The organism is Corynebacterium sp. MSK297, assembly GCF_030232885.1.
In the GTDB taxonomy this organism is placed as follows: domain Bacteria; phylum Actinomycetota; class Actinomycetes; order Mycobacteriales; family Mycobacteriaceae; genus Corynebacterium.
In genome coordinates, this window is sequence record NZ_JASPGD010000013.1 from 1 (window position 1) to 53,310 (window position 53,310).

A 53,310-nucleotide genomic window follows, 5' to 3' on the forward strand; every position below is an offset into this window, starting at 1 on the left:
GTTTGTTGAGTGTTGGAAGAAAGAAAATCTCGAGGTTACCAGTTAAGGTCACTGGTCCGATATTCCAGCCCACTCCAACACTATGGGCTGGCCATGGTTTGGAAAGATTCAAATCAAAATTGTTGACCCTGACAACCCTGACCAACCTGTTCGAAAAGGCCAACAAGGTGTCGCTGTAGTTCGTGGTAAGTCTATTACGACTGGCTACCTAGGAGATGAAGACCAATATCAGAGGAAATGGCATAAAGGTTGGTGGAACACCGGTGACGTTGCTTACTTAGACAAACTTCTACGAATCAAGTTTGTCGATCGTAATGCTGACAAGTTCGGCGACCGCAGTCTAACGCACATGGAAAGTGTGTTACTGCAACAGCTTTCCGCAGCGCAGGAGATCATCCTCTTGCCCGTAGCACACCAAGAGTTAGTGCCTGTAGCTATTCCCAACGCAGGTGAAACAGAGCAGCTCCTAGAACAATGGGCTCTGGTAGACATTCCGGGCGTGACTCTTCGAGATCCTGTCCTGGTGTCATGGGATCAAGTCCCACTGACATCCACCTGGAAGATACGCCGCAGGAACTTAATGCAAAAACTAGGACTTAACACAGAGTGGATCGATCGTCGCTATGCATAACAATTGTCCTCTCCATCGTTTCTTAACCGTCTGCCAAGAAGAGCTAGCAGCAACCGTCATTGGAATGCCCTATTCTTCGTGCACGCCTTTAATACGCGCATTTCATGAAACTACTCCTGCCGAGAAGTTTGGCGATGTGTGCGTACAGCAGCTTTTTCAAGTCACAGATCGAGTAGCTATAAGAACGGGCATCTCCTTTACCTATCTCAGAGATGGCCGCCACCTTACTGGTGTAGCTAACGTTCATGGGACGATGGTCGTAATCGATCCGTATCTGTCACATCTTGAACCGATTGTTTTCCTTGAGAAGTCCGACCAAGACGAAACAACCGTCAGAGTTCCTGCAGCGCCCTTCACAGAGGATCACAACGGCGAGCTGCGCGTTGGTTTCGTAGAAGCAGCATGGCTGCCAGCTAAAGGCCAGCTACACATTGCACAGATCAAATGGTCAAAAAGCAAAAGAACTTATCAAGTAAGCAGAAAGTTCTCTCTATCTTCCTCCAATAGCGTTGATAGAGCATTAACCGGATTTGATTACCGGCCATTCCTGTTCCATCCAGAACAAACGTCACTTTCCGTTCGTTACATCGATCCGGATAGCTTGGCTTATCTTGAAGCTAGACTTCCTCTAAAAGCCGGAGGGAAAATCGAATATCGAATCAATAGCTCGCCGCTTAACCGAGATCGTGAAAGCTGGTTCTGGTCAATCATCAATCGATATGGCCACACGGATCAGTTAGAGATTGAAAACTATATTCATAGAGCCGAATTATGCTACTGGGAAAACAAGCAGGCATGGGAACTAGATAGCTATGAATAGCACATCTACACCACGCAACTTCTGCATTGTTGGCCCTATTCAAGCGCATGGAAACGCCGACCACCGAGAGCCTCAAGAGTATCGAACCGAAATTTCTCAGGTAGTCCTAGGGCTATTCCCTAATTGTGTACAGTTTCACCCTGACCAAAAAGTCATACAGATCGCGACTCGGATCCTCGGCTCCAGAAAACAAGGAGCCTCCCCCGCAGAACAAGATATCGCAGCGATCAAGGAGGAGTTCCTTTGGGCGACTAAGAAAGTCGGAACCTGCGAACTCGTAGTGGGCTATCTACCCTTGGGCACCCTAAGCATGGGCACAGCAATGGAATTATACGCCGCCCATCTTGGGGGAGCTCACATAGTTCTAGTGTCAGAAAACACTGAAAATCTTGCACTGGCATCGACGGTCAACAAATTCGTTCCAGATCTAGAATCCCTCGATCGACACCTCAAAGAGACATTCGTTACCTAAAATTTGATCTAAATCGAGCATAAGGTGCACGTCCCTTATAAAAAGATCCGTTAAACGCATCATGTCTTTATTGGATTTCCGACTTTAATGTACTCGTACAACGTAGTGCGCCCCGGGCTTGACCCCGGAAAGTGGACACGTCGGGGGTTAACTATGCGACTTTAGCCAGTGTAGCTGAAGTCGTAGCTTCAAAGACATCAGGAGCTACAAGATTGCACCAGGAGTGTCGTCTGCGCGTGGTTGTAGCGCATGCACCACCGAAAGACTTCCTGACGGCAGGCGATCGGATCGTCAAAGACTTTCTGCTCACGCAAAACTTCCCGCTTTAAGGTCGCGTTAAACGATTCTGCTAGGGCATTATCAGCGCTAGTTCCCACCGCGCCCATGGATTGGCGCACACCAAGTTGGGCGCAGTGGTCTTGAAATTCCTGTGAGGTGTACACACTGCCGTGATCGGAATGGAAAACAGCCCCATCAAGGCTGCCTCGTACACCGTGTGCGTGGGATAGCGCATCAATAACCAACGAGACACGCATATGCACGGCAAGTGCATAACCTGCAAGTTTCCGTGAATAAGTGTCAATGACTGTAGCAAGGTACATGTTCTTGCCTCCCTTACAGGGCAGGTAGGTAATATCGCCGACATAAACGCGGTTCGGTTTGTCAGCTGTGAATGTGCGTCCCACTAAATCGGGCATGACACGGTGGCCTGGCTTGCGCTTGGTGGTGATGCACCGACGCCGTGTGCTAAAGCCTTGTAGCCCCATGGCTTTCATGATTCGTGCAACCTTCTTGTGATTAACCGGGGTATACGCCGGGTCTTCCTTGAGGCTTGCGGCGATGCGTTTAGCACCATAAAGACCATGCTCATCATTAAAGATGGACCTGATTCTTATGCCAATAAGACCCTCTGATTGCATCTTTAACCTGCGTTTTTCCCGTGTGCTGACCCATTGATAAAACGAAGAACGATTCAGCTTTAACACATCGCACATCCGTGTAAGCCGAGTACTCGGTTCGGTGGTCATAGACAAACTGGAAACCGGTCACCAGTGAGTCTGCTTTAAGCAAAATATTTGGCAGCCTTGCGCAGAATATCGCGTTCTTCGCGCAGCTTAGCGTTTTCTTTTTCTAACTGGCGGATTCGCTCAGAATCATTCGCCGGTTGGGCTTGATCGTGCACGGCTTTTATGCGGGAACGCTTTCCGGTGCCGTACTTTTTGACCCATGAATGTAGCGAGACTCGGTTGACGCCGAGCTCTGCTGATGCTGTCTCCAGTGAGAGCCCCTCATTGTTTTCATACAGGGCCACGGCATCGCGTTTGAATTCTTCAGAATACCTGGTCATGGTGGTAGATTACCTTTCTTTCCAGCCCGACTGGGTTGGGTATCAGGTGTCCACCAAACAGGGGTCAGGCCCACTCACTAAAAATTTACTTAACCTCTATCGTGCACTCACCAGGAGTCCCCACGCGACCTTCCGCATGTACTTTAATATTCGATATTAAAGAATTTGGAATGTTGGTTGGTAGCTGCATTTCAGCCTGCATGCTTCCCATCTCAAAAGATTGAGTCTTTGATTCTTTAGAATTATCCATAAAGATAATCTCAGCCCTAATTTTGTCTCCAGGTTGTCCCTTGTACGTGATATGTGCTGTAGGTCGTTCATGGTCAATATCAATCACTGACTCATCACATTTTCCATCTGGTGAGACGTCTCCAAGGATAGGATCTGTCGGGTTGCGAACTGGAATCTTTGAGACATTGCTACCGGGGAGACTGACAGGAGAAGAATCAGCTCCTTCCTGAGCGTTGGAACATCCTGCAATGAGGAATGCACCAGATACGAGGAGCAAAGCTATCCGATAGGGGTTTTTCACCAATTAGACCTTCTTTCACATTGGATTCCGTTGGGGAAGAAAGCTGAGCCAGGTTTGCCAGAAGAATCTCAGAACGTAGCGAAGTTGCCGCGAGGGAAAGCGATTAGCACTTCTCCCTTCCCCATCATATCTTCATGACAGCCTGTGATAAGGCGAATTCCTGTTAATCGGAATAGTTTCTGATTAATCGCCCATAAAATAGCCATTTGGCTGACCAAATTTGTGGGGTGTTCCTATATAGGTTGTCAACTCCGTGGGTGAGGTTGTTGGGGGTGTAAAGGGCTTCTTTTTCGCTTTGTGGATGTTGTTTTCGGGCATCGTGAGGAGCCGATTGGGCTTTTTGTGCAATCGGCTTGGATAAGGGGCTGTTGGTTTTAGGCTGCTGCGGCCTCCTGGATTGTGGACATGTCTCGGTAGAGCTCGCCGCTTCGCATCATGGCGAAGACAACGTTGAGACGTCGGCGTGCGAGTGCGACGACTGCGGCGTTGTGTCTTTTGTCTTCTTTGCGTTTTCGCTCATAGAATTGCCGGGAGCGCTCGTGGAATCTGATCGATGCAAAAGACGATTGCCATAGGGCGTTGTTTAATTTTTTGTTGCCAGCCCGGTTGGGCGAATTCGACATAATGGACGTTGTCGACTGATTCGGGGTTTGTGCTGCTAGGGGTGTAGATTTGCGGGGTTTGGCACACACTTTTTGTCGTTTAACCCCTGCATCGGGGAAGTCGGACATATCGCCAACAGTCATGAGGATCTGCGCGGTGTTACGCGGGCCGATGCCGGGCATGGATAAAAGAATTTCGGTCTGAGGAATGTCCTGAATAAGTTCAAGTACCTGCGCCTCGATTTCTGTACGATGGCCAAGTTTGGCCAGTGCATCTTTGGCGGACATTGCTACGCCAAGTTCGGTGTATTCTGCGCCGGCAATGGACACGGTCTGCCCGTGGATGGCAGCAAGCATGGCATCGATGACAGGCTCTGGATTGCGCGCGTTGTGACTGCGCGCAAAGGCTTTCAGGCGTGTGCTACCGACGCGTCGATCTTGGTGGGACCACCGTATTTCGCAAGTAGGTGGAGGATCCACTTTCTGTGAATCGTCTGTCCGCGCAGGACATGTTCGAATGCAGGATAGGTTCCCACGAGCGCGGATCGCATCTGGTTAATCAGGCGTGTGTAGGCCCGTGCGAGGTCTTCGTCGATACCGTTGAGAACTTTCAGCTGGATAAAGACTTCTTCAACGCGGTCGAGGTTGCGCAGGGCATCTGGAAGGTTAAGACCGGCATGGGCGATGACGTAGGCGTCGTCGGCGAGGAATGTGCTGAAGAGCTTGCGTAGTGAGCCTTCATGCTGGTTGATGCGTTTGGATAGGACTTGTCTGCCTTGGGGATCGAGGACGCAGGCGTGGTGGAAGTATGTGCCAACGTAGACGCCAATGACGAAGTCATAGGCCATGGGTGTATGCCTCCTAGCGATGAATTAGAGGTTGGATTATTTAAGCTTCATCGCTGGGGTTGTCGGACATACTTGGTACTGGCATCCATATTACTGTGAGACCTCATACCACCTGGGCTGGGTCAGGTTCCTATTAGCAGTTGAAGTATGTCACTGTCTTCGGCGGCATCACCCCCTGGATCATTGTCAGACAGGGACAGGAATAAGCCATACCGAAGCCAGCGACTAGTTCCACTGTCTTTTCGGACGGCGCGAACGAACATAAACATAGCCTGCCCAGTCGGGTGGACAGGTTATGAATCTTCGGTGCCCTGATGTGGAACTGCTAACAACGTAATGGGAGCGGGGGCAAGGTCAGTAAATTGAGCCTGGCGTAAATCTATCAGCATTGCCTAACCTGATACTGTTTTAGATGGTGTTCCCGATCGGGAATCGGCAACGGAAACGAGGCGGTGACGATGAACGGAAAACGTGGATCGACCGGAGAACCCCTCTCCGGAGGGGGAGCCGGGGACGCGGTGGCGTCGCAGACGGATGACGGGCGGTTGGTGCACGTTGCACCGGTCGCAGCGGCTGGCCGACCATCCACCCGCGACATGCTCGTCGCCGCCGCGATCGGCGTCGCGGGGTCTCTCATCATCGTGCCCCTGACCTACCTGCAGGTGTTCGCCGGCATCGCCCACGTTTATCTCGTCGCGGCGACGCTCGGGTTGTGGTTCCTGCAGTGCGTTGTTCCCCTCATCGTCGTCTGCAAGCCTGGCGCGAGCCTCATCGCGTGCCTTGCCATGGGCGTCGTGTCCGCGGCGACCACCCCGTTCGGCGCCGCCGCAATCGGGGCGCTGATTATGGAAGGATTGCTCATCGAGCTTCCGTTCATGGTCACCCTGTACCGGCGGTGGACGCGCCCCCAGTTCGTGGCGTCGGCGATGTTGTTCTCCGCGCTGATGGGAACGATGGCTCCGCGCGCAGTCGGCGTCGACTCGCCGACCACGCCCATGACCCTGATCAGCTTCGCCGTAGCCTTGGCATCGAGCCTGGTGTTTTTGGTCCTGGGCTTTGCCGTCGCAAAGGGGCTTCGCGGCCGCGGGGTCACCCGGTGACCGGCGGAGCACCCGCGTGCGCCGGTGCGACACGCGGGACGGCCCCGGCCCGGTTGCGGGTCAGTGGCGCGGGCGTGCGGCACGCCGATGGGCGATGGGCACCCGACATGGTGGATCTCTCCTTCGATTTCGGCACGATAAACGCCATCACGGGACCCGTGGGATGCGGAAAGACGAGCCTGGCCCACCTCATCGCTGGACTGATCCCCTCGCACATCCCCATCGACCATGCCGGATTCGTGCACATCGTCGATGCCGACGGCACTGAATACCCCGTGGACGGGGACCGGGTCACCTTCGTCGGGCAAGACCCGGCGACGCAGGTGCTCACGCTCCGAGTCGTCGATGACGTGTCCATGGCCCTCGAATTTTCCCTCGTGGAAGCCGGCATCGTCGCCAAGCGATCAGCCGAGTCCCTATCGGAGCTCGGGCTGTCAGAGCTCGCGGAAAAAGATCCGTGGGCTTTGTCGGGTGGGCAACGCCAGCGGATGGCCATCGCGGGTGCGGTGGCCAGGGCGCCGGAGGTCATGATCTTCGACGAGCCCGCGGCCCACGTCGACGAGGACGGTCGCCGGTCGCTGTTCGCCGCCATCCGTGAATTGCGGGCCCCGGGGCGCGTCATCCTGCTCATCGAGCACGACCTCCGCCCGTTCGATGGGTGGGTCGATACGGTGACAATCCTCGATGCGGACGGGAACGTCGCCGCGCACGGAGCGCCGGAGGGCATCGCGGTGAAGGACATTGCGACGTCGGCCGCGACCGCCGGAGCGCCGGACGCCAGTACGCCGGGCACGGGGGCGGCGGACCGTCCCGATCCGGAATCGGAGGCGGATGCCGTTCCACTGCTGGCCTTGACCGGAACCCACGTGGCCCGAGGCGGGGAGAGGATCCTGAACGGGGCCGATCTGGCACTGGAACGGGGCGAGATTCATGCCCTAGTCGGCGCCAACGGAGCCGGTAAGTCCACCTTGCTGGCGGTGCTGTCGGGCCAGATGAAGTCGGGAGCGGACATCCAGATCGACGGCGCGTCCGCCCGGCGCGTCCCCGACGCCTTCGCGTCGTGGGCGTTCCAGAACCCCGAGCACCAGTTCACTCGCGCGACCGTCGCCGCGGAAATCGACTCCGCGCTGGCCGGCACGGACCCGCACGGGCCACTCGGCGCCGATGAGCTGCGGAAACTGCGGGAAGCCCTGTGCCCCCGGGCACTTGACCCCGTCTCGCCGTTCGTCCTGTCGGGCGGACAGAAAAGACGGTTGGGCATCTTCCTGGCGGTGGCGGCCAATCGCCGTTTGCTGCTTCTCGACGAGCCGTTGGCGCACCTGGATTCGCCGAGCTCGCGCATCGTGCTGGATGCGCTGGCGGAATACGCCGGGGCCGGCGGAACCGTTGTGTTCACGTGCCACGACCGCCGTGTCGCGCGAACGTGGGCGGATCGGGCGAGCATCGTCGCCGAAGGGAAGGTCGCCTGGTCCGGTCCCGCGACCGACGTGCCGGCTGCCCCGGAGTCGTCCCGGCGGGATCGCGCACTGCCCGCGGCCGGCGCACGGACGTCCGGGGACGAAAGCCCCTGGACCGGTGAATCCGACGCTCGGAGGCGCGCGGGGTTGAACGCCATCACGATCGTCGCGGCGGTGATGCTTGTCCTCGTCGCCGGGCTGCTCTCCGGCGGAGACGCCGTTCTCGCGCTGACGGGGGTTGCGTTCCTCGCACTCGCTGCGATCGCGGAACGCGACGTTCGGGCGACGGCGGGGAAGGTCCTCCTCGTCCTGTTGATCGGGGTGTTCTTCGGCCTGCTCGGGTGGCGCTCCGAGTTCTACGGCGGTGGGGATCCGGCGGAGGCCGTCCGCCACGGCATCCATCACGGACTGCTGCTGACGGCCGTGTTCGCGGGGACGGTCCTGGTCTCCGCGTGCATGCGCGTCGAGGAGCTTTTCGACGCCATGGTGCAACGCCTCCGGGTTCCCTACACATGGTGCACCATAGCGATTTCCGGGGTGAGCATCGCGGCGTTCCTGCGCAGCGAAATCCCCCAGCTGACATGGGCGATTAGATTGCGCTCGATGCGACCGAAGCAGTCTTTCCGCTCCGGTTTCATACGCGCGACGACGCCCGCGCGCATCGCCTTCCCCTTGTTCGTCAGCGCCGTGCGCTGCGCCGAAAAGCTGTCCCTGACCCTGGCGATGCGCAACTTCGGCCTCTATCCGCGGCGTACCTTCCGCACCGTTCACCCCTGGCGAGTGCGTGACGGGTTCGCGGCCGCAGCGTCCGCCGCGGCCTTCGTCGCCGCCCTGGTGTCCACAGTGACTTGACGGGCACTCGGAACCGGCGGGTCTCGGGCCCGCGAGCGTTTCCGAGCTTGTGCGGGGACGCGCCCCACCCAGTTGCTTCACCCCTTCAACCCTTCAGACACATCCTCCGGGTCACGCCATGCGGGCCCGGTCCGCCCGGAACCGGCATGGCGCCGACAACCGAAAGAGGTACCAGTGAACACGATCCGGACCATCAGCGACGTGCTTCGGGACAAGGCCGATGAGACGAAAAAGGGGATCACCTTCGTCGAGAATCGGCGGGACGTCTTCGTCCCGTACGGCCGGGTCCATGCGGAGGCGGTGGCGGCTGCGACTCGGTTGACCGAAGCCGGCATCGGCCCCGGCGATCGCGTGATCTTCCAGGTTTCGGAGAACCGCGGGCTCATCCGGGCGTTCTGGGGCTCTCATCGGGGAGTACATCGAACGCCGGTGCCGGGCGCCGGAAACGGACGACAGGGCAGTGGACCCGTCGTCCGTGCTTGCATCGACTCAGGCACCGGGTACATCGATGTCAACGATTCGATCGACGCCCGCCGCGCAATCGTGGCCCTCGACGGGGATGCCCGGCGCGAGGTGTGCCCCTCGATCCGTGGATATTCCTACCACGTCGCCTTCGATGCCCTCCCCGATGAGTCAGTGGAGAAGATCCGCACGTCGAGACTGTACGCGATGCCCTTTGTCTCCGGTCTGCTCGCCCGTCTCGGGGCGGCCGTGACATCGCGGAAGGCGCGGGCGAAGGGCACTCCCCAACCCGCTGAGCTGGTCGTCGCACTGTCGTCCGCCGACGCGGGCGATGCGGGCATCCATATCGAGGTGCCGCATGACAACCCGACCACGGGGCCGCTGCCGACAGCGGCCCACTGCGATACCAAAGAAAAGGGGAAACGATGACGGATCAAGCTGAACGAGGTGCGGCGATCGTCGTCCGCGACCTCACGAAGAGCTACCCGATTGCGGGCAATGCGGGCACCCCGCCCGAAGGCGGGGCAGGTGCCCCGCCGGACGGCGGGCGCAAGGGAAAGCGCGGCGCCCGGATGCGCAAGCATGTGCTCGACGGCGTGAGTTTTACCGTGCCCGCCGGGGCGATCGTGTCGTTCCTCGGCCACAACGGTGCAGGCAAGACCACCCTCATCCGAATCCTGTCGACGCTCATCACCGCCGACTCCGGCGAGGTGAGCATCTTCTCGCGCGATGTGAAAGAGGACCCGGCGGGCGTGCGCGCCGACATTGCCACCACCGGCCAATTCGCGGCGATCGACGAGAACCTCACCGGCCGGGAGAACCTGGAGTTCTTCGGGCGGCTGCGCGGACTCGACCGCGCCGCCGCGGCCGCCCGCGCGACGGAACTGCTCGCGCAATTCTCGCTCGCGGACAGTGCCTCGACGCTGGCGTCGGCCTATTCGGGTGGCATGCGGCGCCGCCTCGACATCGCTGCGTCGCTGTGCGTCGTGCCCAGGCTGCTGTTCCTCGACGAACCCACGACGGGGCTGGACCCTGTCAGCCGCGAAGAGCTGTGGGGCTTCATCCGGCAACTGCGCGACGACGGAATGACCCTGGTGCTGACCACCCAGTACCTGGAAGAGGCGGAGGCGCTGGCCGACCACGTCCATCTGCTCAAGGATCGCCGCATCGTCGCCAGCGGAACGCCGGAGGAATTGCGCCGCGACTTCGGGTCGCACGTGCTCCGCGTGTCCTTCGCCACCGCCGCCGAGGCGGAGGCGTTCGCCCGCTGCCTCGGGGGAACGTGCCTAGACGGCGCCCGCGTCGCGGGGAAGTCGGTGTCCCTCGACGTCGACCCCGGACCGCGGGTCCTCGAGGCGGTGGCGCAGGCGATGGAGGCCTCGGAAGCGTCGCCGGATTCGCTGAGCGTGTCGTCGCCCACCCTCAACGAGGTGTTCATATCGATGAACGCGGGGGGTGCGGCGCGATGAGTGCGACGTCGGTCGCGGCGTTTCTCCGTCGGGATCTGCTGCTGTTGCGACGCAACACCGCGTCGCTGATCTCCATGTTCGTAGTTCCGCCCCTCTTCCTGCTGTGCCTGTACGCGGTGTTTGGATACTCGGCGGGGCAATCCGGCTTCGGGTACCTGCGTTTCGTGCTCGGCGGCTGCCTGTTCCAGGCGGCGATGTTCACCGCCGCGGCGTCGGCGATGGCGGTGGGACAGGACGTCGAATCCGGGCTCGTTGACCGCGTGCGCGTGTTGCCCGGGGCCACAGGCGGCTATGTCGCCGGCAGGCTCGCCACCGATGTGCTGCGGATGTCCGCGTCGATCGCGGCGCTGCTGGTCGTCGCGTGGGCCTGCGGCCTCGACATGGCTGTCGGTGACGTCGCGTGGACTGTCCTGTGGTCGCTGCTCGCCGCGGCGGTCCTGTCCCTGGTTACGGACGGGGTGATCCTGATGGTGCCCGCCCCGGTGTCGACGGCCTCATCGATTCAGGCGCTGGAAATGCTGCTGCTCATGTTCTCCACCGCGTTCATTCCGGCGACCGCTTTGGACGGCTCCCTGCGCGACGTCGTACGTCACATGCCGTTTTCGCCGATGATCGAGGTGATCAGGGCGGCGTCCCCGGACGCCTTCCCGGATAGCGCCGGGGAAGAGGCAGCCCTGTGGCTCGGTGTCGCGATGGTCGCCGGAATCGTCCTGTTCATCCGCCGGTTCACCTCGAGGAGCGAATCATGATCGGCGCCATCTTCGTGCATCTGCGGCGCATCGCCCACATTTGGCTGCGGCGCCCCGACTTCTGGTTCATGACGTTCATTGCTCCGCTCGTGTACCTGTTCATCGTCAACCGCATGTTCGGTGGCCTGGTCAGGCAGCTCACCGGAGAGTTCGAACTCCGGAACGCGGTCATCCTGGTCGTGACGGCGTGGGCGTTCATCCTGGCCATCACGGGATCGTCCACCGTGTTCGTTGAACGCAGCAATGGCTTCCACGAGCGGTTAATCACCATGCCGTCACCGTACGCGGCCGTGCCGGCCGCACGGATCATTGCCGAGTTCAGCCGGATCATGGCGATGACGGCCGTCGTCGCGGCGGTGGCCGCCTTGCTTTCCGACGGCCCCCCGGAGATGTCCTGGTGGTGGAGGATCGCGGTGACCGGGGCGATGGTTGCCGCGGCGGCCGCATGCACCGGCACGTACATCGCGTTCTCCATCACCAGCCCCCAGGGTTCCGTGGCCCTCATCCCGTTAATCATCGTTGCGATGTTCGTCAACACGGTGCTCATGCCCGCCGACCACTTCCGTCCCCTCCTGCGCGGAATCGCCGGGCACACCCCCGTATCCGCGGCCGGCGAGGCCGTCAACGGCACCGGGGCTGCGGGTCTGGTGGTCTGCGCGGCCTGGTTCTTAGGCATCGCCGTGCTCGCGGCGTGGGGCATCGCCGTGAAAACGAGGCCGGGGGAGTCTGCATGACGGGCACGTCCACGGGGGCGGCGCCGCCGACGACGGCCCGCGAACCCGAGCACCTAACCCGAAACCGCCGCGTGGACGCGGCCCACACACCCCGGAGACAGAACCAGATGAAGTCGATTGCCCAGATCGTCCAGAACAACCGCAGACTCCTCGCGGCCTACGAGGACAAGGTCCAGCCGAGGTTCCTCAGCCGCTATGCGCGTGAACCGATGGACGCCGCCGCCGTGTATCGGAAGCTCCGTGCGCTGGATCCCGGGCCGGATGCGCCGGCCCGGGATCTCGACCTCGGTTGCGGAACCGGGTGGCTCGCCCACATGCTCGCCGCCGAGCCTCGCTATCGCAGGGCGAACATCGTCGGCTACGACCTGTCGCCCAATGCGATCCGCATCGCCCGCGAACGCGCCGGCATGGTGTACTTCTGCACTCTCACGAAGAAAAGCGCGATCGGGGAGGCGGGCAAGTGAGCGCCGTGGACGGGACCGTAGGCCCGTGGTCGCTGCTCGCCCCGATCCGGACCCGGATGCGTGCGGTGGTCGCGTTATCCGTCCTGTCGTCGGTGGCTACCGTCGCTTCGCTGGTCGGCATCATCGACATCGCGATGACGTACCCGGAGGCCCCGGAGCATCGGACGTGGTTGGCCGTGGCTGTCATCGTCGTCGCCGCAACGGTGCGCATGGCCGCGGACGGCGCCGCCGGCATGCTCTCGCACCGGGCGGATAACGACCTGCAGCTCCACCTCCGGCGCCGGCTGGTCGCCCAAATCCGGAAGTTGCCGCTGGGCTGGCTGGACGCCCGGCGCTCGTCGGGAATCATCGGGTCGGTTGAGAAGGACGTCGCGGCTGTCCACCAGCTCATGGGCCACACCGTCGGTGAGACCGTGGTGGCGGTGCTGGTTCCCCTGCTTTCCCTCATCGCGCTCGTCGCGGTGGATTGGCGGATCGCGGCGGTGGCGGTCGTCCCGGTGCTGGTCACCTTCGCCCTGATGGGCGTGATGATTTCGCGCGGAGCCGGTCTTCAGCGCGACTACGAGCGAGCCTCCGAAGGAGTGACGGCCGCGGTCATCGAGTTGGTGCGCGGTATCCCGGTGATGAAGTCCTTCGGACGCGCCAACCAGGGCGCGGGTCGCTACGATGCCGCGGCGTTGTCGTTCGTCCGCGCGTGGTCCGCCTGGTCCCGGCAGTCGAACATCTATCTCGGGTTCATCGACGTGGTGACGTCCCCGATCACAGTCCTCGCAGTGGTGTGCTGGGCCGGCCTCGCTCTGAGGGATGCCGCGGGCGGCATACCGGAAGGTCTCGTCGCCGGGCTGGTTCTCAGCCTTGGACTCTCCGCGGCGATCGTGCGGGTGGCCATGAACTCCGAACCCATCATCGCGGGGATTGCCGCCCTGAAGTCCATCGCGGAGGTGCTGGGCACGCCGCCAATCGCCGAGCCCGCCGATCCGGTGCCCGTGCGCGGAGGCGCGCTCGAGGTCCGGAACCTGGTCTTCTCCTACGGCGATGGGCCGCGGGTCCTCGACGGGATGTCCGCGACGTTCGAACCGGGGACCCTCACTGCGCTGGTGGGGTCCTCCGGTTCCGGAAAGTCCACCGTCGCCCGGCTGTTGGCGCGTTTCCACGACCCCGTTGAAGGCTCGGTGCTGCTGGGCGGCGCCGATCTTCGCGACATCGCCGTGCGCGACGTGCACCGCTCGGTGTCGGTGGTGTTCCAAGATCCGCAGTTGCTCACGCTGCCGTTGCGGGAGAACATCCGGCTGGCCAGGAGAGACGCCACCGACGGCGAAATCATGGAGGCCGCGAAGCTCGCGAACCTCGATGCGGTCATCGCGGCGCTGCCGAAGCGTCTGGATTCGGTGGTCAACGTCGACGTGACCTTTTCCGGCGGTGAGGCGCAGCGCGTGGCCATCGCGAGGTCGATCGTCACGGACGCGCCGGTGCTCATCTTCGACGAGGCAACCGCTTACGCGGATCCGGCTTCCGAGGCCCTCATCCAGTCCGCAATCGAGCGTTTGGCCCGTTCGCGGACGGTGATTGTGATCGCGCACAGGTTGAGCACGATCCGCAACGCCGACCGCATCCTCGTTCTCGATGGGGGAGCGGTCGCGGAGGCGGGTACCCACGACGAGTTGCTTGCGCGCGGTGGCCGCTACCGGGATTTGTGGCGCGCGTTCGCGCTCGACGACGAACCATCCGCCCCGCGGGGCACTGAATCAGACGACGAAAAGGCGGGGAACCGATGATTCGGGACTTGTGGTCGATGACGGATCGGCGCTCGAGAATGACGCTGGCGTGGCTCATTGCGTTGGCCGCGCTTGCCGCGCTGGCCCAGGGAGCGGCGTTCGTCGCGCTGCTGCCGCTGCTGTCGGCTCTGGCCGAGGGAGATGATGCGACGGCGTGGCGTTTCACCGGCGTCATCGCCGGCCTCGCGGTCGCCCATGCGGTGCTATCCCTCGCCGCGGGGACGGTCGGCAGGGCGAATTCCGCAGCGGTGCTGTCGTCCTTGCTGCATTCCCTGGGCGAACGCGTGCTGACGTTGCCACTCGGGTACGTCACCAAGTCCACGGCCGGCCGCTTTTCGGAGATGGCGTCGTCGGGTATCGCGTTCGCGGCGTCCGTGCCGCACGTAATCCTGCGGCCCGTCATCGCCGCGGTGGTCGCGCCGACCGTCATCGCCCTTGGAATTCTGGCGGTGGATTGGCGCGTCGGTTTGGTTCTCGTCGCGTCGGCGCCGGTGATCTTCTTCGCCTACCGGGCCATTGGCCGGGTCGGCGGGGAGTCGGACAAAGCGCATGCTGACGCCGTCGCTGCCGTCTCCGGCAGGCTAATCGAGTTCACCCGCGGCCAGCAGGCGATTCGCGCCGCGAGCGACGGTTCGGCGGCGGACGCGATGGTGGATGAGGCGATCCGGGCCCAACACGATACGTTCGCGAAGGCGACGTCGACGCAGGGGGCGGCCATCGGACGGTTGAGTTCGGTCGTCCATGCGGTGTTCACGGCGGCGGTAATCGTCGCCGTAGCAGTCGCCGCGACGGGCGGGATGGCGCCGGCGCAGTTGGCGCCAATGCTCATCGTGGTCGTCCAGTTCACCGGACCGATCACCACGGCGGGAGCGTTGTCCGGCGGTTTCGGTGCGGGCCGCAACACGTTGGCTGCGTTGCGTGACCTGCGGGCGATCCCCGCCCTTCCCGAACCGACCGCACCGGAGCTGCCCAACGGGCATGACGTGGAGTTCTGCGGCGTGAGCTTCGGGTACGGGGATAAGAAGGTTCTCGACGGCGTCAGCTTCCGTGCACCTCAGGGAGCGCTGGTTGCTGTAGTGGGACCGTCGGGGGCGGGCAAGACGACGGTCATGCGGCTGCTGTCGCGTTTTCATGATCCGGACTCGGGGGAGATCCTCATCGGCGGGGTGCCCTTGCCTCGGATCGGCACCGACGGCGTGAACTCGCTGGTGACCCCGGTGTTCCAGGAGACGTTCCTTTTCGACGCGTCCGTGCGGGACAACGTGGTCTTCGCCGACCCCGGATTCGGTTCCGGGCCCGGTGACGGGGACCGCTTGCGCGAGGCCGCCCGGCGTTCCGGGGTGGACCGCATCGTGGAGCTGCTGCCTTCCGGGTGGGATACCCCGGTGGGGGAGGAGGGGACGCTGCTGTCGGGAGGCGAGAGGCAGCGCATCGCCATCGCCCGGGCGCTTCTGAAGGATTCCCCGGTGGTGCTTCTCGACGAGCCGACGTCCTCGCTGGATGCGGCCACTGAGCGGGCGATCGTCGGCACGATGGAGGCGTTGCGCGGCGATCGCACCGTGATCGTCGTCGCCCATCGCCTGCACACCGTCCGCGATGCCGACCTCATCGTCGTGCTTTCGGAGGACGGGACGGTCGCAGAACGGGGCACGCACGATGAATTGCTGGCGAAGGGCGGCCGCTACGCCGAGTCGTGGGCGTGCCGGACGGGGAGCTCCCCGGGCGCCTGATCCTCATCACCTGGTCGATGCCCTCACGGGCGCCCTGTCGCAGCTTCCCGAATCCCACCGCCAGGCGCTCGGTGGGCAGAGCGAAACCGCCGACGAAAACGCCGAGCAGCACGAACACCGACGAGCTGTAAGGCTGAAGCTTCCTAGAAAGCGAAAATAGCCCTCTTCCTCATCCCCGTGAAAGCTGGGAGAGAAGGGGGCTCTTTGCTGCCTTGCCGCTAGCTACTACCGCCCGTGCACCTGGTTTTGAGCAATTTCCAGCCCGTGGCTGGCGATTATCTCCACTGCCTCCGCCGCGGTGGGCAGAGTGAAAGCGAGCTCCTCACGCTCCTTGGCATTGAAGTTACGGAGCACATAGTCGGCCGGATCCAGATCGAGCTCATCGTGGACCACCACGACGTCGGTAGGTGCGACATTGAAGAACTTCGCCAGCGCCGCGACCGGCCCACCCGACAGATTGAAGTGCCCTGGGTTTTGTTCCTAGGCATTTGCCTTATTTTCCATTATTTCTTGGGCCGGTTGTCAGCTCCAAAACTCTGATTCAACCTCCGCTGGCGTGTGATAGCCAAGGCATTGATAGAGCCTTGATTCATTCCACCAATTCACCCACTCAAACGTCGTGATCTCTACCTCAACAACGTCTGCCCACCTTCGGCTATCAATGAGCTCACTGTTGTAGGATCCGTTGACGTTTTTAGCCACAGCATTGTCATAGGAATCACTGACTATCCCGGTAGACGCAGTGATCCTGTACTCGGCTAGCCGCTCGTTGTAGACAATGCTGACGTAGCGCGAGCCATGGTCCCAATGGTGAACAAGCCCTGCCGTTTTTTGGTACTGACAATCGCTTGGTTGAGCGCCTGCAGACCAGAGTTAATCGATACCTGCAACAAGCCTTTGCCCAGTTCGCTGGCGTCATCAGCAGAACTCGACAGCTCGCCGATCAAGCTGGCGAGCTTAAGGATTTTCCATCTAGATCAGAGCCTCACACACAAACCCCCTGACGCTCTCACCAAGCCCAGCTAGTGCCTGGTCGTCGCCCTATAAAACGAAGCGCAGAACTAACGGTTCGCCGGCTCCCAACCCAAAGCAGGGGCCACATGCTCGGCGAAATTCTGCAAAAGCCGCAGGTTCAGATCCACACCCAGCTGGTTCGGGATCGTCAGCATCAAAGTATCCGCCTCCATCACGGCGGCGTCGTCTTTGAGCTGCTCGATCAATTGCTCCGGCTCGCCGGCATAAGTGCGACCAAACGTGGATTCATAACCATCAATAATGCCGATCTGATCATTCCCGCCACTCATGCCAAACAACGTACGATCCCGATCGCTGACAATCGGGAACACACTGCGGCTCACCGACGTCCGCGGCGTCCAATCATGCCCAGCCTGCCGCCACGCCTCGTGAAAAGCCTGCAACTGCGCCGCCTGCAAATCACCAAAAGCCTCACCAGTGGCTTCCGTCAACAACGTGGAACTCATCAGGTTCACACCCTGCTCAGCGGCCCACTCGGCAGTTTTCTTCGTTCCAGCACCCCACCAGATATTGCGCTGCAAACCAGGCGAATGCGGCATCACCGGTAGTGGAGTACCTGGCTGGTAAATCGGTGGATACGGGTCCTGTGCAGACTTGACGACGGCCTCACCACGCACACCCTGCATAAACTTCGCGAATTTCTCCCGGGCAAGATCTGCACCGCGCGGATCGTCGGAACCGGTGTAGCCGAAAGCCTCCCAACCGCGGTGCGCAGGCTCCGGTGATCCCCGTGAAACTCCCAACGCGACCCGGCCGTCGGCAAGCAAATCCAGTGCGGCGGCCTCTTCTGCCAAGTACAAAGGGTTTTCGTAGCGCATATCGATCACGCCGGTACCGACCTCAATGTGCTTTGTGCGCGCGGCAATCGCAGAAAGCAACGGCATCGGCGCCGCCCCCTGTGGGGCAAAATGGTGCACGCGGAAATACGCGCCATTCACGCCAATCTTATCTGCCTCCACGGCAAGCTCCAGACCCTGCTTGAGGGTCTGCTGGGCGTTAGGCCCACGCTGGCCGGGGAACTTGTAATGGCCGAAGCTAAGGAATCCGAATTTCTTCATGACACCATAATAGATGATGTGTCAACTACTCGGGGTGGCTGCGCCTTCTTTCGGCAAAACCTGCGATGAATCCCGCTTTTTCTCACCGCGTTGGGTAATGAATTGCTGTGCAAGCCCAAGCACCAACAACCCTGCGCCAACTGCATCGCTTGCCAACCCTGGTAACAACAGCGCCAAACCACCGACGCCAACTAACACGCGCACTACCAGCGGCAAACGTGTGCGCGCAAAACCCTCCACCGCAGCAGAGAGCATGCACACACCAACGATGGCGGTGCCGACGACTAACGCGCCGCTGGCCCAGGTGACATCCTGCAACAACAAACCCGGGTTGTAGACGAACATGAACGGAATGAAATAACCAGCAATCGCCAGGCGCATCGCCTGCACGCTGGTTTTCATCGGATCATCGCCCGCCAAACCAGCTGCGGCAAATCCCGCCAAAGCTACCGGCGGGGTGATATTCGCGAACAAACCAAAATAGAACACAAACAGGTGTGCCACCAGCGCCTCGACGCCGAGCTCCGCTAATGCCGGTGCGGCCATCGTGGAGGTGATGATATATGCCGGGATCGACGGCAAACCCATGCCCAAAATGATGCAGGCGATCATCGTCAGGACCAGTGACAACAACAAGCTGCCTTCACCGAGGATCACGATCGCATTCGCTAACTTCACGCCGAACCCGGTCAGCGTGACGACGCCGACGATAATGCCAACACAGGCACACGCGATCGACACCGCGACGGAGGTCTTGGCGCCGTCGGCAAGCGCATAAATGATGTCTTTGACAGACATGCGTGTATTTCCGCGCAGCTGGGCGATCACGATGGTAGCCAGGATGGTAATCAGTGCAGAAAATAAAATCGTCTGCCCAGAAAAGAACAGCATGTAGATCAAGATGACGAGTGGAACCAGTAGGTGGCCACGCTCTTTCAACACCTCTTTTACCGCAGGTAGGTTGTCACTGGAAATTCCGCTCAAACCATCGCGTACCGCGCGGAAATGCACCTGCATGATCACACCGATGTAGTACAACACCGCAGGAATCAGCGCCGCGATGGCGACCTCCGTGTACTGCATGCCCAGGGTTTCTGCCATGATGAACGCTGATGCACCCATGATCGGCGGCAGAATTTGCCCGCCCACTGAAGCAGAGGCTTCCACACCACCGGCGAAGTATGGTTTAAAACCAACTTTCTTCATCAACGGGATGGTGAACGCACCTGTGGTAACCACATTCGCGATGGCTGAACCATTGATGGAACCCAGAAAACCGGAAGAAATGACCGCGACCTTCGCGGGGCCACCACGGGAACGGCCCGCCAGTGCCAACGCGATGTCGTTGAAGAATTGTCCCAGGCCAGATTTCTGCAGTACCGCTCCGAACAGCACGAACAAGAAGATATAAGAAGCGGCGACGGCTACTGCAGTGGAGAAGATTCCCTCGTTGGTCAGGTACAAAAAGTCCAGGATGTCGTCGAGCTCGTAGCCACGGTGCCGGAAGCGCAACGGCCCGTATTGGCCAAACAGAGCAAAAGCCAGAAACACCAGCGACAAAATGGGCAGGGCCCAGCCGGTGACGCGCCGGGAAGCCTCGATAACCAGCACCACCAGCACAGCAGCGAAGACGACGTCCGCGGTATTAGGGGTGACGATGCGGTTCAGGATGTCCTGATAATTCAGCCAGATATACACAAACGTTGCCGCCGAAGCGATGATCAGCACGTAATCGTATATTGCGATGGATCCGCGCGAGGCCTTCTTGTGCGCGGGGTACAACGCGAAGCACAGCATCAAAATCGCGCCAACGTGCAGCGAACGGTGCAACAACGCTGGCGGGGCGCCGAAATAGGCGATGTACATGTGGTACAGCGAAACCAACACCGCGAATGCGATGAAAATCCAGTGCGTTACCGGCGAGGTGAATTCGCGGGTGCGTGATTCGCGGTCGAATTGCTCGAGCTTTTCGCCGACATCAGGGGTGCTTACCGACGGCTGGTTCTGCTGTGTTGCGTGGGCCTGGGAGTCTGATGTGGCCTGTGACGTGGGAGTTGTTGCAGCATTCATTACAGTGCACCTACTTCCTCAAAATAGCGTCGCGTGCCGGGGTGCAGGTCTAGCACTAGGCCGTCTTCGACGCTATCGAGCGTGATCTGTTGGGCAGCTTTCGCGGAGGCATGAAGCTCATCCAAATTTTCAAATAATGCTTTGGTTGCCAGGTAGACGTCGTGTTCCGCAGCGTCTTTGCGCACCACCAGTTGATTCATCATCGCGATGACCGGCACTTCTTTAGTGTTGTCGTAGGTGCCTGCGGGGATTGTGCCCGTATTAATAATCGGATAGTCCGCGAGCAGATTCTCCAAACCCTTGCCTTCAATTGGCACGATGCGCACGTCTTGTTGTGCAGAAAGATCCATGATCGCGGAGTTTGGGATGCCGGAGGAAGTGAAAGCGGCGTCGATCTGTCCGTTTTGTAGTTGGTCGGCGGAGTCGGAATAGGACAGGAAATCGACGTCGAAATCGTCGTAAGTCAGGCCAAAGGCATTGAGCAGGATCTTCGCGTTGGCTTCCACACCAGAATTCGGTGAACCCACGCCGACGCGCTTGCCCCGCAGGTCGTCGACGGTTTTAATACCCGAGCCTTCCAAGGTGACCAGGTGTAGCCAGTTGGGATACATCGCGGTGATGGCAGCCAGTTCCGGGGTATCGGTCTTGCCTGCGTAGGGGCCGATTCCTTTTTGCGCCTGGTAGACGGCATCACCCATCACGAAGGCGATTTCTGCGCGGTGCTGGCGTAGCAACTCAATATTTTCAATCGAGCCGGTGCTGGGCTGTACTGAGGTGCCGACTTCGAGCTCGTCGCCAAGAATAGTCTCCATGGTGGAGCCGATTTGATAATAGTTTCCGGACGTACCGCCGGAGGCGACCGTGATGAAATCCCAGTTTTGCAGGGTGGCTTTGTCGTGATTATCGCTGGCATTACCGCTGGTGCTGCTGCAGGATGTCACGATTCCAGCGAGCAGGATGATCCAGACTGTGCTGATGATCTTGGTAGATCTGCGCATCCCATGTTCTCCTTGGAGTTAACTGTCATAAAGCTGTTGTGATATGCAACACTATCACCGGGGTTGCACATTGTATATGCTTGCACTCAGATCACAATAGAAACTCCTGTAACAGAGGCTAAGGAGCATCCCGTGCCAGAGACGAATACCCTCACCACTTACGACGCCATTATGGACGCCATCACCACCAACAGCGACAGTCATGGCAGCACCGAGATCCACAATCCCGCCACCGGCGAGCTCGTTGGCAGCTACCAGCTGCAGGACGAAAACGACCTCAACGATGCCGTCGCCGCCGCCCGTGCTGCGCAACCGAAATGGGAAGCCCAGGGGGATCACGCTCGCTGCGAACTGCTGAACAAATTCGCTGATGCCATCGAAGAAGCCGCAGAACCACTAGCCAAGCTGCTCTCGCAAGAACAAGGCAAGCCACTCAACGGTCCGAATGCCCGCTTTGAGGTCGGCGCATGTGCCGCGTGGCTGCGCGCAACCGCATCGTTTGCGTCACCGGATTACACCGCCGTCGACGATGACATCACTGCTACCGTGCACTACCGCGCGCTCGGTGTCGTCGGTGCGATTGGTCCATGGAACTGGCCGATGATGATCACCATCTGGCAGATCGCTCCGGCGCTGCGCATGGGAAACACCGTCGTCGTCAAGCCATCGGGCTACACCCCGCTATCGGTCAGTGCGCTGGTGGCCATTGCGAATACTGTGTTGCCGAAGGACGTTCTGCACATTGTCACTGGTTCCGGTGGGGTTGGTGCAGCACTGACAACCCACCCAGGCATCGACAAGATCATGTTTACTGGTTCGACTGAAACCGGCAAGAAAATCATCGAGGCTTCTGCCAACAACATCACCCGCCTGACCCTGGAGCTTGGCGGTAACGATGCCGCCGTGGTGCTTGACGACGTCGACCCGCAGGCGATTGCCGAAGATCTGTTCTGGGGTGCGTTTATCAATACTGGGCAGACCTGTGCTGCAGCTAAGCGTATCTACGTTCCGGATGCGATCTATGATGAGGTGGCAGAAGCACTGGTAGCTGTGGCCAAGCGGATGCCGATGGGCAATGGTCTGGATGAGAACAACGTGCTAGGCCCGTTGCAGAATAAAGCCCAGTTCGACATTGTCGATGGCCTGGTCAAAGCCGCAAAAGATGGTGGTGGGCGCGTGCTCGTTGGTGGAGATCCAGACTATGATGCGCCGGGGTTTTTCTATCCGGTAACGATCGTGGCTGATATTGATCCGGATAACCCATTGGTTGCTCAAGAGCAGTTCGGCCCGGCGGTACCACTGATTCGTTATTCTGAGCTGGAGCAGGCCATCGGGTGGGCCAACAGCTTGGACGTGGGGTTGGGTGCGTCGGTGTGGTCGGCGGATGCGCAGAAAGCCCGCGAGGTGGCAACGCGTTTGCAGGTCGGCACGGTGTGGATTAATAAGCATGGTGCGGTGGATCCGCGGGTGCCGTTCGGTGGTATTAAATCCTCCGGTTATGGTGTGGAATTCGGCACCGAAGGCCTGAAGGGGTTGGCTTACCCGCAAGCGATTAACGCTTAGCGGGGAGTGTTTGGCGCTGTTGCGATCCAGCGGGTTCCCGAGCCGCGTTGTGGACCAGCTGGATCGATGTGTGCTCGGCCCAATGTGCGCAGATGGCGCAGCACGTTGGTGATTTCACCACGCGATATGCCGAAACGTTCTGCTAATTCCGCTGCAGCAACGGAGTTGCCGTCCTGGAGCTGCGCCTCAATGCGCTCTTGGACGCTGGCAGCCGCGGTGGGCAGATCCTTGCCGGACAATTGTGCCACCTGCGCGGATAATACCCATTCATCTGCATTGTTTATGCGCTGAACAACGCCGTAGTCTTCGAGTGCATTTAATAGTTCACGAGCTTCGAGCTGAGATGTTTGGGTGCTATGCGCAGTTTGCTTGAGGGTTATAAGCGGTGCGTGCCAGAGCTTCCACAGCACGAGCATTGTGTTTAGATTATGGATGATTTCATCGCCGAATCTCGCTGTGAGTTCGTGAATTGCTTGGATGAATGCGACGTCGGGAGTTCCGGCTGCGAAAATGATCTCGACAAATTCGTTCGAAGTGATGACTTCTGGAACTTCGCGCCCAGTGTTCAGCATCGCCAACCACATACGATCAAAACCGCGAGATGATTCTTCGGCTAGCCCAATTGAACGCATGCTCGCCATTAACCGTCCGTTTCGGGGGACGGATTGTGTTGTGAGGAGACGGTTTTCGTCGACACCAGGGACCAATGGACCGGGTGACCACACTTTCAAGATGCGTGGCGACTGGTCGATGACGACCGGCTTCTCCGTGCGCCAGTCGCGATGGATGATGGCATTGGTGATGGCTTCGTCGATAGCCTGCGCAGGAAAACGAGGGATCGCCGATTCTTGCCCGCTGTCGAATTGCACCCGGACCATTTCTTGATCAGCTCGTTCTAGAATGAGCCGACGCAACGCTGGCAGTGCCTCAAGTAATGGAGTAGAAAACTCTGTGGCTTTTGGGTCTGCTCCGGGTAATGCTCGCCATAGGTGGCGAATTGTGACTTGGGTTGTGGATGCAGGCGTAAGCAGAATTTCACCTGCACGTTTGAGGCTGCCATCATCGCTGAGTAAACCGACCTCGCGCAAGAGTGCCTGGGCACCGGTTGGGGTGGCAGCGTCGATGCCGCGACGTTGGCGGTGTGAGCGTAACAGTCGTCGCAATTCAGTGAGGACTTCATGAGACAAATCTTCTACCGGATAGGAAGAAATACGATTGGAATAGTCATCATCCTCTCGGATGCGACGGATCAGGCGGCGTTCTTCTTCAGGAATTGGGCGACAATTGGTACCATCACGCTTTGTTGCCTGCCCTTGTTTGCGCGTATACAGCGTTAAAGCTCCTGGAACGTGGATGGCCAGTAGTTGAACGCCACGATAATCCATCCTCCAGGCGTCGACGCGCAGGTTTGGGACGGTGTTATTGAAGATTTTTTGTTTAATGTCTATCGGATCAAAATCCGTACCCATGAAAGCTTGACTGCCTGGAGTTTTGTCTTTGACACCGACGATGATGTGGCCGGTTGCTGCATCTCCATTGGCGAGGCAGATCGCTTCGTCTGTGAGTTTTTCGATCAGGTTTGCGCGTGGGTTGCCGGAAATTTTTTTAGTTCCTGGTTTCGCTGCAACTACTGAAGCTGGGTCCTCTTTGAATTCCAGCACTGAGGATTCTTGGGAGTCCGCCGTTTGGCCATCCCAAATTGCATCGAGGCTTTCGATGATGTGGTGCGGCAGTTGGGTAGCAGTGGCATCCATGAGGTTAAGTATAGACAAAAACCCAGGAAGTTGTTTTCTGCCCGGCTTTTCTTCTTCTAAAACAACTAGCAAACAACTCGGAAACAACTTGCGTGGTGTCAAGGCGGACAAAGTTGGTTATTTTCACAGCTCAGAATAGTTGTTGCTAGTTGTTTAGAGTTGTTGTTAGTTGTTTCAATAAATAACAACAACTGCAATTCCGTGAAGCGTCTCAGATCAATGCTTGAGTGCAATGTGGTTGTCAGGCACGCTCGCACGAGTATTCTCGTTAACAACGACGAGACGAGGAGCAGGCACAATGGCCAAAGAACCAATAGGAATCTGGGATTTCAAAAAAGATAAAGACGCCAACATCGATTTTGCGCCCCTGGTAGAAACGATCAAAAAAGAAGCGGCGCGCCGGGAGGAAAACTACAAAGCCGAAAAGGACAATGTCGAAAAGAAAGATGTCGAAACGGACAATGTCGAAACTGAAGGCCAGCAGCAGACTGGTCAGCACCGGGACAGTCGGCAACAGGATGAACAATAGAGTACGGATTATTTAGCTCATCGCAGACTGTCCCAGCCCCTAACCTGACCTCTTAGTTCCGCGGCTCCCTAGTTCCGCGGCCCGCGCGGACCGTAGTCGAATTCCGCGGTCATCGGGCCGAAGGCCTGCAGGCCAGCAGGGGCATCTTCTGGAGCCAGGTGGATTTCCAGGAACGCACCCTTGTTGCTGTTATTAATAGTGGCGAAGGCGTCGGCAAGCTCGTCTTCAGTGCGTGCGGTATAGGAAACCATCTCGGTTCCGGGGACAAAAACCTCCGGTAACTTGTGATAAGCCCAATCGGCGATGTCGTTGTACTCGCGGTCCATGCCCAAAATGTAGCGCTCGATGGTGTAGCCGCGGTTGTTCAACAACACGATGATGGGTTTTTGCCTCTCCCGCAGAATCGTCGACAATTCCTGGGCGGTCAGCTGGAAAGAACCATCTCCGATGAACAACAGGTGGCGCGTGTCCGCATCCGCCATTTGGCTACCCAGCAAAGCTGGCAGGGTATAACCAATCGAGCCCCAAATAGCACTGTTGATGTAGCGCACATTCTCCGGCATCCGCTGCGGTCCCAGACCAATATTGGAGGTTCCGGCCTCCGCAATCACCGTGTCACCAGGGCGAATGAACTCGCGGACCTGCGGCCACAAGCGCGCCTGCGTCAGCTCGGCACCGGCGCGGGCCTCAAAAGGCTCAGGCAGTACTGCCTCCGGGTTCACGCTGCTGGTTTGATCGTCCGAGTTCGCCGCGCCAGCCCCGTCGGCAGCAGGCAGCCGCTCCAGCAACTCGGCCAGCACCTCCGTGGTGTCCAAGCCCACGATGTGCTCGCCGTAAATATTGACGTGCTGGTCACCGAAATCCACGATATTTTCTTCGTGCAACTCATGCGAGAAGCTACCCGAGTTCACCTCAATGAACCGCGGGGTGCAGGTGAGCAAGAAATCTGAGCCTTCCACGCGCTCGCGCACACCCGGCCACGAGGCCTTACCGTTATAGGTGCCCAAAAACAGTGGGTGCTGCTCGCTCAACAGTGCCTTGCTGGAAGCCATCTGCGCATAAGGCAGCTGAATCTTGTCGACGAGCTGGGCAAACAAATCCAAGAATCCGTGGCGCTGCGCGTCCTGGTCGACGAGCAATACCGGGTTTTCCGCCGCCGCGAATTCCTGCACCAGCCGGTCCAACACTGCCTCGAGTTGCACCGGATCCGACGGTTCGAGCGAAGTATCTAGTGGTTCCTCCGGCACGGTGATGCTCAGGTGGGAGATATCGGAGGGCAGCTGCAGGTGCACCGGTCGCTTTTCCCGCAGGCAGGTCCGCAACGCACGATCAATTTCGGTAACCGCATTCATGGGGCTGATGCGTTCGGCCAGCGCGGTGAATGGGCGCAGCGAATCGAGCATGTTGCCGAAGTTGCCGTCGGCAAGCGTATGGTGCAGCAACCAGCGTTTTTCCGTGGCAAACAGCGGGGGAGCGCCGGCGATCGAGACCATCGGGATGTGCTCGCAGGCGGCACCGGCCAGGCCGTTGAGTGCGGAGAGCTCGCCAACACCGTAGGTGGTCAAAAGGCACGAGACCCCGCGGGCGCGCGCATAGCCGTCGGCAGCATACGCGGCGTTGAGCTCATTGGTGCTGCCCACAAAGCGGATGCCGTCGGCAGCTTCAATTTGCTCCAGCCAGTTCAAGTTGAAATCACCCGGCACACCAATCACTTCAGTGATGCCGATTTCTTGCAAGCGGCGGATAAGAAAATCGCCAATCGTCATGCGCATGTTGTACTAGCCCTTCTGTGAAAACGGGACGTATCCCGTAAACCTATTAGACTATAAAACCATGAGCGAAGCGCGTGAAAACACTGAAAAAACTAGTACTGGCCCGGAACACCGTTATACCCCGCAGCTTGCCAACCAGATTGAGTCGCGGTGGCAGCAGTACTGGGACGAGACGGGCACGTTCAATGCGCCAAACCCCACTGGTGATTTAGCCCCGGCAGACGGCGCCGCCCTTCCTGAAGACAAACTCTTCGTGCAAGATATGTTCCCGTACCCGTCGGGCGCGGGCTTGCACGTGGGGCACCCGCTGGGCTATATCGCCACGGATGTGTTCGCCCGGTTCAACCGCTTATTGGGCAAAAACGTGCTGCACACCTTGGGCTATGACGCTTTTGGTTTGCCGGCTGAGCAGTATGCGATCCAAACCGGCACCCACCCGCGCACGACGACGGTGGCGAATATCAAAAATATGCGTCGTCAGTTGGGTGCCTTGGGCTTGGGGCACGACAAACGCCGTTCGGTCGCTACCACCGACCCGGAGTTTTACCGCTGGACGCAATGGATCTTCCTGCAGATTTTTAATTCCTGGTTCGATGAACAGCAGCAAAAAGCGCGCCCAATCGACGAGTTGTATCCGCTGCTGGAATCCGGCGAGCTGGCCACTAAGGACGGCCGCGAGTACGCGTCGTTAAGCGAGGAAGAAAAGGCCAAGGCCGTCGATGAATTCCGCCTGGTCTACCTGAGCGATTCCACCGTCAACTGGTGCCCTGGCCTGGGCACGGTGTTGGCGAACGAAGAGGTTACTGCCGACGGCCGCTCCGAGCGCGGCAACTTCCCGGTGTTCCGCAAGAACTTAAAGCAGTGGATGATGCGCATTACCGCGTATTCTGACCGCCTGTTGGATGATCTGGAACTGCTGGATTGGCCGGAAAAAGTGAAATCCATGCAGCGCAACTGGATCGGGCGCTCGCGCGGTGCGGAGGTGGATTTCCGCTGCGAGGGTCACGACATCACGGTGTTTACCACGCGCCCGGACACGCTTTTTGGTGCGGAATACGTTGTGTTGGCCCCGGAGCACCCGCTTGTCGACGCTTTGCTCTCGCCGGTTCCGTACGATGATGACGTCGACGCACGCTGGACCTATGGTCATGAGGATCCGAAGGAAGCGATTGAGGCCTACCGCAGTGACATCGCCGCGAAGTCGGATTTAGAGCGCCAAGAGAATAAGGAAAAGACTGGCGTTTTCTTAGGCAGCTACGCCACCAACCCGGTCAACGGGAAGAAGCTGCCGGTCTTTACCGCGGACTACGTACTAACCGGCTACGGTACGGGCGCGATTATGGCTGTTCCTGCGCACGACGAGCGCGATTACGAATACGCGCAGGTCTTTGGCTTGCCCATCACCGAGGTTGTCGCTGGCGGGGATGTTTCTTCTGCCGCGCACACCGGTGAAGGCACTTACGTGAATTCCGCCAATGACGATGGGCTGGACCTGACCGGCAAATCCAAGGCAGAGGCGATTGCGACGACGATCGAGTGGTTGGCTGCGCGTGAGCTAGGCGTCGAGAAGATCCAATACAAGCTGCGCGACTGGCTGTTTGCCCGCCAGCGTTATTGGGGCGAACCATTCCCGATTGTCTACGACGAGGCCGGTCGGCCACACGCGATCCCGGAAGATCACCTGCCGGTGGAGTTGCCGGAGGTTGATGACTACCAGCCGGTGTCCTTCGATCCGGATGATCACGACACCGAGCCACAGCCGCCGTTGGCGAAGGCACGCGAGTGGATTGAAGTGGAGATGGACTTGGGCGAAGGCACCAAGACCTACTACCGCGATGCCAACGTCATGCCGCAGTGGGCAGGTTCGTCCTGGTACCAGATGCGCTATATCGATCCGACGAACAGTGACGCTTTCTGCGATATCGACAACGAGCGCTACTGGACCGGGCCACGCCCAGAGTTTCATGGCCCGAACGATCCGGGCGGAGTGGACCTGTACGTCGGCGGCGTGGAGCATGCCGTGCTGCACCTGTTGTATGCGCGTTTCTGGCACAAAGTGCTGTATGACCTCGGGCATGTGATCTCGAAAGAGCCGTACCGTCGCTTGTACAACCAGGGCTATATCCAGGCCTATGCCTACACCGATTCCCGTGGCGTTTATGTGCCTGCCGAAGAAGTCGAAGAGCGTGACGGCGAGTTCTTCTACCACGGCGAAAAGGTGAACCGGGAATACGGCAAGATGGGTAAATCGCTGAAGAACGCGGTCGCGCCCGACGATATTGCCGAAAACTTTGGTGCAGATACCCTGCGTGTTTATGAGATGTCGATGGGGCCGCTGGCGGATTCGCGTCCGTGGGCCACTAAGGACGTCGTTGGTGCGCAGCGTTTCTTGCAGCGCCTGTGGCGCCTGGTGGTCAACGAAAACACCGGCGAGGTGGCCGTCGTGGATGCGGAGCTGGGCAAGAAGGATCTGCAGCAGCTGCACCGCACTATCGCTGGTGTGCGTGACGACTACGAGAACTTGCGCGTGAACACCGTCGTCGCCAAGCTCATCGAATACGTGAACTACTTGACGAAGAACTACCCGGACGGTGCTCCGCGCGCTGCCGTGGAGCCGATCGCTGTGATGGTCGCTCCGGTGGCGCCGCACATCGCCGAGGAGTTGTGGACGCGCCTGGGTCACGAGGGCACGATCACCTTTGTGCCGTTCCCGAGCTTCGACGAGAAGTACCTGGTTGATGATGAAATCGAGCTGCCGGTGCAGGTCAACGGCAAGGTGAAATCGCGGGTGCAGGTCGCTGCCGATGTCTCCCAGGATGATGCCGTGGCCGCCGCGCTTGCCGACGAGAAGGTGGTGGCGGCGATCGGTGAGAAGTCCGTGGTGAAGAAGATCGTGGTGCCTGGCCGCATGATCAACCTGGTGGTGAAGTAACCGGTATTGTGACTCGGCAAACAGGCTAGACTAGGTGCATGAAACCTTATGCACGGAAACTCGCCCGCACGCTTGGCATCAGCGCTGTCATTGCTTTAGGCGTGGCGGGCTGTTCTAATCCAGAAAATCGTCCTGATCCGCAGCCTGCTGACAGTGCTGCCGACAGTGCTGCGGATAGCGCTGCGGATAGCACCGCCGATGCCGCAGCCAGTTCCAACGCAGCCAGTGAGTCTGCTGGCGCGGGATCGGAAACCGGCTCGGCTACAGCGTCGGATTCTGCAGTGTCGGATTCTGCAGCGTCGGATACGTCCAGCAATTCGGCGTCGGCAAGCGAATCCAGCTCCAGCAAGTCGAGTTCCAGCAAGGAACCAACCCCGGCGGCTGACCTCGGCGACGGTGAGACCATCGAACCGACCATCACAGACGGCTTCTACCGTATTGCGCTGCCGGACGGCTCGTTGTGTGAGCTATCTGAAATAGTCGCGCCGGGCGAGGATGGACTGCGGTGTTTGCTGAACATCGATAAGCCGCTCAAGGATGTCAATGGGGGCATGACGCGTGGCATCGTATTTCGTAACGGAATGTTTACTCCAGATGAACAACTTTCCACCCCCGAGGCAGCCGAGGCGTTCATGGAACGGAATGATTCTGCCGAAGAGTTGAAGGGTGCGCAGGCTGCTGCCTTCGCTGGATACTCTGTGGTGGCGGAATCTGCTGATGAGATTGCGTTTGTCGGTGCTACTGACGATGGCTTTGGCACGTTCTTTATCGCAGGTCAGACTGTGTCTCCGTTCTGGAACCCGACGCCAGCGTGGATTGAGGCACCGACCGTGCAGGAATACCTCGAGCGCATCATTGCTGCCGACGAAAAAGCAGGGCGTCGTTGATCTCGTTAGTTTGCTCACAATCTAAAAAGTTTGCTTGCTTGTAACCTTGTGTGAACCTCGTATTTCCGCACGCGCTATACATTGCTTGCTATAAAGCTCCGAGTGAGTTTGAAACAGACCAATCAGTGGCAGCACGCACGTACTAGTTTCCTAGCGGGTGCGGGTTGCAAGTGCGAAGCAAGGTGTCAGGAAACGAATGAAGTCACACACTTCCTCAGGGCAAACGCTCCCGGATCAGACCGCATCCGACCGTACCCTTGACGACGCTCAACAACAGCTGGAACAGGGCGTGCAGGAAAAGCAAAAGGCTCCGCGTAATCCACTGAACCGCCTCGGCATCAACACTGATAAGCAGTGGGTGAACTGGGTTGCTGTCGCCGTCAGCGTGTGGTTGTTGATCACCGCCGTTGGCGTGATCGGTGACGGCTTTAAGGCTGCCACCGGCGATCATGCAGAGGAATTGTTCGCTTTCGCGCAGAACCCACTGATCGCTCTCATGGTCGGCATCCTAGCCACTGCGTTGATTCAGTCTTCGTCGACGACCACCTCGATTGTCGTCGGCATGATGGCTGGTGGTTTGCCGGTGCAGATCGCCATTCCGATGTTGATGGGCGCAAACGTTGGCACCACGCTGACCTCGACGCTGGTCTCGTTGGGCATGGTGCGCGACAAAGAATCCTTCCGTCGTGGTTTCGCCGCAGCGTCCGTGCATGACATGTTTAACCTGCTGGCGGTGTTGATCTTCCTGCCGTTGGAGCTGATGTTCGGTCTGCTGGAAAAGGTCACCGGCTTTTTGGTTTCCGGCATGAACGCGGAATCCGAGCAAGCTGGTTTCCTGGCTACCGGCATGGAAGGTTTGGGTACTTTCATTGGCTTCATCACTGAGCCGGGCAAAGACCTGTTGGTTGCGTCGACAAGCTGGTTGCCAGAGACCATCGCTGGTGTCGCACAAATTCTGATTGGTATTGTGCTGATCCTCGGCGTCGTCAACTTCATCGGTGCGCTGCTGAAGGTCGTGATGGTTGGTAAGGCCAAAGACATTCTGCACAAGTCCTTGGGCCGAGGCCCGATCTCCGGCATTGGTGCTGGCATGGTCATCACCATGCTGGTGCAGTCTTCTTCCACGACAACCGCTCTGGTGGTTCCCCTGGCTGGTTCTAACACCTTGTCAATCCGTCAGGTCTACCCATTCACCATCGGTGCGAATATTGGTACCACGATCACCGCGCTGATTGCCGCATTCGCATTCACTGGTTTGGAAGGCCAGGTTGCTTTGCAGGGCGCGTTGATTCACCTGATGTTCAACGTTTTCGCTGCTCTGGTGATCTACGGCATTCCAGGTGTGCGTGAGGTGCCGCTGAATTTGGCTCAGGGCATCGCGAGTATCGGTGCGCGTAACAAGCTGTATATCGCAGCATGGGTGCTGGGTATGTTCCTGGTGCTGCCGGGCGTTTTGATCCTGCTCACCACTGTATTCTAGGAATCACCACTCATCCCGGTGTAGAACATGCTCGCCGGTGATATGAGATAAGGAAGTAATAACGATGATGGATCCGCACCGCGACACAGGGGCTGACAATCTGCGCGGCAAGTCCGTAGAAGAACAGCTGGAAAAGATTCTGCGTGAGGCCGAAGCATCGTTAAGCGAGCTGCGTAGTGAGCTGGCGGAGCAGCGACGTCGCAAAGAGCTAAGCCTAGAGATTGAACGTTTGCCGGAGCATTTGGAAAACACCACCGTGCAGTGGTCCGTTGTGCGGGATTTTTTCTCCGAGTTGATCGGGGAGCTGCGTGAGACCCGGGAAGACAAGCTTGGGACTAGGGAAGCTGGGGAGATTGACAGTGGCGCTGCTTCTGGGCAACACCAGGATGGCGGCCACGAAGATAACAGCGACGATCTGCACAGCGACGATCAGAACGGCTTCGAGCACGGTGACCACGATGACGCACAGAACACTAGCCAAGAGAACCCATGCGAAGCGCACCGCTCACAGCGCTAGGGTTAAAACCCTGAAGCGCTAGCGCTAAAACCCCGATGAGCCACCCGCGCCAGAGAACCCAGAACTAAACGACGTATTCATATTCGTGCTCCCGCTGTTCGAGCTGCTGGATTGCGCCTCGACGGTGGAAGCATGCCAGCTGCTCAGCGCCCAATAAGGCACGAAGTTATTCCATCCATAACCCGGCCGGTAATCGGACGAAGTCAATCCCGGGGCTTGCGGTGCATCCGCTTTCGATTCGTCAATATCGCTAAACTTCTGCCTGCGTAGCTCTGTTAGCGCCGCCTGATAATCACGCAGCACGATAATAAAATTGTCCAGGAAATCCTCGGAACTAGGTTCTTGGGCTAGAGTTTCGGTTCGCTGCTGGATCGCAGCCAATTCCTGGTAAAGACCGGAATCAACATTCCGCACCTTCTTTTTCGCCTCGACGACGTCGTCACGCAATGACTGCGCCTCGGTGCGCCGGGTGAGTTCATCACCATTTTCCAAAGCAAAGATCGTGTCGATGTTGTCTTCGGCATGGTGCATTTTCTTCGCGGTCGAGGCCGCGTCACTGAGCTGGCCCGCGTACTGCAGGAAAGTCTTGTCGTCGCTGCGCGGGCTGAGTTCGCTGAACTTGGAGACGTCGTCATGCATGTGCAGAAAACGGTCCCGCACCTTGCGCCACTGGTCACGCAGCTGCTGATCCGCAAAAGCGGAGGTCAGTGAATGCGCGCGGATATCGATGGCGTCTAAACGCTGTGCGAGTGTGCCGAATTCAACGGAAATATAGTCGAAGTCTTCCCGCGCTTGGGCGATTTTCTTTGCCCGGCTACGCCGATACCCTCCGGTTGTGGCTGCAAAACCACCACCGAGGGTTGCGGCGCCGAGACCTCCCATAACGATGGCGGAGGTACGGTTGGATTCCGCGCTATCGAAGCGCGCTTGCTCGAGGGCAGCGAGGTCGGTTGCTACGGATGCGCCGTGGAACAGGCCGCCGGGGATATTGCCGTCTTTGACACCGGGTTTGATCGCATCCAGTGATTCGCTCAGGTGGCTGCTGTCGCGCAGTTCGAGTAATTCTGCGACGTCATCACCAGCGAAGATGAAAGCTTGCCGGGGATTAAGCCCCACGCCAACAAACAGTGTGCCGTCGGTAAAACTATCGTCGCCGATGAGCTCCGGGTGGTGATCGCGCAGGTAGTTTTCCACGGTGTCGTTGACGTTGTCGTCGTTATCTGCGAAAACAATATAGTGCAGCTGCTTGACGACGCCCGGTACTTCGAGGCGTGCGGCATCACGTTCGAGGATTCTCTCGTCTTCGGCTGTGAGTACACCGTCGGGGTTATGAATGCGCAGGGAGATATTGCTGTGCGTCGGCGAGTCGATCTTGTAGTGTGCACGTTCCGGGGAGTCATAGGTGGTGGCGATGCCTAGTGCTGCACCACCGCCAAGCACCCCGGCGCTAAGAATCGAAGCAGCGACAATCTTTCCGACGGTTGGCTTCATGCGCTTGATCTTACACCGCGGGGTGTGGGGTGCGGTGCGACCGCAGATGGCCTAGCGATGCTGCTTGCGGTTTTGCACCAGCACTGTTGTGCTGAGTGCTGTCATTCCTAAACAGTTGAGCCAGAATTCTTTGCCTAAAAACTTTGCCTTCACATGCGCGAAGATTGCACAGGCGAAATAAGCCACGACGCCGGTGGATGCGGCAGTTGTCAGTTGCGGACTGTTTTGCGCGGTGCCGCGCACAAGCCCAAGAGCGGCCAACGACTTGATGACGATCAGTGACCACCACCAATTTTGCGGAAAATTCACCCCATTCAGGCAATCCCGAATGAACTTAGGAGGTTTGATTGACATAGCTGCATCCCCAGCGAGAACTGCTGCCAGAAAATAATTCCCGCGCTTTACCTGTGTGTCCATACTAGGTATCTTATAGAGCCTTAATTGCTTTAGCTATCCATTGACCCAAACCTTGTGATGGCGGTGCAAGCCCTACCACTGTAAAAACTCACAGAAACGCCAGATTCTAGGGGTCGTGGAAACACGTCTTATTTTTAGGAGAATGCTTGTCTTTCCACACCAGTTAACTGGCCCAGCCGTCGGGCTGTTGGCAGGACTTTGGGATGTCTTGTGGATGCCCTGTCACGGTGACCGCCAGGTAACGTGCCATCGCTATCAAGATCAATGCAATCAGCCCAAAGCTCGCTGCCGTCAAAGGCAAAGCTCCGGCGCCGCCAATTGTAAGCGCAATACCTCCAACAGCAGCCCCGATTGATACACCGAGATAGGTTCCCGACGTGTTCAGTGCTAGAGCCTGGGGTGCTACTGGCCCGGCCAACATGTACAAGCGAGCTTGGATGGCTGGAGAATTCCAGAACGCCAAGCCGCCCCAAAATGTCACAACGCAGATAACCACGGGAATCGGGGCCGGCCTCGCCATCCATAGAAGCCACAAGATGACCATTGTGACGATAATGCCGCCGATTCCGACGCTCAAGGTCCGGTCAGCGCCCCATCTGTCAGTTGCGATTCCACCTAACCAAATCCCGAGGATGCCAGCTATACCCGACAGGCTAAATGCCAATGCCCGTTCATCAACTCCAGCTGAGCTCGTGGAATCGAGGTAGGGGGCAAGGTAGGTCAGCATCATCATGGAGCCAGTCATCAGTGCGCAGTTCGCAAGCAAGCCGAACGAGATCGGTCCGGCACTTAGCGTCCGGAGCTGATCCTGGAGGAGTGGCACCTCCCGTTCGCCATCTTCACGCGGTAGCGTAGACAAGAGTGCAAGAAGGACTATCAACCCTGCCACGGCCATGGTGGCAAAGGATGCACGCCATCCAAGATGTCCGCCGATCCACGTCCCGATCGGGACACCGGCAGCAATAGAACCGGTCACCCCCAGGGATACAATAGCGATGTAGCGGCCGGTCTTACCCGCAGGAGCCCGTTCCGCGGCGAAGGCGAACACGGCAGGAGTCATCCCAGCTGCAGCCACAGCGGCTACCACCCTCAACACCAGAAGGAGGGGGTATGACGGCACAATTACAGCCAGACCATTTGCGAGAATGAACAAGCATAGACCGACGGTAAATAATTGGCGTCGTGGAATTTTTGCCAGGACAACTGCAGCCAAAGGCGCCACTATAGCTACGGTCAGCGAAAATGCGGTAATGAGCTGTCCCGCATGGGATTCACTCACTCCCAGATCAGCGGCGAGTTCAGGTAGAATTCCGGCGATGACATAGTCATCCGTATATAGTACGAATCCTGCGGCGAGCAGGGCGAAGAGCCATGCAGGCATCAGGCTACCTTTCTGTATTAAGAAGATTGCGTAACGCATCTCGTAGCGTCGAACGCAATTGATATACGGTGAGGGCCCCATGAGGTGTGACGGTGTCAAGTGTCAGGCCACCAACAATGGCCGAGACTTGCCGGGCTGCGGCGCTTGGGTTGGGCACTTCGAGGCAAGCTAGTGCCGCAGTAATAATGTCATGGAGATCGCTCGCCATCTGTGCAGCGGATGATGCAAATACCGTCTGTGTTCTTGAGGCACGTATGAGCTCAAGGACTATGATCGCCTCCATCCTCCGCTCCTCATCGACAGGAAGCACTTGTTCCAGAAGATCTTGCAAAGCAGTTAGTGCCTCTTCGCCGTCGAGGCCCCTCAACTGCTCGACCGGATGGTGCATGAGTCGCTGTCCCATCCGGTTTCCGGCTTCGTGAGCTGCAGCGGTCAGTAGGTCTTCTTGTCCATCAAAAAAGTGCCGTACCGACCCTATATTGAGGTTCGCTTCAGCTGCCACCTTTCTTAGGGTAAGTCCTTCAAGGCCCTCTGCTACGATCAACCGAAATGCAGCATCGATGACATACTGGCGACGTTCCTCTGCGTCTATGCGTGCAGGCATGTGTTTTCATCCTCATTTTCTTTTGACAGATTCGTCCCATACAGGATGGTCGGTTTCGTACGTCTGTCCGTCCTTGGTGAATACCAAGAAGCGATCGAAATCTCGGGCAAACCAACGGTCGTGGGTCACGGCAAGAACTGTCCCCTCGTAGGCTCTGAGCGCTCGTTGGAGAGCCTCCGCTGACTCCAAGTCGAGATTGTCAGTCGGCTCGTCGAGAAGCAACATTGTCGCACCGCCAAGTTCGAGTAAAAGGATCTGGAAGCGAGCTTGTTGCCCCCCAGACAGGGAATCGAAGTTCTGCTCGGCGGAACGGGCGAGCTCGTAACGAGCTAGCACTCGGGACGACTCATCTCGTGGCATTCCACGTCGGTGCTCGTCACCGCGATGCAGTATCGAGAGCAGACTACGGCCGCGAAGGTCGGGGCGTCCATGTGTTTGCGCGAACCAACCCGGACGGACTCGGGCGCCGAGACGTGCGGTACCGTCGTGCGTCACCGGATCAATCTGCATCTCGGCTACAGGTTCGTGTTCAGGGGTGGGGTCATCGCCGCCGGCTGCTAGCAGACGAAGGAAGTGCGACTTTCCAGATCCGTTCTCGCCGAGAACGGCAATGCGGTCACCGTACCAAGCTTGGAAGTCGAAGGGCCGGACGAGTCCGGTGAGTTCGAGTTGCTCACACGTCACAGCCTTCTTGCCCGTTCTGCCTCCATGTAGACGTATCGCAAGTTCTTGCTCCCGTGGTTGCGCCTCAGGCGGACCAGCCTGTTCGAACCTGGCCAACCTAGTCTGCGCCGCCTTGTACCGGGAGGTCATATCTGAGTTATAGGCTGCCTTCTGTTTATACATCTGAACAAGCGAACGTAACTTTGCATGCTCGTCATCCCATCGGCGCCGCAGTTCGTCCAGCCTTTCAAACCGCTGTGTGCGTGCCTTCTGATACCCGCTGAAGCCGCCAGAGTGAACCCATGCGGTGTTACCTGCGCTGCCCAGCTCAAGAGTGACGATACTAGTGGCGGTGTTTGCGAGAAGTTCGCGGTCATGGCTGATATAAAGCACGCTCTTATTACATTCGACCAGCTGGTTTTCAAGCCAGCGTTTGCCGGGGACGTCGAGGAAGTTGTCTGGTTCATCGAGAAGAAGAATCTCATCAGGACCACGAAGGAGCGCGTTAAGTATGAGGCGCTTCTGCTCACCGCCCGATAACGTCGTCACCGGACGGTCCCGACACTTCTCGAATGGCAAGCCCAGAGAATCTGTGGCGCACGCATCCCAAAGAACTTCGAGATCATAACCACCCTTCTCGCCCCAAGCGGCCAGAGCGGATGCGTATTCCATCTGCCGGTCAGTATCGTCTGCAGTGGCAACTGCTTGTTCGGCGCGACGTAGTTCTGCAGCGGCTTCCTGCAAGGGCGGAGGAGCCACTGATAGTAACAATTCTTGGACCGTCCCGGAATCGACGAACTGGCGCATCACTCCAATCGAGCCATTGCGCGAGACTACCCCCGCCTCGGGAGTGATCTCGCCTGTGATGATGCGTAACAGTGTTGTTTTGCCTGCTCCATTCGCTCCGATCACCGCCACCCTCTCCCGAGGGCCGACACGGAACGAGACGTCGCGGAGCAGGGGTCGGCCGTCGGCCAGCGTGTAACTCACCGACTGTGCTTCGAGGTAGCTCATGGGCGACCAAGGTATCACGGTTGTGATAAATGATGGAACCCAGGCATTAGTAGTGGCGTTGAGCTGGAGTGTCGTCCTAGCTGATACCCCACTCAAGGTCGTGGCCACGGGACAGGGTGGCGATGACTTGGGGCGAGGGGGTAAAGTGTGTCACGCTCGTGCGATATATCATGCCCGTGATAGATTCGGTTCGAGTACAACGCATAGAAGCGCTGAGCGGTGGCTCGTTAGCACCGCAGTCGCCTGATCAACGCCCCACCGCGCAAATGGACAAGACGCCAACGGCTTCAACTCTCTCGCCCAACTGGGATATGTCGCCAAACAAGAGACTTGAGGCCGCCCGGTTGGTTACATCAACCTCGCGGTCAAGCGGGACGGCACCGGATCAGTACCGTCGCGGGAAGACGGAACTGATCTTGCAGCGACCACGATTGCGTTCAGGCGTAAAAGACGACGATCCTGAGGTTACCCTCGTTTGGTGGACACCCGATTAGTGCGGATTTTGTGTCCGTAGGAGAGGATGTTCATTGTGAGTCAACAACGCCAGAAATACACACCTGAGTATCGACGTGAAGCTTTGAGCCTGGTAATCGAATCGCAGCGCCCAATTGCTCATGTAGCTCAAGGAGATTGGCGTCGCACCAGGTCTTTTAGGCCGGTGGGTCAAAAATCAGCGTCAACGCCGAGGATCCTCTGATGGATTAAGCGAGGCGGATCTTCGTGCTGAGAACGCTCGTCTGCGTCGTGAGCTGGCACAAGCCAAGATGGATAATGAGTTTTTGTCAAACCCGACAGCCTTCTTCGCTTTAAGGCAACGCGATCAGAAAAGTTCGAATTAATGCAGCAGGAGAAGGCTAACTACAGTATCAAACGTATGGCACGGCTATTAAAAGTGTCTCGGTCTGGATACTACACATGGGCTCATACGCAGCAGAAGCGGCTATCCGGTGAAGATTATCGTACAGCTTTTTACGATGATGTTGACCGCAAGATTCATCAGATTTGGTCGGATTCCGACGAGGTTTATGGTGCCCCACGGATCACCGCAGAACTTACCGAGCGCTACCGTATTTCGCTTAACCGTAAGACTGTGGCCAAGCGGATGCGCATGATGGGCATTGAAGGAATTTCACCACGTGCCTTTGTCCCGGTGACAACGATTCAATCTAAGCGGAAGTCGAGTCTTGATGACCTGGTCAAGCGCATGTTTGATACCGGTGAGCTCAACAGGGTGTGGATGTCAGATATTACCTACCTGCGCACCAACGAGGGCTGGTTGTATTTGTGCGTGGTCCGCGATGGCCATTCCCGCAGGGTACTGGGCTGGGCTATGGATAGCGTGCAAGATACTTCCCTGGTCGAACGAGCTTTGCGGATGGCGTATACACTGCGCGGTGACGTTGCTGATGGTCTGGTGTTTGACGCTGACCGCGGAACTCAATTCACCAGCGAGAAGCTTTGGGAAGTATGCCGTAACCTGGGCATTGCTCAGTCCGTGGGGCGTACCGGGGTGTGTTTCGATAATGCGATGGCCGAGTCGTTCTGGTCGACGCTTAAGACCGAGTTCTACGACCGGAAGCGCTGGCCCACCCGTGATGCCGCACGCAAGGCCGTTGCCTACTGGATTGAGGTGGTCTATAACCGTCGGCGTCGGCATTCCTCACTGGGGATGGTCAGTCCCGTCGATTTCGAGAACCATATTGGTTTAACCACCAGCAGAAAAGAAATAGCTGCCTAACCACTAGGTAGCTCTACTATGTGTCCACGATTTGCGGGCAACCCCAGCGCTTGCAGTGAAGCGGTACCGGGGAAGAAGCCTGAGCTTAGCCCCTGAAAACTGGAATGGCCAATTTTAGACGGGTGGGGGCTTGAAGGGTCTGTTGAACCCATCGGCGGGCAATGCGCCATGAAACCATGGCTTTGGGGCTACTGCCTGACTCGACGCCTACGTCGACATGGTTTCTGTCAGGATTTGATCTTCTACTAATTGGATAACTCGGTCCTTCGCATGTTGATCAATTTTGTGGGTATGCTTGAAGCATTTTCCCATCTACTTAAACGGAGCAAAACCTGGGGCACTTCACTAGGCGTTTTCAACGCTCTATATACGGTAGGGCTTGAACGGAATCCTTGTAGGCACAATCAGGGGGTATAAAAGATCGCATTACTTGCATCCAAACCTGTACATTCAGAGAATTGCCTTGGATCGGCGGTAACAGGCACCAGATATGCGTTAGTAAGATCAGCGTGCGTTAATGTCGCTCCACGAAGGTCCGACTCGCTAAGAATTGCGTGCGTAAAATCTGCATCGGTAAAATCCGCCGATTTCAAGTTAGCCCACGCCACCATAGAACCTCGGAACGAGCATCCTTTGCATATGCTTCCTTCGAGATTGATGTCCGTCAGGTCATAGTTGGACATATCTTTCCCGGAAATGTCTTTACCAGCGAGTCCCGTGACCCACGATCGAGGCATCGTTTTGTACATTTTCTATTTAATCTGCGGTGAATTGATGATCCATTGCGAGCAACGGCCTTGGTAGCCAAGGCCGTGGGTGGTTACAACTTTATAAGGTTTGCCGTCACCCATCTTATTGAAACCGACCACGGTTAGTATGTCTGTGGTCTCGACTTTCCCGCCAGCACACGTCGGCTAATCTCCACTACTTGGTTTGGGCTAAGGGAGGGTTCGCGGTTTTCGTATTTGCCGGCGTTTTTCGGCAACGTGAGATTCTCATGCACAAAAATAACGGTCACACTTTTGCTGGAGAGTTCACCAACAATACCGCGAAGATCCGTTAGCGATCAGATGAGGCGATCAATCGACGAGACGACGAGTTCGTCGCCGTCGAAATACGGATATACCCCTTCCACTTCCCACGCATTAGTCTTCGTCCCGCGAGGGTTGAAAGTCAGCATTCTCCTGGGCAATGACCGCATCCCCTCCTGCTACTTAACCCTTAGCCGTTAGCTTTGCGGGGTACGGGAGGCTTCAAGCATTTCTTCAAACTCTACGAGCTTCTTGCGCTCGCGGCCTTCGGCCTCACCCAAAGCTACTTCGCGGGCATCCAGCAACTGGAAACCCTCCCAGTTGGTCACTTCGACGCCGCGGGATTCCAACAACTCCACCAAGTCGGTGTTGTCGGCAGCGGACAGCTTACCGGCCGCAATATCCTCCAGCAGCATGCCGATAGTCTCGGCGGCATCGGATTTCGTGTTACCAATCAGGCCCACCGGGCCGCGCTTAATCCAGCCGGTGGTATACAGGCTTGGCACAATTTCGCCATTCGGTTCTGTGAGCACGTGGCCGCCGTCGTTGGGGATGACGTGCTTCTGCTCATCAAACGGCACACCCTCGATGCCCACTGACCGGTAACCAACCGCGCGGTAGACAGCTTGTACCGGCCATTCGGTGAATTCGCCGGTGCCTTGCACATTTCCGTCGCCGGTCAACTCGGTGCGCTCGGTCTTCAGCGCTGCAACCTTGCCATCCTTGCCGATGATCTCGACCGGGTTTTCAAAGAAATGAATCTGCAGCGTGTGCGGTGCTTCCTTCGGATCGCGCATCGCGTACTGTTCCAGAATTTGGCACACCTGATCTTGCGACTTCGATGCGCGGCGTGCCGCCTCGCCGGATTCGTCGTAATCAATATCTTCTGGGTCGACGACGACGTTGATGGTGTCCGAGTGGTCGAGCTCTTTCAGTTCCTGCGGGGTGAACTTAGCTTCGGCGGGGCCGCGACGTCCGAACACGCGCACGGTGTGGGCCTGGTTTTGCGCCAGTGATTCGTAGACATTGTCCGGAATTTCGGTGACCTTCAACTCGTCGCCCGTCTTCGCCAAAATACGGGAGACATCCAGGCCCACATTGCCGACGCCGATGACCGCGACTTGCTCGGCGGAAAGGTCCCAGTTGCGCTCGAAGCGGGGGTTACCGTCGTAGAAGCCGACGAATTCGCCAGCACCCCACACACCTTCCAGGTCCGCGCCAGGGATGTTCAGGTCACGGTCGTCGACGGCGCCGGTGGAGAAAATAACGGCGTCGTAATGATCCTTGAGTTCTTCGACGCTGATGGTGTGGCCAACCTCGACGTTGCCGATAAACCGGATCTTCTCGTTGCTGAGCACGCGGTGCAGCGATTTGATGATGCCTTTAATACGCGGGTGATCCGGAGCCACGCCGTAGCGGATCAAGCCGAAGGGGGTGGGCATGCGGTCGAGCAAGTCAATATCGACGTTGCCGCCGGTCTTTTTAATCAGGATATCGGAGGCGTAAATACCGGCTGGACCAGCACCGACGACGGCGATCTTGAGCGGTTTATCGCCCTCGGTGTTGGGGTTGCTGGTCACTGCGTCAGTCTGCTTGGACGGAGTTGCGGACGTAGTGGAAGTAGTCATTCGCGTTAATCGTGCCTTTCGGTTGTTAGTCGTTAGTTGTTGGTTTCTCGTGCGAGTGCGTTCTTCTGCGCGTGCGTGATCACGCGCTTATTCGGTTCGCGTTAAGCAAGCAAGATCTATTTGAACCTATTTGTCTCTATTTTGCTAGCTAGCGAATTAAATTCAAATGATGTGGGCCACATTACTCCAGGTCGCATGCAGGATTGCTTGTATGAATTAAATAGACCGACCGGTCTCATTGGGTTAGACTAAGTGGTTCAATTACTGTGAACGCATTGGTTCGGCCGGGATTGTGACTTTCCGGTTGAACAACAAAATCTACAACTAACCCCGAGTAAAACCCCTGCACATCGCCGAAACCGTTTAGTGAGGCAACTTATGACTACAAACGCACCCGCACGCCCAAAGCGGAAGCCCAAACCAGAAGGGCAGTGGAATATCGATGGCACTAGCCCGCTGAACAAAGAAGAGGAGGTGAAGCAAGAACAAGAAGCCTTCGAGGTGAAGCAGCGTGTGATCGACACCTACTCCAAGCAGGGTTTTGATTCGATCCCTGCCGATGACATCAGCAAACGCTTCAAGTGGCTCGGCATTTATACCCAACGCAAGCAGAATCTCGGTGGCGAATACACCGGTCAATTAGAAAACCACGAGCTGCAAGATAAATATTTCATGATGCGCGTGCGTTTCGACGGCGGTCAAGCCACCCCGGAGCGCCTGCGCGTCGTCGGTGAGATCTCCCGGGATTTCGCACGGTCTACCGCGGATTTCACCGACCGGCAGAATATTCAGCTGCACTGGATCCCCATCGAGGATGTCCCAGAGATTTGGCGCAGGTTGGATGCCGTTGGTCTGACCACGATGATGGGCTGCGGCGACGTGCCGCGCGTGATCTTGGGCTCGCCCACAGCTGGGGTGGCGGCCGACGAGATCATTGATGCTAGCCCGGCGATCGAAGAGATCAAAGAGAACTATCTGCCGCGCGCGGAATTCCACAACCTGCCACGGAAATTCAAAACTGCCATTTCGGGTAACTCCCGCCAGGATGTCACCCACGAGATCCAGGACGTGGCGTTTATTGGGAAAAACCATCCGGAATACGGCCCTGGGTTTGATTGCTTCGTTGGCGGCGGGCTTTCCACCAACCCGATGCTGTCGCAATCGCTGGGGGCGTGGATTCCCATCGAGCGCGTCCCGGAGGTGTGGGCTGGGGTGGTTCGCATCTTCCGTGATTATGGTTTCCGCCGCCTGCGCAACCGGGCGCGGTTGAAATTCCTCGTCGCTAAGTGGGGGATTGAGAAATTCCGTGAGGTGCTGGAAACGGAGTATCTGGATTCCCCGCTTCTCGACGCCGAACCGACCCCGTTGCAATCCGGCATCCGTGATCACATCGGCGCGCACCCGCAAAAGGACGGCAACTTCTATCTAGGTGTGAAACCGACTGTTGGCCACGCGACCGGTGAACAGCTGATTGCGATTGCAGAAGCCGCGGAAAAGCACGGGATCACGCGTATCCGGACCACACCGATGAAAGAACTGCTGTTTTTGGATATTCCGCGCGAAAAGCTTGCTGAGGTAGCTCGTGACCTGGATGCCACGGGCCTGTATTCCACACCCTCGGAGTTCCGCCGCGGCATCATCTCCTGCACAGGGTTGGAGTTTTGCAAACTTGCCCACGTAACCACCAAATCGCGCGCGATTGAGCTGGTCGACGATCTGGAAGAGCGCATTGGCGATATTGATTCCAGCCTGACGATTTCCCTGAATGGCTGCCCGAATGCGTGTGCGCGTTCGCAGGTTTCGGATATTGGTTTGAAGGGCCAGACGCTGACTGACGACGAGGGCAACCGTGTGGAAGGTTTCCAGGTGCATCTCGGCGGTGCGTTGGGCATTGAGCAGAACTTCGGCCGCAAGCTGAAAGGCCACAAGGTTCTGGCCAGTGAGCTGGGCGATTATGTCGTGCGCGTCGTCGAGAACTACAAGCAGCAACGCGAAGAGGGCGAGTCTTTTGCGCAGTGGACTGTCCGTGCGGATGAGGAGGCTTTGTCATGAAGTTTCGCCGGAAACCGAACCCGAACCGGAACCACCCGCTGTTTTGCCCGTATTGCGCGGGGGAGGGGCTATTCCCGGACGAGGAAACGGAGTTCGCCTGGAGCTGCAGCGAATGCCTGCGGGTGTTTTCCGTGCAGTTCCACGGCCAGGATGAGCAAGAGGCCGCGCCGGAACCGGCGGTGTCCACTAACGAGGCGCTGCAGAACTCCCTGCACAAGTCGCTGAATTTTCTCAATGTTTCACGTGGAACATCGGGCGCGGAGCAGAGTTATCGCGACCCGGAACAGTCCCCAGAAGGTGCTTCCACCACGACGGAGCCGCTTGCCGACGACATCGCGGCACACAACCGGCAGCTCGTAACCGACTACGCCGACGCGCTATATGACGCCTGTGCTGAAGACATCCTGGCTTGGGCGGACGAACACGTGCCCGGTGACATCGTGGTGACCATGTCCATGGAAAACACCGTGTTGGCAGAACTCGCCAGCCGCTATGCCCCACGCGCCAGCCTGTTGTTCTTGGACACCGGTTATCACTTCGACGAGACCCTCGACGTCGCCAAGCAGGTGCAGCAGCGCTACGACCAGCAGTTTATTACCGCCAAACCCGCTCTGGAACGCAGCCAGCAAGACGAGGTCTACGGCCCGCGGCTCTATGCCTCGAACCCGACGGCCTGCTGCCGGATGCGCAAAGTCGAACCACTCGCGCGCAACCTCTCGCCATTCGCGGGTTGGGTCACCGGGCTGCGGCGTGACGACGGCCCCACGCGCGCACAAGCACCCGCGCTAAGCCTCGACGATACGGGCCGGCTGAAAATCAGCCCGCTGGTGACGTGGAGTTTGCAAGACACTGAGGACTACGTCGACAAGCACGACCTGATCGTGCACCCGTTGACCAAGCAGGGATACCCGTCAATCGGGTGTGCGACCTGCACCTTGCCAGTAGCGGAAGGCCAAGACCCACGCGCGGGGCGCTGGGCCGGACTGAACAAAACAGAATGCGGACTACACACATGAGCACAAGCGTGAACAACCCCACCCACATCAACCAACCACCCCAAAACAGCCAGCCAACCCACACAACCGGCACCGAGTTATCGCCGCACCTGCACGAACTCGAAAACGAATCCATCCACATCTTGCGCGAGGTCGCGGGGCAATTCGACAAGGTCGGGCTGCTGTTTTCCGGTGGAAAAGACTCCGTCGTGGTGCTGGAACTGGCCCGGCGGGCGTTTGCTCCGGGTGCCATACCGGCGGAACTGATCCACATCGATACCGGGCACAACTTCCCAGAGGTGCTGGAATTTCGCGACCGCACCGTCGAGAAATGCGGCGTGGACCTGCACGTCGCCAAGCTGCAAGACTGGATCGACCGCGGTGATCTGCAGGAACGTGCCGACGGCTCGCGGAACCCGCTGCAGACCGTGCCGCTGGTGGAAACCATTGAACAACGCGGCTACGACGCGGTGCTCGGCGGGGCGCGGCGCGACGAGGAACGCGCGCGAGCGAAAGAGCGCATCTTCTCTGTGCGCGATAGTTTCGGTGGTTGGGATCCACGGCGGCAGCGTCCGGAACTGTGGAATATCTACAACGGTGGCAAATTGCCGGAAGAAAATATCCGCGTGTTTCCCATCTCGAACTGGACAGAAGTTGACGTTTGGCAATACATCGCCGCGCGCGGGCTGGAGCTTCCCAGCATTTACTTCGCGCACCAGCGTGAGGTTGTTGAACGCGACGGCATGTGGCTAACTCCCGGCCCCTGGGGTGCGGGCAGCTCAGCCGCACGCGCAGCTGGTGCAGACCAGGCCACCCCGGTAACCCGCACGGTGCGCTATCGCACGGTCGGCGATATGTCCTGCACCGGGGCGGTGCTGTCCGAAGCCGAAACCATTGATGAGGTGTTGGCGGAAATCGCGGCTTCTCCACTCACAGAACGTGGCGCGACTCGCGCTGATGATCGCATCTCCGAATCCGCCATGGAAGACCGCAAGAAGGAAGGCTACTTCTGATGACTAGCACCGCAACCATCCTGAACAATCGTCGAGCGTTGCGCATCTGCACCGCCGGATCGGTCGACGATGGCAAATCCACATTCGTGGGGCGTTTGCTGCACGACACCAAATCGGTGTTATCCGACCAGTTAGAAGCCGTGGCGGCGAGTTCGTCGAAACGCGGCTTCGATGGTCTGGATTTTTCCTTGCTTGTCGACGGCCTGCGCGCCGAACGCGAACAAGGCATCACGATCGACGTCGCCTACCGATATTTCGCCACTGACCAGCGCAGCTTCATCCTCGCAGATACTCCGGGGCACGTGCAGTACACCCGAAATACGATCACGGGCATGTCCACGGCGGAAGTCGTCATCCTGCTCATTGATGCCCGCTATGGGGTGGTGGAACAAACCAAGCGTCACCTGCATATTGCGGCGCTGTTGGGAATCCAGGACGTGATCATCGCGGTGAATAAGATCGATCTGGTTGGCTATGACCAAGCCGTGTATGAGGATATCCAAGCCCAGCTTGCCGACGCCTTAGCTGAGCTTGGTGCGTTGGCGCCACGCCATACTCGCGTGGTGCCGATCTCCGCATTGGCAGGTGACAATGTGGTGGAAAGATCTGCGCACACACCGTGGTACGACGGCCAGCCGATCGTGGAACTGCTCGATACCATTCAACCGGCGGAAAGCGATATCGCTGCCGGGCTGGATTTCCGTTTCCCCATCCAATACGTCATCCGCGAGCCGCAGACTGATTACCGCGGGTACGCCGGGCGGGTCACCACCGGTTCGGTTGCCGTGGGTGATGCCGTCACCGTCAGTGGCGGGCGTACCAGCAGCGTTGTTGGCATTGATACTGCTGATAGGCAGCTGCAGGAGGCGCACTCTGGTGATTCCGTGGTGCTGCGGTTGGCTGATGAGATTGATTTGGTCCGCGGTGATTTTATTTCCGCTGGTAGCAGCCCACGCAGTACACGGAAATTTACTGCCACGCTGGTGGGCTTGTCCGATAAAGGCGTGCGTGCGGGGCAAAAACTGCACCTGCTGTATGACAGCGGCAAGTATAAGGCGCGCGTGGCCAGCATCGAGACTCGCCAGGACCGGTCAGCGCAGGACGAGCCACAGCCAGCACAAGCCCAGCTAGCGCTCAACGAGATCGCCACCGTGGAATTAGAAACCGCCGTGGAGATCGCAGTGGATGATTACGCAGCCCGTGGCAAATGGGGCGCATTCGTGCTGGCAGACCCGCACGATGGCAACTCGCTGGCTGCGGGATTAATCGGGCAGAAGTAACGGGGGAGAGCTGATAATGACTGCGCTGATTACTCTTTCGCACGGCTCACGCCACCCGCAGGCTGTTGGTTTGATCGATGAGCTCAGCGCAGCAGCCGCGAACAGCGCTGGGGTGGAAGGCTACAGCAGCCACCTGGAATTCAACGAACCTGATCTGCGCACCGCCGTGGCCGAGGCGATTGCTGATGGGCACAAGCATATGGTGATCGTCCCGTTGCTGTTTACGCGTGGTTTTCACCAAAAAGTTGATGTTCCGGAACAACTCGCTGCGGTGCGCCAGCAGGCACAGCGCGCCGGGGCGGACGTGGAGCTTGCCGACGGGCTGGGCACCGGCCTGGCCATGGAGGAATTGTTGTCCCGGGTGATTGCCCGCGACGCTCCGGCTGGGGCGCACGTGGTGTTGGTGTCGGTGGGATCTTCTGACCATGCGGCCAATGCGAGCGTCGACAAGCTCGCCAGGCGTGTTGCTGCAAGGCGTGCCGGCGTGAACCAGGCCGGTGCTCATCAATCCGGCGTAATTCAGTCCGGCGTAAATCAGTCCGATGCCGAACAGAGCAGTGCCGATGGCATCAGCGTGGTATTTGCCACCGGCCCGAACCGGTTGGCAGAGCTGGCCCAGGACCACGAGCGAATGCACCTGGTGCCGCTGTTTGTCAGCCACGGCTTGTTGCTGGATCGAATGTATCGCCAGGCCGAAGAAATAAATGCAGCGCAAGCAAGTGGAGCACAAGACGGTGCAGCACCAGCCGGTGCTTCGCAAGCAGGAGAATCCGCAGAACAAGAACGCAGAATCACCTATTCCCAACCACTAGGCACGGCACTCGCAGAGGTAGTAGCCGCGCAGATTTGAGGAAAATCATGAGAGGTTTAATTTTTATCGCCCTGGCTGGTTTCGCCGCGCAGCTTGTCGACGGCGGCATCGGCATGGGCTTCGGGGTGACCTCAACAACGATCCTCCTAGGCCTCGCTGGGTTGGGTGCTGCACAAGCTTCGGCCGTGGTGCACGTGGCAGAACTGGGAACCACCGCGGTTTCGGGTTTTAGCCACTGGCGCTTTGGCAACGTGGATTGGTCCGTGGTGGCGCGGCTGGGATTTCCCGGGGCACTCGCCGGGTTTGTCGGCGCAATGTTTTTATCCAATCTGCCACTGGATAAGGCACAACCGATTACCGCAGCTGTGCTGGTGGCCATCGGGGCAAACCTGGTGTGGCGATTTAGCCAAGGGCGCACGAAACGCAAGCTGGCAAAAAAGGCGGAATATTCCACACCATTTTTAGGTTTCTTGGGTGCCGTGGGTGGTCTGGTGGATTCCACCGGTGGCGGCGGCTGGGGCCCGGTGACTACCTCCACGCTGTTGGGCGTCGGCCGGCAACAGCCTCGATATATTGTCGGCACGGTTTCTGCCTCGGAGTTTCTGGTGGCCGCGGGCGCATCTGCTGGTTTTGTGGTGGGCCTGTGGGAGGAAATCGTGTCGCATACCGCCGCGGTTGTGGCTCTGCTGATTGGCGGAAGCATTGCCGCTCCCATCGCTGCCTGGCTGATTTCCCGCATTAACCCGGTGGCACTAGGTGGGCTGGTGGGTTCGGCGATTATCGCATTGAATATTCGCTACCTGCTGCCACTGGATACGGTGTGGCCGGTGCAGCTAGCGATCATGGTGGTGGGTATCGCGTTGACGGTGCACGGGGTGCGCCGTTACCGCACACGCATGCGGGTGGAATCGCTGCAGCGTGCAGCCGCGGAAAGCACCGAATCGCGCACAGAGCCGGTGGCTGCTGAGTCGGTAACTCGTGAGCCAGCGGGTGCTGATCCGGGCGCTACTGAACAGAAGGTTCCAGCCCGGCTACATCTCCGATGACGATCACCGCAGGTGGTTCCACCGAATTTTCCGCAATGGTTGCGCCGAGCCGTTCGAGCTGGCAGCGGAACACCCGCTCGTCGGCAAGGCTTCCTTCCTGAATGACGGCGGTGGGGGTAGCAGCAGCCATGCCTGCTTCGATCAGTGCGTCCGCGATTGCACCGGCGTTGCGCACCCCCATGATGATGGACAGCGTGGCACCGGAGCGCGCCAGTGCAGACCAATCAACCAGGGATTTTTCGTGCCCCGGTGGCAGGTGCCCACTGACGACGGTGGCGGCATGCACGACGCCACGCTGGGTAACAGGTATGTGTGCCAACCCCGGAACAGCATAAGCGGAACTTACGCCGGGAATGACTTCACAGGCGATCCCAGCTTCTGCGAGTGCCGTGATTTCTTCAAAACCGCGCCCGAACACAAACGGATCGCCGCCTTTGAGCCGCACCACCTTGTATCCGGCTTGGGTGTATTCGACGAGAATGCGGTTGATTTCTTCCTGGGCGACCTGCTTTTTATACGGCAGCTTGGAAGCGTCGACAAGCTTTTTGCTGGAAATATCGCACAATCGATCCAGAAACGGGGTGGGGCCCAGGTGGTCTGCGACGATGACATCAGCCTCGTGGAGTGCGGTTTGGCCGCGTAGCGTGATGAGATCCCACGCGCCGGGGCCGCCACCAATTAACTTGACTGGGTACAAATTCGCGGCGGGGCCAGCGGCGGCAGCGGAAGCAGCATCGGCAGGGGCAGAATCTGGGCCGGAATCTGGAGTAGTCATGCCGCTAGTTTAGAGCACCTGGTCATGCAGATCATAGGCTCCACTAGGAAGATATTCTTTGACCGTGTTGCAATTTTGCTTCTCGTTTCCCGGGCCGAATTTTGGGACGAACTGCTCGGCATCCTGCTCAGCGATGGGGATGCTGGTTTTATGGTTTCCGTATACGTATCCGACGATGCCATGATCTGATTCAATTTTTGCTACCTGGCATTTTACGGTGAACATTCCGTGGTCATTGTGAACTGGTGCAGTGGGTTTGCCGTTGTGGTCGGCGTCAGGGGTGTCAGGGGCGTCAGGTGTTTCTTGGGGCTGTGTTGCCGTGGCCTGTGATGTTGGGGACGTGGTGACTGGAACGTGCGTTTGAGACGTCGGAGGTTCGCTCTCGGCTGTGGAGCACGCCGATAACACAGAAAATGCTACTGCCGTCGGGATAAAAGCTGTCTGTAACCTCATAGACACAAGGGTACTGTGAATCCCGTTATAAAGACGCTAATTCGTCCAATTCCTCTCGTTGCCTGTGGATGAAGAAGTGCTGGTTTCGGTAAGCCCGAGAGCTTCTTTGAGAACCTCGTGTTGGATTTCTTCAACTTCTTCGCAGGCGACGAAATAGGCCGGAAATCGACATACTTCGCCACCAACCGGCGCTCCAAGAATGTGAAATAGTTGACAAATCATCTTTTTCTTGGGGGTGCAGCAGCTGGGCTTCATGTGCATCGTATTTTCTCTCGATACCGTCTTGAACAGCAGTTATGTCGCTGTGGGCGAGAATTTCCGGCTCGAAATCGCGGCGTTTTTCTGCCTCTGCCGCAAGACTCATGAAGAAAAATCTCGCCAACGAAGATTCAGCGAAGCGTATTCTTGGTGTCGTTGTCCTCCCGGGTGCAACGCACTTGCGGGTACAACACATTTGAAGAACATTAGATAGCTCACCTATATACAAGGAGGAAGTTATGCCTTCCGCACTATTCGTAGTTACTGCCGCAGATAAATGGACGCTGGCCGACGGCAGCGCCCGCCCTACCGGTTACTGGGCCGAAGAGCTGATTGCTCCACACCGCGTATTCAAAAACGCTGGATGGAACATTGACTTCGCGACGCCAAATGCTAAGGCTCCAGTAGTAGACCAGTACAGCCTCGATGTTCTGTCCGACAGTGAGCGCGCGGAATACGAGAATTACCTCGGAGAAATCGGCTCGGAGCTGAACAACCCGCTTAATCTGGCTGATGTTAACGAGGCTGACTATGACCTCGTCTTTTACCCTGGTGGCCACGGCCCAATGGAAGACCTGGCTTATGACCAGGATTCCGCCAAACTGCTGCAGGACCGTATTGAATCCGGTCGTGCGCTTTCCCTGGTATGCCACGCTCCAGCTGCATTGCTCGCCATGGACAATGACAACTGGCCGCTGAAGGGCTACACGATGACTGGCTTTACCAACGCCGAAGAAGGCGAGGAGACCATCGCAGCCGCCAAGTGGGTAGTTGAGACTCGTCTGCGTGAACTCGGTGCTGACTTTAAGCAGACCGATCCGATGCAACCGTACGTCGAAGTAGATCGCAACCTTTACACCGGCCAGAACCCAGCATCGTCTGAGCCTCTGGCACAGCGCATCCTGCGCGACTTTTAATACGAGCGCTGAAATAACCTGCGCTTCAACAGGGCTCTGACAAGCCCGCGCTAACCTGCTCCCAGGGCACCGTTTTGCCCGGGGGCAGGTTATTTGTCTATAGCGCGCACGATCTTATCGCCCAGAAATTTCCGGGCCGTGCGACACGCTCGCGGTCCAGCAGGCCGTCGTCGGAAAGCGGGTGCCGGTAGCATCCAGCCACAGAGCCGAAGGCCCGGGAATAATGCGGATGCTATGGTGAGGCCAGCTGGCGCGTACTTTTGCTAGATTGCCTCCGATGCCGCCGGTGGCGGTAACCACGGATGCTGCATTCAGTTGAAATTCGCGCACGGCTTTTCTGCTTGAGGCATGGCCGCGGGGTAGAGCATCATCGGCTGCTAATTCCACTCCGCGTACACCGGTGACTCGGCCGGACCCGCATTACGCTGCCCTGAGAAACCGATTTCTCTTACTCGTTGGTCCCGCGATTATCGCGCTTTTTCCACCTGTACCTACGCACAAGGAAAAACGGCAGGACCAGAAAGTAATAGAAGGCAAGGAATTGCGCTGAATAGCCTAATAGTCCTTCCGAGCTCACCTCGCTCCACGAGACTCCTTCTTCGTTGGGTGAAGCTACGCCGCGCCAGCCGGTTACTTGGCTGATGTAGAAACTTGCTACGACCATGGCCGGTAGGACAATAAACGAGAACCAAGCCGGTGGTACCCACGGCCTACCGTCTTTGCTTGTTCGTTGCAGAGCACCGCCGAATCCCATCGAAAGAAACCTTTCTACTTACATCTGTTCATTTTTTTTGGGGGGTCCATGAATTCCGCTAGTGCATCGGCCTCTTGGGCAGATAATCCGTGTGTAGCAGCGCTGTCGTAATTTGGCTCCAACGCATTGCTATGAGTTCGATTGGTCGGAGCAGCCAATAGTCTACATAAGGATCCCGCAATTTCCAGTGGAGGAAAGTCGACTGAGACCCTGGGGCCGGTACCAACGCAAGAAGCAGTGACGGTTTTGAGCTGCTTTGGGTGTTGCTGGGGTGAAGTGTCCCAGGTTTTGTTCCTTTTGAGTAGACGGGAAAATCTTCGAACATGCCAAGAAAATTTGACCAGGATGC

At 58.2% G+C, this 53,310-nt stretch carries 44 protein-coding genes and 4 pseudogenes; 25 read left to right on the forward strand and 23 right to left on the reverse strand.

The annotated features are described in order from the left end of the window. The first annotated feature begins 82 nt into the window (after positions 1 to 82). Together QP888_RS10075 and QP888_RS10080 are read left to right on the forward strand one after the other, a co-directional pair. Entirely contained in the window at positions 83 to 631 is a 549-nt protein-coding gene (locus tag QP888_RS10075; protein ID WP_284813443.1) for a class I adenylate-forming enzyme family protein, read from the forward strand. Continuing rightward, positions 624 to 1,451: a hypothetical protein gene (locus QP888_RS10080; protein ID WP_284813445.1), complete on the forward strand. Its 828-nt coding sequence runs from the start codon at positions 624 to 626 to the stop codon at positions 1,449 to 1,451. The genes QP888_RS10075 and QP888_RS10080 overlap by 8 nt, the downstream gene beginning before the upstream one ends. A 623-nt stretch (positions 1,452 to 2,074) precedes the next feature. Here QP888_RS10080 and QP888_RS10085 read toward each other — a convergent pair. From QP888_RS10085 to QP888_RS10095, 3 genes and pseudogenes are all read right to left on the reverse strand, one after another. Next, positions 2,075 to 3,271 (reverse strand): annotated as a pseudogene (locus tag QP888_RS10085) (IS3 family transposase). An 85-nt stretch (positions 3,272 to 3,356) separates the two neighbouring features. Further along, entirely contained in the window at positions 3,357 to 3,803 is a 447-nt protein-coding gene (locus tag QP888_RS10090) for a hypothetical protein (protein WP_284813447.1), read from the reverse strand. 374 nt (positions 3,804 to 4,177) lie between these two features. After that, positions 4,178 to 5,253, reverse strand: a pseudogene (locus QP888_RS10095) (IS110 family transposase). Between the two features lie 458 nt (positions 5,254 to 5,711). On the opposite strand from QP888_RS10095, the gene QP888_RS10100 reads away from it, so the two are divergent. From QP888_RS10100 to QP888_RS10140, 9 genes are all read left to right on the forward strand, one after another. Beyond that, positions 5,712 to 6,353: an ECF transporter S component gene (locus QP888_RS10100; protein ID WP_284813449.1), complete on the forward strand. Its 642-nt coding sequence runs from the start codon at positions 5,712 to 5,714 to the stop codon at positions 6,351 to 6,353. 107 nt (positions 6,354 to 6,460) lie between these two features. Next, entirely contained in the window at positions 6,461 to 8,662 is a 2,202-nt protein-coding gene (locus QP888_RS11285) for an ATP-binding cassette domain-containing protein (protein WP_284813451.1), read from the forward strand. Between the two features lie 174 nt (positions 8,663 to 8,836). Beyond that, on the forward strand, positions 8,837 to 9,553 hold the full coding sequence (locus tag QP888_RS10110) for a hypothetical protein (protein WP_284813452.1): 717 nt from the start codon (positions 8,837 to 8,839) through the stop codon (positions 9,551 to 9,553). Then, positions 9,550 to 10,593, forward strand: a complete 1,044-nt coding sequence (locus QP888_RS10115; protein ID WP_284813454.1) for an ABC transporter ATP-binding protein — start codon at positions 9,550 to 9,552, stop codon at positions 10,591 to 10,593. Before QP888_RS10110 ends, QP888_RS10115 begins: the two co-directional genes overlap by 4 nt. Then, the gene (locus QP888_RS10120) at positions 10,590 to 11,342 is read left to right on the forward strand and encodes an ABC transporter permease (RefSeq protein WP_284813455.1); all 753 of its coding nucleotides are present in this window, start codon (positions 10,590 to 10,592) and stop codon (positions 11,340 to 11,342) included. The genes QP888_RS10115 and QP888_RS10120 overlap by 4 nt, the downstream gene beginning before the upstream one ends. After that, positions 11,339 to 12,076, forward strand: coding sequence for an ABC transporter permease (locus QP888_RS10125; protein WP_284813456.1), 738 nt, complete (start codon positions 11,339 to 11,341; stop codon positions 12,074 to 12,076). Before QP888_RS10120 ends, QP888_RS10125 begins: the two co-directional genes overlap by 4 nt. Then, the gene (locus QP888_RS10130; RefSeq protein WP_284813457.1) at positions 12,073 to 12,540 is read left to right on the forward strand and encodes a class I SAM-dependent methyltransferase; all 468 of its coding nucleotides are present in this window, start codon (positions 12,073 to 12,075) and stop codon (positions 12,538 to 12,540) included. The genes QP888_RS10125 and QP888_RS10130 overlap by 4 nt, the downstream gene beginning before the upstream one ends. Beyond that, entirely contained in the window at positions 12,537 to 14,315 is a 1,779-nt protein-coding gene (locus QP888_RS10135) for an ABC transporter ATP-binding protein (protein ID WP_284813458.1), read from the forward strand. Before QP888_RS10130 ends, QP888_RS10135 begins: the two co-directional genes overlap by 4 nt. Next, positions 14,312 to 16,045: an ABC transporter ATP-binding protein gene (locus QP888_RS10140; protein WP_284813459.1), complete on the forward strand. Its 1,734-nt coding sequence runs from the start codon at positions 14,312 to 14,314 to the stop codon at positions 16,043 to 16,045. Before QP888_RS10135 ends, QP888_RS10140 begins: the two co-directional genes overlap by 4 nt. 225 nt (positions 16,046 to 16,270) lie before the next feature. Here the strand turns inward: QP888_RS10140 and QP888_RS10145 are convergent, their stop codons facing one another. From QP888_RS10145 to QP888_RS10165, 6 genes are all read right to left on the reverse strand, one after another. Beyond that, positions 16,271 to 16,501, reverse strand: a complete 231-nt coding sequence (locus tag QP888_RS10145) for an aminoacyl-tRNA hydrolase (RefSeq protein WP_284813485.1) — start codon at positions 16,499 to 16,501, stop codon at positions 16,271 to 16,273. Positions 16,502 to 16,567: 66 nt separating this feature from the next. Then, on the reverse strand, positions 16,568 to 16,825 hold the full coding sequence (locus tag QP888_RS11195) for an integrase core domain-containing protein (RefSeq protein ID WP_350338246.1): 258 nt from the start codon (positions 16,823 to 16,825) through the stop codon (positions 16,568 to 16,570). Continuing rightward, positions 16,804 to 16,992 carry a hypothetical protein gene (locus tag QP888_RS10150; RefSeq protein ID WP_284813460.1) on the reverse strand — a complete coding sequence of 63 codons (189 nt, stop codon included), beginning with the start codon at positions 16,990 to 16,992 and terminating at the stop codon, positions 16,804 to 16,806. The genes QP888_RS11195 and QP888_RS10150 overlap by 22 nt, the downstream gene beginning before the upstream one ends. A 114-nt stretch (positions 16,993 to 17,106) precedes the next feature. Then, the gene (locus QP888_RS10155; RefSeq protein WP_284813461.1) at positions 17,107 to 18,138 is read right to left on the reverse strand and encodes an LLM class flavin-dependent oxidoreductase; all 1,032 of its coding nucleotides are present in this window, start codon (positions 18,136 to 18,138) and stop codon (positions 17,107 to 17,109) included. A gap of 21 nt (positions 18,139 to 18,159) precedes the next feature. Further along, entirely contained in the window at positions 18,160 to 20,208 is a 2,049-nt protein-coding gene (locus QP888_RS10160) for a TRAP transporter permease (protein ID WP_284813462.1), read from the reverse strand. Then, positions 20,208 to 21,206: a TAXI family TRAP transporter solute-binding subunit gene (locus QP888_RS10165; RefSeq protein ID WP_284813463.1), complete on the reverse strand. Its 999-nt coding sequence runs from the start codon at positions 21,204 to 21,206 to the stop codon at positions 20,208 to 20,210. Before QP888_RS10165 ends, QP888_RS10160 begins: the two co-directional genes overlap by 1 nt. Positions 21,207 to 21,377: 171 nt before the next feature. Here QP888_RS10165 and QP888_RS10170 point away from each other — a divergent pair, with 171 nt between their 5' ends. After that, positions 21,378 to 22,769 (forward strand): aldehyde dehydrogenase family protein, encoded by a 1,392-nt coding sequence (locus QP888_RS10170; RefSeq protein ID WP_284813486.1) that lies wholly within the window; start codon positions 21,378 to 21,380, stop codon positions 22,767 to 22,769. Here QP888_RS10170 and QP888_RS10175 read toward each other — a convergent pair. Then, positions 22,766 to 24,523, reverse strand: a complete 1,758-nt coding sequence (locus QP888_RS10175) for an RNA/DNA-binding domain-containing protein (RefSeq protein ID WP_284813464.1) — start codon at positions 24,521 to 24,523, stop codon at positions 22,766 to 22,768. The genes QP888_RS10170 and QP888_RS10175 overlap by 4 nt on opposite strands. A 298-nt stretch (positions 24,524 to 24,821) precedes the next feature. Here QP888_RS10175 and QP888_RS10180 point away from each other — a divergent pair, with 298 nt between their 5' ends. Beyond that, on the forward strand, positions 24,822 to 25,052 hold the full coding sequence (locus QP888_RS10180) for a hypothetical protein (protein WP_284813465.1): 231 nt from the start codon (positions 24,822 to 24,824) through the stop codon (positions 25,050 to 25,052). Positions 25,053 to 25,120: 68 nt separating this feature from the next. On the opposite strand, the gene QP888_RS10185 is transcribed toward QP888_RS10180, so the two are convergent. Continuing rightward, positions 25,121 to 26,824 carry an alpha-keto acid decarboxylase family protein gene (locus tag QP888_RS10185; protein WP_284813466.1) on the reverse strand — a complete coding sequence of 568 codons (1,704 nt, stop codon included), beginning with the start codon at positions 26,822 to 26,824 and terminating at the stop codon, positions 25,121 to 25,123. A 61-nt stretch (positions 26,825 to 26,885) separates the two neighbouring features. Here QP888_RS10185 and leuS point away from each other — a divergent pair, with 61 nt between their 5' ends. The 4 genes from leuS (at position 26,886) to QP888_RS10205 (ending at position 32,640) form a co-directional block, all read left to right on the forward strand. Next, positions 26,886 to 29,756 carry a leucine--tRNA ligase gene (gene leuS, locus QP888_RS10190; protein WP_284813467.1) on the forward strand — a complete coding sequence of 957 codons (2,871 nt, stop codon included), beginning with the start codon at positions 26,886 to 26,888 and terminating at the stop codon, positions 29,754 to 29,756. A gap of 38 nt (positions 29,757 to 29,794) precedes the next feature. Then, on the forward strand, positions 29,795 to 30,643 hold the full coding sequence (locus QP888_RS10195; protein ID WP_284813468.1) for a hypothetical protein: 849 nt from the start codon (positions 29,795 to 29,797) through the stop codon (positions 30,641 to 30,643). A gap of 196 nt (positions 30,644 to 30,839) precedes the next feature. Then, positions 30,840 to 32,123, forward strand: a complete 1,284-nt coding sequence (locus QP888_RS10200) for a Na/Pi symporter (protein ID WP_284813469.1) — start codon at positions 30,840 to 30,842, stop codon at positions 32,121 to 32,123. 64 nt (positions 32,124 to 32,187) lie between these two features. After that, positions 32,188 to 32,640 (forward strand): hypothetical protein, encoded by a 453-nt coding sequence (locus tag QP888_RS10205; RefSeq protein WP_284813470.1) that lies wholly within the window; start codon positions 32,188 to 32,190, stop codon positions 32,638 to 32,640. A 24-nt stretch (positions 32,641 to 32,664) separates the two neighbouring features. Here QP888_RS10205 and QP888_RS10210 read toward each other — a convergent pair whose 3' ends face one another. The 5 genes from QP888_RS10210 to QP888_RS10230 all read right to left on the reverse strand — a co-directional run bounded on the left by QP888_RS10210 (position 32,665) and on the right by QP888_RS10230 (position 38,210). Next, positions 32,665 to 34,131 (reverse strand): DUF5129 domain-containing protein, encoded by a 1,467-nt coding sequence (locus QP888_RS10210; protein WP_284813471.1) that lies wholly within the window; start codon positions 34,129 to 34,131, stop codon positions 32,665 to 32,667. Positions 34,132 to 34,182: 51 nt separating this feature from the next. After that, entirely contained in the window at positions 34,183 to 34,548 is a 366-nt protein-coding gene (locus QP888_RS10215; RefSeq protein ID WP_284813472.1) for a DoxX family protein, read from the reverse strand. A gap of 163 nt (positions 34,549 to 34,711) precedes the next feature. Next, positions 34,712 to 35,929: an MFS transporter gene (locus QP888_RS10220; RefSeq protein ID WP_284813473.1), complete on the reverse strand. Its 1,218-nt coding sequence runs from the start codon at positions 35,927 to 35,929 to the stop codon at positions 34,712 to 34,714. Between the two features lie 4 nt (positions 35,930 to 35,933). Then, positions 35,934 to 36,533, reverse strand: coding sequence for a TetR/AcrR family transcriptional regulator (locus QP888_RS10225; protein ID WP_284813474.1), 600 nt, complete (start codon positions 36,531 to 36,533; stop codon positions 35,934 to 35,936). Positions 36,534 to 36,545: 12 nt separating this feature from the next. Further along, positions 36,546 to 38,210, reverse strand: a complete 1,665-nt coding sequence (locus QP888_RS10230) for an ABC-F family ATP-binding cassette domain-containing protein (protein ID WP_284813475.1) — start codon at positions 38,208 to 38,210, stop codon at positions 36,546 to 36,548. A gap of 520 nt (positions 38,211 to 38,730) precedes the next feature. Between QP888_RS10230 and QP888_RS10235 the strand changes: the two are divergent. Next, a pseudogene (locus tag QP888_RS10235) lies at positions 38,731 to 39,948 on the forward strand (IS3 family transposase). A gap of 404 nt (positions 39,949 to 40,352) precedes the next feature. Here QP888_RS10235 and QP888_RS11200 read toward each other — a convergent pair. The 3 genes and pseudogenes from QP888_RS11200 to QP888_RS10240 all read right to left on the reverse strand — a co-directional run bounded on the left by QP888_RS11200 (position 40,353) and on the right by QP888_RS10240 (position 42,607). Beyond that, on the reverse strand, positions 40,353 to 40,697 hold the full coding sequence (locus tag QP888_RS11200) for a pentapeptide repeat-containing protein (RefSeq protein ID WP_350338245.1): 345 nt from the start codon (positions 40,695 to 40,697) through the stop codon (positions 40,353 to 40,355). A 122-nt stretch (positions 40,698 to 40,819) separates the two neighbouring features. After that, positions 40,820 to 41,053: pseudogene (locus tag QP888_RS11205) on the reverse strand (recombinase family protein); the annotation flags it as partial. Between the two features lie 123 nt (positions 41,054 to 41,176). After that, entirely contained in the window at positions 41,177 to 42,607 is a 1,431-nt protein-coding gene (locus QP888_RS10240) for an FAD-dependent oxidoreductase (RefSeq protein ID WP_284813476.1), read from the reverse strand. A gap of 378 nt (positions 42,608 to 42,985) precedes the next feature. On the opposite strand from QP888_RS10240, the gene QP888_RS10245 reads away from it, so the two are divergent. The 6 genes from QP888_RS10245 (at position 42,986) to QP888_RS10270 (ending at position 49,804) form a co-directional block, all read left to right on the forward strand. Beyond that, positions 42,986 to 44,659, forward strand: coding sequence for a nitrite/sulfite reductase (locus tag QP888_RS10245; RefSeq protein ID WP_284813477.1), 1,674 nt, complete (start codon positions 42,986 to 42,988; stop codon positions 44,657 to 44,659). A 221-nt stretch (positions 44,660 to 44,880) separates the two neighbouring features. Next, entirely contained in the window at positions 44,881 to 45,675 is a 795-nt protein-coding gene (locus QP888_RS10250; RefSeq protein ID WP_284813487.1) for a phosphoadenylyl-sulfate reductase, read from the forward strand. After that, on the forward strand, positions 45,672 to 46,667 hold the full coding sequence (cysD, locus tag QP888_RS10255; protein WP_284813478.1) for a sulfate adenylyltransferase subunit CysD: 996 nt from the start codon (positions 45,672 to 45,674) through the stop codon (positions 46,665 to 46,667). The genes QP888_RS10250 and cysD overlap by 4 nt, the downstream gene beginning before the upstream one ends. After that, on the forward strand, positions 46,667 to 47,947 hold the full coding sequence (locus QP888_RS10260; protein WP_284813479.1) for a sulfate adenylyltransferase subunit 1: 1,281 nt from the start codon (positions 46,667 to 46,669) through the stop codon (positions 47,945 to 47,947). Before cysD ends, QP888_RS10260 begins: the two co-directional genes overlap by 1 nt. Before the next feature lie 16 nt (positions 47,948 to 47,963). Further along, positions 47,964 to 48,797 (forward strand): sirohydrochlorin chelatase, encoded by an 834-nt coding sequence (locus QP888_RS10265; protein WP_284813480.1) that lies wholly within the window; start codon positions 47,964 to 47,966, stop codon positions 48,795 to 48,797. A gap of 8 nt (positions 48,798 to 48,805) precedes the next feature. Beyond that, positions 48,806 to 49,804: a sulfite exporter TauE/SafE family protein gene (locus QP888_RS10270; RefSeq protein ID WP_284813481.1), complete on the forward strand. Its 999-nt coding sequence runs from the start codon at positions 48,806 to 48,808 to the stop codon at positions 49,802 to 49,804. Here the strand turns inward: QP888_RS10270 and cobA are convergent. The 3 genes from cobA to QP888_RS10285 form a co-directional block, all read right to left on the reverse strand. Then, positions 49,764 to 50,579 carry a uroporphyrinogen-III C-methyltransferase gene (gene cobA, locus QP888_RS10275; protein ID WP_284813482.1) on the reverse strand — a complete coding sequence of 272 codons (816 nt, stop codon included), beginning with the start codon at positions 50,577 to 50,579 and terminating at the stop codon, positions 49,764 to 49,766. The genes QP888_RS10270 and cobA overlap by 41 nt on opposite strands. 9 nt (positions 50,580 to 50,588) lie before the next feature. Continuing rightward, a complete protein-coding gene (locus QP888_RS10280; protein ID WP_284813483.1) occupies positions 50,589 to 51,032 on the reverse strand; it encodes a hypothetical protein in 444 nt (147 codons plus the stop codon). Between the two features lie 130 nt (positions 51,033 to 51,162). Beyond that, on the reverse strand, positions 51,163 to 51,396 hold the full coding sequence (locus tag QP888_RS10285) for a hypothetical protein (protein ID WP_284813484.1): 234 nt from the start codon (positions 51,394 to 51,396) through the stop codon (positions 51,163 to 51,165). A 133-nt stretch (positions 51,397 to 51,529) separates the two neighbouring features. On the opposite strand from QP888_RS10285, the gene QP888_RS10290 reads away from it, so the two are divergent. Beyond that, positions 51,530 to 52,207 (forward strand): type 1 glutamine amidotransferase domain-containing protein, encoded by a 678-nt coding sequence (locus QP888_RS10290; RefSeq protein ID WP_049150077.1) that lies wholly within the window; start codon positions 51,530 to 51,532, stop codon positions 52,205 to 52,207. Between the two features lie 114 nt (positions 52,208 to 52,321). On the opposite strand, the gene QP888_RS10295 is transcribed toward QP888_RS10290, so the two are convergent. Further along, the gene (locus tag QP888_RS10295; RefSeq protein ID WP_284593930.1) at positions 52,322 to 52,537 is read right to left on the reverse strand and encodes a hypothetical protein; all 216 of its coding nucleotides are present in this window, start codon (positions 52,535 to 52,537) and stop codon (positions 52,322 to 52,324) included. Positions 52,538 to 53,310 lie beyond the last annotated feature (773 nt).

Excerpts from the sequence above, each read along its gene's own strand:
- QP888_RS10075 (WP_284813443.1), top strand. The coding sequence starts at position 83 with ATGGGCTGGCCATGGTTTGGAAAGATTCAAATCAAAATTGTTGACCCT.
- QP888_RS10080 (WP_284813445.1), top strand. The coding sequence starts at position 624 with ATGCATAACAATTGTCCTCTCCATCGTTTCTTAACCGTCTGCCAAGAA.
- QP888_RS10100 (WP_284813449.1), top strand. The coding sequence starts at position 5,712 with ATGAACGGAAAACGTGGATCGACCGGAGAACCCCTCTCCGGAGGGGGA.
- QP888_RS11285 (WP_284813451.1), top strand. The coding sequence starts at position 6,461 with ATGGTGGATCTCTCCTTCGATTTCGGCACGATAAACGCCATCACGGGA.
- QP888_RS10115 (WP_284813454.1), top strand. The coding sequence starts at position 9,550 with ATGACGGATCAAGCTGAACGAGGTGCGGCGATCGTCGTCCGCGACCTC.
- QP888_RS10120 (WP_284813455.1), top strand. The coding sequence starts at position 10,590 with ATGAGTGCGACGTCGGTCGCGGCGTTTCTCCGTCGGGATCTGCTGCTG.
- QP888_RS10125 (WP_284813456.1), top strand. The coding sequence starts at position 11,339 with ATGATCGGCGCCATCTTCGTGCATCTGCGGCGCATCGCCCACATTTGG.
- QP888_RS10130 (WP_284813457.1), top strand. The coding sequence starts at position 12,073 with ATGACGGGCACGTCCACGGGGGCGGCGCCGCCGACGACGGCCCGCGAA.
- QP888_RS10140 (WP_284813459.1), top strand. The coding sequence starts at position 14,312 with ATGATTCGGGACTTGTGGTCGATGACGGATCGGCGCTCGAGAATGACG.
- QP888_RS10155 (WP_284813461.1), bottom strand. The coding sequence starts at position 18,138 with ATGAAGAAATTCGGATTCCTTAGCTTCGGCCATTACAAGTTCCCCGGC.
- QP888_RS10160 (WP_284813462.1), bottom strand. The coding sequence starts at position 20,208 with ATGAATGCTGCAACAACTCCCACGTCACAGGCCACATCAGACTCCCAG.
- QP888_RS10165 (WP_284813463.1), bottom strand. The coding sequence starts at position 21,206 with ATGCGCAGATCTACCAAGATCATCAGCACAGTCTGGATCATCCTGCTC.
- QP888_RS10170 (WP_284813486.1), top strand. The coding sequence starts at position 21,378 with ATGGACGCCATCACCACCAACAGCGACAGTCATGGCAGCACCGAGATC.
- QP888_RS10175 (WP_284813464.1), bottom strand. The coding sequence starts at position 24,523 with ATGGATGCCACTGCTACCCAACTGCCGCACCACATCATCGAAAGCCTC.
- QP888_RS10180 (WP_284813465.1), top strand. The coding sequence starts at position 24,822 with ATGGCCAAAGAACCAATAGGAATCTGGGATTTCAAAAAAGATAAAGAC.
- QP888_RS10185 (WP_284813466.1), bottom strand. The coding sequence starts at position 26,824 with ATGCGCATGACGATTGGCGATTTTCTTATCCGCCGCTTGCAAGAAATC.
- leuS (WP_284813467.1), top strand. The coding sequence starts at position 26,886 with ATGAGCGAAGCGCGTGAAAACACTGAAAAAACTAGTACTGGCCCGGAA.
- QP888_RS10195 (WP_284813468.1), top strand. The coding sequence starts at position 29,795 with ATGAAACCTTATGCACGGAAACTCGCCCGCACGCTTGGCATCAGCGCT.
- QP888_RS10200 (WP_284813469.1), top strand. The coding sequence starts at position 30,840 with ATGAAGTCACACACTTCCTCAGGGCAAACGCTCCCGGATCAGACCGCA.
- QP888_RS10205 (WP_284813470.1), top strand. The coding sequence starts at position 32,188 with ATGATGGATCCGCACCGCGACACAGGGGCTGACAATCTGCGCGGCAAG.
- QP888_RS10210 (WP_284813471.1), bottom strand. The coding sequence starts at position 34,131 with ATGAAGCCAACCGTCGGAAAGATTGTCGCTGCTTCGATTCTTAGCGCC.
- QP888_RS10215 (WP_284813472.1), bottom strand. The coding sequence starts at position 34,548 with ATGGACACACAGGTAAAGCGCGGGAATTATTTTCTGGCAGCAGTTCTC.
- QP888_RS10220 (WP_284813473.1), bottom strand. The coding sequence starts at position 35,929 with ATGCCTGCATGGCTCTTCGCCCTGCTCGCCGCAGGATTCGTACTATAT.
- QP888_RS10225 (WP_284813474.1), bottom strand. The coding sequence starts at position 36,533 with ATGCCTGCACGCATAGACGCAGAGGAACGTCGCCAGTATGTCATCGAT.
- QP888_RS10230 (WP_284813475.1), bottom strand. The coding sequence starts at position 38,210 with ATGAGCTACCTCGAAGCACAGTCGGTGAGTTACACGCTGGCCGACGGC.
- QP888_RS11200 (WP_350338245.1), bottom strand. The coding sequence starts at position 40,697 with ATGTACAAAACGATGCCTCGATCGTGGGTCACGGGACTCGCTGGTAAA.
- QP888_RS10240 (WP_284813476.1), bottom strand. The coding sequence starts at position 42,607 with ATGACTACTTCCACTACGTCCGCAACTCCGTCCAAGCAGACTGACGCA.
- QP888_RS10245 (WP_284813477.1), top strand. The coding sequence starts at position 42,986 with ATGACTACAAACGCACCCGCACGCCCAAAGCGGAAGCCCAAACCAGAA.
- cysD (WP_284813478.1), top strand. The coding sequence starts at position 45,672 with ATGAGCACAAGCGTGAACAACCCCACCCACATCAACCAACCACCCCAA.
- QP888_RS10260 (WP_284813479.1), top strand. The coding sequence starts at position 46,667 with ATGACTAGCACCGCAACCATCCTGAACAATCGTCGAGCGTTGCGCATC.
- QP888_RS10265 (WP_284813480.1), top strand. The coding sequence starts at position 47,964 with ATGACTGCGCTGATTACTCTTTCGCACGGCTCACGCCACCCGCAGGCT.
- QP888_RS10270 (WP_284813481.1), top strand. The coding sequence starts at position 48,806 with ATGAGAGGTTTAATTTTTATCGCCCTGGCTGGTTTCGCCGCGCAGCTT.
- cobA (WP_284813482.1), bottom strand. The coding sequence starts at position 50,579 with ATGACTACTCCAGATTCCGGCCCAGATTCTGCCCCTGCCGATGCTGCT.
- QP888_RS10280 (WP_284813483.1), bottom strand. The coding sequence starts at position 51,032 with ATGAGGTTACAGACAGCTTTTATCCCGACGGCAGTAGCATTTTCTGTG.
- QP888_RS10285 (WP_284813484.1), bottom strand. The coding sequence starts at position 51,396 with ATGAGTCTTGCGGCAGAGGCAGAAAAACGCCGCGATTTCGAGCCGGAA.
- QP888_RS10290 (WP_049150077.1), top strand. The coding sequence starts at position 51,530 with ATGCCTTCCGCACTATTCGTAGTTACTGCCGCAGATAAATGGACGCTG.